Below are 55,468 nucleotides of genomic sequence, written 5' to 3'. Positions count from 1 at the left end.
TGAACAGGAACGGATTAATGATGTGACGAGGTCTTCACGCCGCCTTCCGGCACCGGCACATACGGGGTCTCTTTATCGGTACGTACTGTATTGTTACGGACTTTGAGCCACGTTTTGATGCCGTAGAAGATGATGCTGTAGACCACCACCAGGAACAGAATACTCAGTCCGGCGTTGGTGTAGTTGTTCACCACAATATGGTTCATGTTGGCAATCTGCTGCGCGCTCAGCTCGCCACCGGCGGCAATCTTCTCTTTGTACTGCTGAGCCATAAAGAAGAAGCCTTCCATCTGTGGGTTGGTGCTGAACAGTTTCAGACCCAGCGCCCAGGTGGTGCACAGCAGCAGCCATGCGGCCGGGATCACCGTGACCCAGATGTATTTGGTGCGCTGCATTTTGACCAGCACCACGGTGCCCAGCACCAGCGCCACGGCAGCCAGCATCTGGTTAGAGATACCGAACAGCGGCCACAGGCTCTTCACGCCGCCCAGCGGGTCGACCACCCCTTGATACAGCAGGTAACCCCACAGGCCGACGCAGCCCGCGGTACCAATCACCCCGGCCACCAGCGAGTCGGTTTTCTTCAGGAACGGCACGAAGTTACCCAGCAGATCCTGGAGCATAAAGCGACCGGCGCGGGTACCGGCATCCAGCGCGGTGAGGATAAACAGCGCTTCAAACAGAATACCGAAGTGGTACCAGAAGCCCATATCCGCCATCGGGATGATTTTGTGGAACACGTGAGCGATACCGACGGCCAGCGTCGGCGCGCCGCCCGCGCGGTTCAGTACCGAGGGTTCACCGATGTCTTTCGCGGTTTGCAGGATCTGTTCAGGCGAAATCACGAAGCCCCAGGAACTGACGGTCGCCGCCGCATGGACAGTCACGTCCTTCAACTGGGCGGCAATCATCGCGGCGTTTTCTCCGCCCATTTCGTGCAGGTTCGGCATCACAATGCCCAGACCGGCCGGCGGGGTGTTCATCGCGAAGTAGAGGCCCGGTTCAATGATAGAAGCTGCGACCAGCGCCATCACCGCCACGAAGGACTCCATCAGCATCGCACCGTAGCCGATAAAGCGGGCGTCGGTTTCGTTCGCCAGCAGCTTCGGCGTGGTACCGGAGGCGATCAGCGCGTGGAAGCCTGATACCGCGCCACAGGCGATGGTGATAAACAGGAACGGGAACAGCGCGCCTTTCCACAGCGGGCCGGTACCGTCGATGTACTGGGTGACCGCCGGCATTTTCAGATCCGGGTTGAGGATCACGATGCCCAGCGCCAGGCCGACGATAACGCCGATTTTCAGGAAGGTCGCCAGATAGTCGCGCGGCGCCAGAATCAGCCACACCGGCAGCAGCGCGGAGATAAACGCATAGCCGATCAGGGTAAAGGTGATGGTGGTGTCTTTAAAGGTCAGCGCCGGGCCCCAGTACGGGTCGTGGGCAATGACGCCGCCGAAGTAAATAGAAGCCACCAGCAGCACGATGCCGATAACCGACACTTCACCCACGCGGCCGGGGCGCAGGAAGCGCATGTAGATCCCCATAAACAGCGCAATCGGCACGGTCGAACAGACGGTGAAGACGCCCCACGGGCTTTCCGCCAGCGCTTTCACCACGATCAGCGCCAGTACCGCGAGGATGATGATCATAATCAGGAAGCAGCCGAACAGGGCGATAGAACCCGGTATCGGCCCCATCTCTTCTTTGATCATTTCACCCAGCGAAGAACCGTTACGGCGCGAGGAGATAAACAGCACCATAAAGTCCTGCACCGCGCCGGCCAGCACCACCCCCGCCAGCAGCCACAGGGTGCCGGGAAGATAGCCCATCTGCGCCGCCAGCACCGGGCCGACCAGCGGACCTGCGCCGGCAATGGCGGCAAAGTGGTGGCCGAACAGCACGTAGCGGTTGGTCGGGACGTAGTTCAGGCCGTCGTTGTTAATGACCGCCGGCGTCGCACGGGTGGGGTCGAGCTTCATCACCTTCTGGGCGATGTACAGGCTGTAGTAGCGATAGGCCACCAGATAAACGGAAACCGACGCGACCACGATCCACAGGGCACTGACGTGCTCACCGCGGCGTAGGGCGACGACCGAGAGGCAAAATGCCCCGATGATTCCAAGAATCACCCAGGGTATGTGCTTGAATAGCTTTTTAGTATCCATAGTAAACCTGGTTTTTAGATGAATAATTGGCCGAAACCGTCTGGTGTTGAATAAGGTTTGAGGAGGTATTGATTGCTCTGTCAGGAGGAATTTTGCCAGAACCTCGGCTGCGTAAAGTTGGGTAAATCGGCGAGTGGTTGTATGTGGGGTTAAGCGGTCACCTGGCGGGATAAGCGGTTGGACAGGAAATGAACAGTGGTGAAACATGTGATTGAGATCACAAGAATTTTTTCTTAGCTCTTTTCCTCCCCCGTCGGGAGAGGAAAGAGAGAAGAGCGGGTCAGAGAGAATTACATCGCCGCTTCCATTTCCACCATTACCGGATGGAAACGGCGTTTAAAGTAAATCAGTCCGTGGCCTTCCTGACTCAGGGTGATGTTCTTGATCTCAACCAGATAGACCAGGTGGCTGCCGATGGTCTGGACCTGGCTAATTGCGCCTTCAAGGCTTGCCAGCGCCCCTTTCAGCAGCGGCTGCCCCAGCGCACCGTCCTGCCAGCAGGAGAGGCTGAAACGGTCTTCCATGGCCATTCCGGTCATGCCGGCGAAGTGGCGCGCCATCACTTCCTGTTCGTGGTTCAGCACGTTGATGCACAGCTGGCCGTTGCCCTGAAATACCGGGTTCATCGCGCTGTTGGCGTTGATACACACCATCACCGACGGCGGTGTATCGGTAACCGAGCATACCGCCGTCGCGGTGATGCCGCAGCGCCCGGCGTCGCCCGCGGTGGTGACAACGTTAACCGCAGCCGACAGGCTGGACATGGCATCGCGAAAACGCAGACGTTGTTCATCTAATTGCATTGTGACCTCCCGCTGCGAGCTACTTCAGCAGCTTATCCAACATATTGATATCAGCGTTGCTGTGCAGATGTGGCACAGTCCAGCCGTTCTGGTCGTACTCGGACAGGCAGCGGTCGACCATCGCCATCATTTTGTCCATGTTGCCGGAGCTTTGCGCCTGGCGCAGGCACTGCAGGCGGATCTCATCCTGGCTGCCGGAGTAGTTGATTTCGTACAGTTCATGGCGGCCGCCGAATTCGCTACCGATGGCATCCCACATCAGTTTGAGGATCTTGATGCGCTCGACGTGATCCATGCCGTTCGATCCGCGCACGTACTTCGCCAGGTACTGGTCGATCTGCGGGTTGTTCAGATCGCGAGCGCTGGAAGGCAGGTAGATCAGGCCGCTGGTGACGTTGCGTTCGATGATGTTTTTGATTTTGGCGTAGGCCATCGGCGCCATCACGCGGTAGGTTTGCAGCGCGGCGTGATCCGGCAGCCAGGCGCCATTGACCCACGGGGTGGCTTCAGAACACATCGAGTCGCTCAGCGCCCAGAACATATTGCGCCACGCCACCACTTCGCCGAGGTCGGCCTGCACGCCGCGGAATTCCAGCGTACCGGTGCACTCCAGCGAGCGCTTGAGCAGGGCGGTGATAAAATCGAGCTTTACCGCCAGGCGAACGCAGGCCTGCAGCGGATACATGCGGGCAAAGCCGCCTTCCATCGTCCAGCGGCGGCAGCGATCGAAATCGCGATAGATCAGCACGTTTTCCCACGGGATCAGCACGTTATCCATCACCAGGATCGCGTCGTTTTCGTCAAAGCGGCTGGAGAGCGGATAGTCGTAGGGCGATCCGGTGGCGCCGGCGACCATTTCATAAGAGGCGCGGGAGATAAGCTTGACGCCTTCGGCATCCATCGGCGCGACGAACATCAGGGCGAAGTCGGGGTTTTCCCCCATCACCTGGGCGGATCCAAACCCGATCATGTTGTAGTGGGTCAGCGCCGAGTTGGTGGCGACCACTTTCGCGCCGCTGACCACGATCCCGGCATCGGTCTCTTTCTCCAGCTTGATGTAAACGTCTTTCACTTCGTCGGCCGGTTTATGGCGGTCGAGCGGCGGGTTGACGATGGCGTGGTTGAAGTACAGGCCGGTTTCCTGAATCCGGGTGTACCAGTTGCGGGCGTTCTGTTCGAACTGGCCGTAAAAGGCCGGGTTCGCGCCCAGCGCGCAGCCGAAGGCGGCTTTGTAATCCGGGGTGCGGCCCATCCAGCCGTAGCTCAGGCGCGACCATGCGGCGATGGCATCGCGCTGCTGGCGCAGGTCGTCGGCGCTTTTCGCCACGCGGAAGAATTTATGCGTATAGCCGCCGCTGCCGGTATCGGTGTTCCAGCACAGGGCGTCCTGCATTTCCGGTTTGTGCAGCGCATCGTACAGTTGGCCCACCGAGGCGGCGGCGTTGCGGAAGGCCGGGTGGATGGTGACGTCTTTGACACGCTCACCGTAGATATAAATTTCACGGCCGTCCTGCAGGCTCTTCAGGTACTCTTCACCGGTTAACGGGCGTTTTGCGTCTGCGCGGAAATCTTCAGGTTTCATAGGGGCCTCTTCAGTATTTATCGGAATATCCCGTCCTGCTTCGGGCCGCCGGGAGGGCGGCGTGGGCGAAGTTGCCAGGGCATCAATGTTAAATTTATGTTTTGTTTTTGTTGTTCAATTGAAGCGGTTAACGCGGCTTCCGTGAAGAGACTTTTAGGTCAACGGCAGGTACTTTTCAGGCGCTGGACGATTCTGTGATCCGGACGGCTTTTTGCCCACCGGGACGCGACAACTCCCCGGCGGCGCGGCGCTTACCGGGGCCGCAGACGGGTACGTGACGCTAGCCCGGATAGGGCGGTACGCCGCTATCCGGGAGATTTCCCGCTCGCCGGACCTTCAGGAGACCGGCACCTTTTGCGTGCGAAACGCGCTCGGCGAACAGCCCACTAAGCGGTTAAAAAAGCGCGCGAAATAGGCCGGGTCTTTAAACCCTAACTGCCAGGCGATTTCATTGACCGCGCTGTCGGAAAACAGCAGCAGCCGTTTGGCCTCGCGCAGCTGACGGTCGAAGATCAGCCGCTTCGGCGGCCGGTTAGCGAAACGACGGCAAATATCGGTCAGCCGCGATTCGGTGACATGCAGCTCGCCGGCGTAGTCCGGTACCGCCCAGTGCTGGTGGTAGTGAGCGTCGATCATCTGGTTGAAGCGCTGAAACAGTTTCAATTCACCGCGCATCCCGCTGGCGGCGTGGTCATCAAGCTTCGCGTTACGCAAAAGCAGGGTGAACACCGCCTGCGCCAGCAGGGCCAGGGTGTGCTCGCGCCCCGGTAGCTGCGCGGTCGACTCGCGTTTAATTAACTGCCAGTAGTGCGTCAGCGCCCTCAGCTCATCGGGCTTGTCCGCCAGCGACAGGCACATTCCCGGCAGGCCGAAGGCTTCCCGCGTGCCGGGGTAGAGCACCTCCAGCAGCGGCCAGATCAGATCCTCGCGTACGGTCAGCACGTGCCCGTCGCTGTCGGAGCCGGTGATAAAGGCGTGCGGCACCGACGGCGGCGTCAGGACAAACAGCGGCGCTTGCACCGAGTAGCGGTGATCGTCGAGCTGCAGCTCGATCTGTCCGGTATCGAGAAAGTGCATCTGAAAGTACTGGTCGTGGCGATGCGCCTGCATATCGCGGCCAAAAAAGGCCGCCATGCGGGCAAACGACTGATAGTGCACCTCCTCGGTCCCCAGACTCTCATCGTAATCTTTGTTGATATCGATATTGGCGATTGAGGCCTGGCACATGGGCGCTCCTTAATGACTTTTCTGCGCGGCAAGTCCTGCCGCCGCCGAGGCGTCTTCCCGCGAGCTCATCGGGATCCGGGTCAGCACCAGCGCGCCGACGATCAGCAACCCGGCGACGAACCACAGTCCGGAGCTAAAGCTGCCGGTGGTATCGCGCAGAATACCGATCAGCAGCGGACTGACGGCGGATCCGATATTGCCGATCGCGTTGATCACCGCCAGCGCCACCGCCCGCGACTGCAGGCTGATCACCCGATCCGGGGTGGTCCAGAAAATCGCCATCGCGGTAAAGGATCCGACGGAAGCCATGATAATGCCGATCAGCTGGATCAGGCTGTGGTGAGTGGCGGAGGCCAGCAGCCAGCCCGCGGCAGCGAACAAATACGGCAGGATGGTGTGCATCTTGCGCTCCTTGCGCCGGTCGGAGCGCCGGCTCCACCAGATCATCCCGAAGATGGTACAGAACTGCGGGATCGCCGCCAGCAGGCCGATCATGATATTGCTGCTGCCGGTGTTGAAGCTTTGCAGGATCTGCGGCGTCCAGATGTTAATGGCGCTCAGGGTATTGGTCAGGCAGAAATAGGCGAGGGTGTACATCAGTACCGCCGGGGTCAGCACCTCCCGCAGGGTGGAACGCGCCGAGGTTGGAAGGATGGCGGCGTTTTCCCGCTCGCGTTCGATCATCGATTTCAACGCCTGCTTCTCCTCTTGATCCAGCCAGCTGGCCTGATCCGGGGTATCGTTGAGGAAGAACCAGGTCACCACCCCGAGCACCACTGACGGCAGCCCTTCCAGCAGGAACAGCCACTGCCAGCCTTTCAGGTTCCACAGACCGTCGAGCGCCAGAATGTAGCCGGAAAGGAGTGAGCCAATCATCATGGTCACCGGCATCGCTATCATAAACAGGGCGTTAGCGCGGGCGCGATAGTAGGCCGGGAACCACCAGGTCAGATAGACCAGTATCCCCGGCAGAAAGCCGGCTTCGGCGATGCCGACCAGCATCCGCAGGATGTAGAGGGTATGCGGATTGCTGGCGAACATGGTGCAGGTCGAAGCGATCCCCCAGACCACCATGATCCCGGCGATCCAGCGGCGGGCGCCGACCTTTGCCAGCATGATGTTGCTGGGGATGCCACACATGACGTAGGTGACGTAAAACAGCGTCGCCGCCAGGCCAAACATGGTGGAGGTCAGGCCGAGATCTTTGCCCATCGTCAGACCGGCGAAGCCGATATTAATGCGGTCCAAAAATGAGAAAACAAAGAGAACAAACAGGAACGTGATGAGTCGACGGAACAGCTTTTTGATCACCCGCTGTTCGGTTGCAGCGGTTTTATTATCATTATTTTGCAGGGTTGAGGTCGTCATGATGCACTCCACGAATACGCGTCATACTTCAGAGTGGCATGGGCGCGGGCGGCGGATTACCCGCTCCTGGAATCCTGCCCCGGCCATGCGTGATAGCGATGGCGGGGAGGTCAGAAAGGCGTCCTGCCTCTCTCTGCCATGTCGCTACAATCCGAACTACTTCGGGTATGGAACGTTTAATAAACGGATTTATCGCTGCTGATTAACGACGTGATACTGTCGGTAAAGCGCGCCGCCAGCGCTTCCGCGCTGCGGGCCAGCAGGGTGGTATCCACGCCAACGGCGACGAACAGCGCACCGAGCTCGAGATAGCGTTTTGCCAGCGGTTCATTGGCCATCAGAATGCCCGGCGCTTTCCCCGCCTGGCGAATCTGCACGATGGCGCTTTCAATCGCCGCCTGCACTTCCGGGTGCTGCGGGTTACCGCCGAAGCCCATATCGGCGCTGAGATCCGCCGGGCCGATAAACACACCGTCAACGCCTTCGACGTCGAGAATGTGCGGCAGATTTTTCAACGCCTCGCGGGTTTCAATCTGCACCAGCACGCACATGGCATCGTTCGCCTGATGGATATAGTCCGGGAGGCGATTCCAGCGTGAAGCGCGGGCCAGGGCGCTGCCGACGCCGCGAATACCGGCCGGCGGATAGCGGGTGGCTTTCACCGCCAGCCGCGCCTCCTCGGCGTTTTGCACCATCGGCACCAGCAGGGTTTGCGCGCCGATGTCCAGCAGCTGCTTGATCTGCACCGGGTCGTTCCATGAGGGGCGCACCACCGGCTGGCTGGGATAGGGTGCGATGGCCTGGAGCTGGGTCAGCACGGTCTGCACGTTGTTCGGCGCGTGTTCGCCGTCGATCAGCAGCCAGTCAAACCCGGCTCCGGCCAGCAGTTCAGCGCTGTAGCTGCTGCACAGCCCCAGCCATAGCCCGATTTGCGGGCGTCCGGCCTGCAGCGCCGCTTTAAAGGTATTGTCCATCATCCTCTCCTTACACAAAGCGGCAGCTGATTGCGCCCATATTGCCGTAATCGACGTGGAAGGTGTCGCCTTTGCGCGCCGCGACCGGACGGGTAAACGAACCGCCGAGAATAATCTGCCCGGCTTCCAGCTGCACGTCGTACGGCGCCAGCTTATTCGCCAGCCAGGCGACGCCGTTTGCCGGGTGATTCAGCACGCCGGCGGCGACGCCGGTCTCTTCGATCACGCCGTTGCGATACAGCAGCGCCGAGATCCAGCGTAGATCCAGCTCGTCGGGCTTGATCGGCCGGCCGCCGAGGATCACCCCGGCGTTAGCGGCGTTATCAGAGATGGTGTCGAACACTTTGCGTGGACGTTGCGTTTGTGGATCGATGTTATGGCAGCGGGCGTCGATCAGCTCCAGCGCCGGGATCACATAGTCGGTGGCGTTGTAGACGTCGAACAGGGTGCAGTTCGGGCCGCGCAGCGGTTTCGCCAGTACGAAAGCCAGCTCCACTTCAATGCGCGGCACGATAAAGCGGTCGGTGGGAATATCGCTGCCGTCGTGAAAAAACATATCGTCGAGCAGTGCGCCGTAGTCCGGCTCGCTAATTTGCGAGCTGGCCTGCATCGCTTTGGAGGTCAGGCCGATCTTATGGCCTTTGAGTACCCGGCCTTCGGCGATCTTCAGATCGACCCACTCGCGCTGAACGGCGTAGGCATCCTCAATGGTGATCGCGGGATAATCCAGCGAGATGGCGCGGATCTGCTCCCGCTGCTTTTCGGCTTGGTTCAGCCGTTGGGCGATCAGGGTTCGGGTCTGTTTATCGAGCATAGTGGCTTCCTGTAACCTCGTTCGGTGTCGCGGCACCGGGTGGCGCTATTTGAATAACGCATGGACGTTGTTCTGTTTGTAGTTCAGCGTCGGGTGCAGTTCTTCAATCGCAAATGACAGCGCCAGATAGCGGCTCTCCATCAGGGCGGCGAAGTGGGCTTTGATCAGCCCGAACAGCATTTCGCCTACCTCCTGGCGGCTTTCCAGGCTGCGCCCGCTGCCGATTTTCAGTGTCATATGCACGAAAGCGTAATCCTGCTGGCCGTCGGCCATCTGCCAGCTGTCAAGCCAGATGGCGCGGCTGCGGATGCCAGCCATCGGGAAGATGCCGGTGGCGGCCAGCGCCTGGTTAATCCGGGCGAACAGGCCCGGTAAATCAGCCTGCTCGCGGATGTTGTCGGTACACTCAGCGATAAAATGCGGCATAGCGACCCCTTACGCCTGAGCCGGCAGCGGGAAGACGGCGTTGACCTGGCCGGTACCGGAGCTGGCGAACAGGTCGGTGATAAACTCGACCTTGCCGTCGTATTTATCCCAGCCGAGCACGCCGAGCAGCATCACCGTATCGTGCATATTGCCTTCGCCGTAGCAGTAGTCGGCGTACTCCGGCAGCATGGTGCAAAACTCTTTGAACTTGCCCTCGCGCCACAGCTTCACCACGCGTTCATCCATCTGATGGTCGAACTCGCGGGTATAGCTGTTCATCCCTTCTTCGGCGCGCTGGTCGTCGATGAAGCGGTGCGACAGCGAGCCGCTGGCGAACACCGCAACGGTACCGTCATATTTTGCAATCGCTTTGACGATGGCTTCGCCCAGCCTGCGGCTGTCGGCAAAATCGTGAACGGTGCAGAAAGCGGAGATCGACACCACTTTGAAATGCTTGTCGCTGTTCATGTAGCGCATCGGCACGAGGGTGCCGTATTCCAGCTTCAGGCTGGGGATGTTGTGCGCCTTCGCGCGCACGCCCAGTTTGACCGCTTCGTCGGCAATCAGCTGGCCCAGCTCCGGGTTGCCGTCATAGTCGTAGGTCATATCGCGAATAAAGTGCGGCAGCTCGTTGCTGGTATAGACGCCTTTAAAATGGTCGGCGCAGTTAATGTGGTAGGCGCTGTTGACCAGCCAGTGGGTATCGAAAACGATAATGGTGTCGACGCCCATTTCACGGCACCGTTTGCCAATTTCTTTATGCCCGTCGATGGCTGCCTGACGACAGCCGTGGTTTTTCCCCGGCAGTTCAGAGAGGTACATTGACGGCACGTGAGTGATTTTGGCGGCTAACGCTAATTTGCCCATCTTGTTCTCCTTATACGCCCCATTTCGGGATCGGATGGTCACCCATGGAAATACAGACGTTTTTCATTTCGGCGAACACTTCAAAGCTGTACTCGCCGCCTTCACGGCCGGTACCGGAGGCTTTCACACCGCCGAACGGCTGGCGCAGGTCGCGCACGTTCTGGGTATTGACGAACACCATGCCGGCTTCGATGCCGCGCGCCAGGCGCAGGACTTTGCTGACATCCTGGGTCCAGATATAGGAGGCGAGGCCATATTCGATATCGTTGGCCAGGCGCAGACCTTCCGCTTCGTCTTTAAACGGCAGCAGGCAGGCCACCGGGCCAAAGATCTCTTCCTGCGCGATGCGCATACGGTTGTCGACGTCCGCCAGCACCGTCGGGCGCAGGAAGTTGCCGCTTTTCAGGTGCGCTGGCAGATCGGACGGCTTGTCCGGGCCGCCGGCCAGCAGGGTGGCGCCTTCTTCGATTCCCAGACGAATATAGCCGGAGACTTTTTCCCAGTGCTGCTGGCTGATCAGCGCCCCGACCTGGGTATTGGGATCGGTAGGATCGCCGACGCGCAGACGGTTGGCGCGCTCCGCGAAGCGTTTGACGAACTGCGGGTAGATGCTTTGCTGAATGAAGATGCGCGACCCGGCGGTGCAGCGTTCGCCGTTGATCGAGAAGATGGTGAACAGGGCGGCATCCAGCGCGCGCTCGATATCGGCATCTTCAAAAATCAGCACCGGCGATTTGCCGCCCAGCTCCATCGAATACTTCTTCAGTCCGGCATTTTTCATGATATTGCGACCGGTGGCGGTGCCGCCGGTAAACGAGACCGCGCGGACGTCGTGATGACGCACCAGGGCATCGCCGGCGCTGGCGCCGTAGCCCTGCACCACGTTGAGTACCCCGGCGGGGATACCCGCTTCCAGCGCCAGCTCTCCCAGACGATCGGCGGTCAGCGGCGACAGCTCAGACATCTTCAGCACCGCGGTATTGCCCAGCGCCAGGCACGGCGCGACCTTCCAGGTGGCGGTCATAAACGGCACGTTCCACGGCGAGACCAGCGCGCACACGCCTACCGGTTGCACGAGGGTGTAGTTGAGCATCTTGTCGTCAACCGGATAGGTCTTGCCGTTCATCTGCTGGCACACTTCGGCAAAGAATTCGAAGTTGTGGGAAGCGCGCGGGATCAGCACGTTTTTGGTCTGATGGATCGGCAGGCCGGTATCGGCAGTTTCCATCGCCGCGATCTCCGGGACGTCGCGATCGATCAGATCGCCCAGGCGACGCATCAGGCGCGCGCGCTCTTTCATCGGCAGATTGGCCCATTTCGGGAAGGCCTCTTTCGCTGCGGCAACGGCCTGATTGACCTCGGCCTCAGCGCCGGAAGCCACTTCCGCCAGCACTTCACCGGTGGCCGGGTTGGTGGTATGGAAATATTCTGCGCTCGCGACGTTTTTGCCGTTGATCCAGTGGTTAATTTTTTTCATGACAGCTTCTCCTCATACGCTTGCTGGCTGATGATGCGGTTGACCAGGCGGCCGACGCCCTCGACTTCGACGATCGTTTCGTCACCCGGCACCACGTCGGACAGCCCTTTCGGCGTGCCGGTGGCGATCATGTCGCCCGCTTGCAGGGTCATAAATTCGCTTAAGTAAGCGATCAGGAACGGGACGCTGAAGATCAGATCGGCGGTGGTGCCCTGCTGGCGCAGCTCGCCGTTGACCCAGGTACGCAGGGTCAGGTTATGCGGATCCGGGATCGCCTCTTTGCTCACGATCCACGGCCCGATGGGGGTCAGGGTGTCGCGGCTTTTTACCCGTAGATTCGGCCGGTAGTAATTTTCCAGATAGTCGCGAATGGCGTAGTCGTTGCAGACGGTATATCCGGCCACGTACTCCATGGCATCGGCCTCGCTGACTTTTCGTGCGGTTTTGCCTATCACCACCACCAGCTCGGCTTCGTAATGCATGTATTCGACGTTATCCGGGCGTACCGACTCCTGCTGGTGGCCGATAAAGGTGTTCGGCGCTTTGATAAACACCAGCGGCTCCTCCGGCGGCTTAAACTCCAGCTCGCTGGCGTGATCGGCATAGTTCAGACCGAGCGCGAACAGCGTTCCGTCGGCGGGCGGCAGCCAGCGGAATTCGCCCTCCTGCAGCGTAGTGCCATCGGCGAGGCGCGGCTGGTTATGGTCATTGAGCCGGACGTCGTACACGTTGCCTTGCCATTCAATGCGTGCCTGTTTCATGCCAGTTCTCCTTCTGCCACAACCGGGTTTTCCAGCGCCGGGAAACCTTCGGCGAGGATCCGTACGCGATCGCCAGGGTGCAAGGTGACGCGATGGTGCGGAGTGCCAAGCAGAATGGCGTCGCCAGGGGTCAGGGTGGCAAACTCACTCAGCGCGCTTAACAGCTCGGCGGCATTGCGCTGTAGATCGCCGGTGCTCCAGCTATCCGCTTCGCGACCGTTGATCTCGGTAATGATGGTCAGATTGTCCACGTTACGTACCGGAGAGAGGGCGCCGATGGGGCAGAAACCGTCCCGGCATTTGGCTTTGATCGCCGGACGGTAGAAGCTCTCTTCCGGCAGGCTGACGTCATTGGCCAGCGCGTAGCCGGCGATAAACGCGGCGGCGTCATCGGGAGAGACCTTGCGCGCGGTTTGACCGACGATCAGCGCGACGGTAGCCCCGCTCTGTACGGTTTCGCCCTGCGGATACGGAATCGCCTCGCCGTCGCCGATGACGGTATTACGCGGTTTGATAAACCAGACCGCGGTTTTCGGCGGCGTTTTATAGGGGGCCTGTTGGAACGCGTCGCGCCAGGCGTCGAGCTGGCTGCGATGGTTGAGCGCAACGGCGAAGATGGTACCTTTCATTCACCACTCCTCTGGGACGGATATCGGATTCGAAGGGATTTCATTAATATGTTAATGATCATCTTTTATTCTTTGCGGAGAGGTTTGGCAAACAGAAGTGAATGTTTTGTGATCGGATTAACAATAAATTTACACATTTAATTTTTTATTTTTGTTAATCAATGTGTTATTTATTTTTATACCATCGGCTGGTACTTTTCAGGTGCAGAAACCGGTTGCGTCGTGGCAGGATAGACGCTAGTTATTAACTTGTTAATAGATTTCAGAGTGTGACGTAGAGGATATGTAATGCATGATTCGTTAACCATTGCGCTGTTGCAGGCGCGGGAAGCGGCGATGAGCCATTTCCGGCCGATCGTCAAACGGCATAATCTCACCGAGCAGCAGTGGCGTATTGTGCGCATCCTCGCGGAAAACCCGTCGATGGACTTTCACGATCTGGCGTTTCGCGCCTGTATTCTGCGCCCGAGCCTGACCGGTATCCTGACCCGTATGGAGCGCGATGGCCTGGTACTGCGCCTTAAGCCGGTTAACGATCAGCGCAAGCTGTACGTTTCGCTGACCGCCGCGGGCAATACGCTGTATGAAAGCGCGCAGGCGCAGGTGGAAGAGGCCTATCGTCTGATTGAAGAACAGTTCACCAGCGAAAAGATGCGGCAGCTGACGGCGCTGCTGGGGGAGTTTATCGCGCTCGGAAACCGCCAAAATGCCGGACGCGGTGAGGGTGATGAGGAAGAGTAGGTTAGCGACAGAGCTGCCTTTACCAGGCTAACTTTAGCTGAGATGAAAAAAAGTAGAGGAGAAGGTTATGGAATCGGTCACTCTTGCGTTACCCGAAGCTTACGCGCTGGCGATACGGGCGCTAAGCGCTAATGGATTCAGCGCGGATCATGCGGCGGCCGTGGCGCGTAACGTCACCGGCGGGGAGCGCGATGGCTGCGCTTCCCACGGCCTGTGGCGACTGCTGGGGATTATCGACACCTTACGCAAAGGCAAGGTCTCTCCGGACGCTGAACCACGGATTGACGACCGGGCGCCGGCGATTGTCCGCGCCGATGCCGGCGGCGCGTTTTCGCTGCTGGCGTTTGAACGGGCGCTGCCGCTGCTGGTGGCGAAAGCGCGACACAGCGGCATCGCTGCGCTGGCGATTAACCGCTGCGTGCATTTTTCGGCGCTGTTTGCCGATATTGAACCACTGACCGAGGCTGGCCTGGTCGGGCTGGCCTGTACGCCGGGTCATGCGTGGGTGGCGCCCGCCGGCGGCACGCTGCCGCTGTTTGGCACCAACCCCATCGCTTTTGGCTGGCCGCGGGACGACAGGCCGCCGTTTATTTTCGATATGGCGACCAGCGTGGCGGCGCGCGGCGAAATCCAGCTGCATCAGCGTGCCGGGAAGGCGTTGCCGGAAGGGTGGGGGATCGATAGCGCAGGTCAGCCGACCACGGATGCCGGAGAGGTGCTGTCCGGGGCGATGCTGACCTTTGGCGGCTATAAAGGCTCCGCGCTGGCGGCGATGGTTGAGCTGCTTGCCGGGCCGCTGATTGGCGATATGACCAGCGCCGAATCGCTGGCATGGGATGACGGCGCCGGCGGGCTGCCCTACGGCGGCGAGCTGATTCTGGCGCTGGATCCGCAGCGTTTTCTCGGCGCGCAGGCGCAGGAGCACCTCGCGCGGGCGGAGACGCTTTTTAGCAACATGCAGGCGCAGGGAGCAAGGCTTCCCGGTGAGCGGCGCTATCGCTGTCGCGAAGAAAGCGAACGCCAGGGCGTCACCCTCAGCCGTTCGTTATTTGACGAGATTTCCGCGCTGTGCGAATAGCTGAGCGGCCCGGTGGTTTTTTTGGGGGGGGGGGGGGGACGGAGGAGCGGCGGGCCGGGCAGTAGCCCGGATAAGGCGTCAGCCGCTATCCGGGATCTTCATCAGAACAGCGTATCCAGCTCCTCCAGCACGTTGTACTCGTCATCCACCAGCAGCAGCGTTTTCCACTTGTCGAAGGTCAGGCACGGATGTGAGGTGCCAAAGACCACAATATCACCGACCTGCAGATCGCAACCCGGCGCCAGGCGCAACATACAGTGCTGATCCATAATCCCGACGCTGACCATCATCTCCGCCTGCAGCGGTAATGACCGGCCGTCGCGATAGTGGGCGATCGGCTGCGGAAGCCCGGCATCGAAGGCGCAGTCGCGCTTGCCGAAATTGACCACCGCACGATCCGCCTCCGGTACCGACTGTACCATCGCCATTAGCTCCAGCGCGGAGGTCAGATCGCCGCCCAGGCCACAGGCTATCGGATCGCGTGCAACCAGTTCCTGCTGGGCGACAGCATAGATCCCTCTGTCATGGGTGATATAGCAGCCCGGACGGATCACGAGCCGGCACTGCGCAGGTTTCTGCGCCGCCAGCCACACGTCGCACACCACGTCATACCAGACGGTGCCCGCGCCGGTCAGGATAAACTCGCCGTCGACCAGCGGCGCCATCTGGCAGGCAAGGGCGGCGGCCTGTTGCAGCAGCGCTTCGACCTGCGGCTGCGGGTCGTCGCCGTGCAGCACCCCTTCGTACAGTTCCAGGCCGCGGAGTTTCAGGCCCGGCAGGTCGCCCACCGCCTGTGCCAGCGCCCGCGCGTCGTCCACGCTGCGGCAGCCGCAGCGCCCGCCGGGGACGCCCAGTTCAATCAGGACGTCCAGCGTTTGCTGGCGCGCGTTAAAGAAAGCCGACAGCGTGCGGGCGTTCGCCAGACTATCCACGCAGCAGATAAAATCCACCGCGCGATAATGCGCCTTCAGCTGCGCCACCAGCTGCATGTTGGCCTTGCCGACCAGCTGATTAACCACCAATACCCGTTCAATTCCGCTGGCCATCGCCGCGCTGGCTTGCCAGGCGCTCCCCACCCCGATCCCCCACGCCCCCGCGCGTTGCTGCGCCTGGAAAATCCACGGCGTCATCGTCGTTTTGCCGTGCGGCGCCAGCGAAACACCGCGGGCATCGGCGTAGCGCTGCATCCAGCGGATGTTATTTTCCAGCGCCGTTTTTTTTACCAGCGCGGCGGGGAGACATACGTCTTCCGCCAGCAGGTTAGCAGGCGATGACATTACGGCGGATTTATGCGGGACAAGCGTATCGGAATGGTATTTCATAACACTATCCTTTAAGGGTTTACGTGCGGATATTAAGTGGGTATCAGTTATAACTGATTGATAAATATTATTTTAATACTTAAAAATTATTTGTTTTGAATAAAAGTATCACAAAATGATCTGGATTCTGCGTAGTTTTCCACTGTTTTTTCGCCTTGTAAATGGTTAACTTGTCGGCATAGTCGAAAGGGAGTAATTGCTATGAAGGTTGACTGGCTTTTCAAGAACGTCACGGTGATTGATGGGAGCGGCGGCCCGCAGTATCGCGGCGACGTGGCGGTGAAGGGCGACCGTATTGTCGATATCGCGCCGGCGTTACAGGTGACGGCTGAACGCGAGATTGACGGCCTGGGCCGCGTGCTGGCGCCGGGCTTTATTGATGTCCATACCCATGACGATATCAACGTCATTCGTATGCCGGAGTATCTGCCAAAACTAAGCCAGGGCGTGACGACGGTTATCGTCGGCAACTGCGGGATTAGCGCGGCGATGGCGACCATGCGCGGCGACGTCCCCGACCCGATGAATCTGTTGGGCGAGCAGGAGCAGTTTATCTATCCCACCGTCGAGGCCTACGCTCACGCGGTGGAGACCGCAAGGCCGTCGCTCAACGTGGGTACGCTGATCGGCCATACCGCGCTGCGTAATAACCATATGGACGATCTGTTCCGTCCGGCGACGGAAACCGAGATTGCCGGCATGCGCATCCAGTTGCGCGATGCGTTACGTCAAGGGGCGCTGGGTCTCAGCACCGGGTTGGCCTATGCCAGCGCATTTCACTCCACCACCGAAGAGGTGATGGCGCTGGCGGAAGAGCTGGCGGCGGAGAAGGGGGTTTACACCACCCATCTGCGTTCTGAATTCGAACCGATCCTCGAGGCCCTCGATGAAGCGTTTCGTATCGGCCGCCACGGTAACGTGCCGGTGGTGGTCTCGCACCATAAATGCGCCGGGGCAAAGAACTGGGGACGCACGCGCGAGACGCTGGCCTTCTTTGATGAGATGCGCCAGCGCCAGGAAATAGCCTGCGATTGCTACCCTTATTCCGCCAGCTCTTCAACCCTGGATATGAAACAGGTCACCGATGAATTTGACATTGTGATCACCTGGTCAGAATCCCGGCCGGAACAGGCGGGCAAAACGCTTAAACAGATTGCCAGCGACTGGCAGGTGAGCCTGCATGAGGCGGCGGGACAGCTGATACCTGCCGGGGCTATTTACTACAACATGGATGAGCAGGACGTACGTCGGGTGATGCGCTACCCCGTCACGATGATCGGCTCCGATGGTTTACCCAACGATCCGATGCCGCATCCACGGTTATGGGGCGCTTTCCCTCGGGTGCTCGGCCACTACAGTCGTGATGAGCAGCTGTTCCCGCTGACCACGGCGATTCACAAAATGACCGGGCTGTCGGCGGCGCGTTTCCGCTTGCCGCAACGTGGTCTGGTTAAAGTTGGCTATTTTGCCGATCTGGTTCTGTTTGATCCGCAGACGGTGCGCGATGTCGCCAGCTTCTCCGATCCGAAACAGCCCGCTGAGGGCATCGAAGCGGTGATGGTTAACGGCATCATGAGCTACGGCAGCGATAAAAAAATTACCGGGCGCGCAGGGCGTTTCCTGCGTCGTCAGATGGACTAAGGAGTGGAATATGAGCATTAAACGTTATGGCGTTGAAGGCGGTACCGGCACCGGCGGGCAGCATCTGCCTTTCGCCCGCGCGGTCGAAGCCGGGGGCTGGCTGTACGTGTCTGGCCAGACGCCGATGAAAAACGGGGAAGTCGTGGAAGGGGGGATTGTCGAGCAGTCGCGGCTGGCGATTCAGAACTGCGTCGATATTATGAGCGAAGCGGGCTATACCCTTGCCGATGTGGTGCATGTGAAAGTGATTCTGACCGACGCGCGCTACTTCCAGTCCTTCAATAAAGTGTTTCGTGAATTCTTCGGCGATCATCCGCCGGCGCGTATTTGCTGCGTTGCCGATCTGGTGGTGGAGTGCAAAGTCGAAGTGGATGTGACCTGCTATAACGCCGCGCGCGGATAAATAATCTTTCCCCACCGGCGGGTGGGGAATGACGCCTAAAAATGTGATAGCCGTGCCAGATTGCATCAAGCCATCGGCGCGAACGAGGTTGCTTTGCCTTTTTTCTGGCATCGTTACGATTAACTCATAATATTCAGCGGTTCGAATATTATTTATTATGCCTGGATGTGAGCAATGAATAATATGTCATTCCTGATTTGGTTTTCCGTTTATGCCTGCGCGATGATAGCTTTAGGCTGGTATGTTTCACGTAAGCAAAAGAACGGCGATGATTTCTTACTGGGGGGCCGCTCTCTGCCGATGTTCCTGACGCTGGGGTCGACGGTGGGGACTATGGTTGGCACCGGCTCTAGCGTGGGCGCCGTGGGCTTTGGCTACAGCAACGGCTGGGCGGGGATGCTGTATGGTCTCGGCGGCGCGGTGGGGATTTTGCTGGTGGCATGGTTATTTGCGCCGGTACGGAAATTTCGCTTTATGACCATGAGCGAAGAAATGTCGTATTACACCGGCGGCAGTAAAATAATTAAAAACCTGGTGGCGATACTCATTTTTATCGCCTCTATTGGCTGGCTGGGGGCTCATATATTAGGTGGCGGCTTATATCTGGCGTGGGCCAGCGGAATTGATATTAATGTCGCGAAAATTATTATTGCCCTGGCTTTTGTGGTTTACGTCGGGATTGGCGGTTATTCCGCAGTGGTCTGGATCGATACGATTCAATCCATTGTACTGTTCGTCGGATTTATTCTGATGGCGATTTTTGCCGTCCAGCACGTGGGCGGCTGGAGCCACATTCAGCAGGCGGTCGATCCGGCGGCGCAGAGTCTGTTTGCCGTCGATAAGCTTGGCGTCCTCCCCGCCCTCTCCCTGGCGGTGGTCATTGGCGTGGGCGTTCTGGCAACACCGTCCTATCGCCAGCGTATCTACTCGGCGAAAACCGTTTCCTCCGTACGCCAGTCCTTTACCATTACCGGCCTGCTGTACCTGGGGTTCTCCTTCCTGCCAGCGATTATCGGTATGGCGGTATGGACCATGAATGCGCACCTCGAAAATAGCGGTTTTGCCTTCCTGTTTGCTACCCAGGTACTGCCTCCGGTGCTGGCGATGGCGATCCTGATTGCCGGAATGTCGGCCAATATGTCCTCCGGCAGTTCTGACGCCATTGCCGCGGTGTCGATTATGCTACGCGACCTCTACACCCTGGTCACTGGCCATATGCCGGCGCCTGAGAAAGCGATTTGCCTGTCGCGCATGTTTCTCGTGTTGGTCATCGCCCTGGCGTTGGTTTTCGCCCTGACCTCGAACGACATCATTAGCTACATCACCAAAATGATCTCGATGATTATGTCCGGGATGTTTATCTGTACCATGCTCGGCCGCTTCTGGACGCGCTTTAACTGGCAGGGGGCGGTCGCCGCGCTGGTCGGGGGCGCAGGGGCGTCGGTGGCGGTTCTGATGGACAGCGACTGGCTGGCCTTCTGGGGCAACCCGTGTATTCCGTCGGTGCTGACCAGCCTGGTTGCTTCCATAGTGGTCACCCTGGTGACGCCGGCCAGTAGCATGAGCCGCGAAGAGGCGCTGGAGATGATTACCCGCGAACGTGAAAGCCGTCCGGCGGCACCGCCGTTGCCGATTGGTAAACGTCAACCGTCGCAGAGCTAAGGGAGGCGCAATGAAAAGCTATATTGCCGTCGACTGGGGCTCTACGCAGCTTCGCGGCTGGCTGATTCGTGACGGAAAGTGCGTGGAGACAAAACGGCTACCCCTCGGGATCACCCGGCTCAACGGGCAGGCGCCGGCGGAGATTTTCCGCCAGCATCTGGCGCCGTGGCGCGGTGACGCGGCCCTGCCGGTGGTGATGGCCGGGATGATCGGCAGCGACGCGGGCTGGCAGCCGGTACCCTATCTGGCCTGCCCGGCGGCGCTTGATGCGCCTGGACAGCATTTGTTTGCCGTCGCGGAGGCGGTGTGGATTGTTCCTGGCCTGAAGGTTGAGCAGGCCGGAGATTACAACGTGATGCGCGGTGAAGAGACGCAGCTTCTGGGCGCAGCGCAGATGGCCCCGGCCGATTGCTACGTGATGCCGGGCACGCACTGTAAATGGGTGCAGGTAGAGGACGGGATGGTACGTCATTTTTCCACCGCGATGACCGGCGAACTGCATCATCTGCTGCTTAATCAGTCGCTGATTGGCAAGCAGCTGCCTGCCCAGCAGACGGACGCGGCAGCATTTGAGCGAGGGCTGGAAAAGGGTATGGCGACGCCGTCGCTGGTGAAGGAACTGTTCAGCGCCCGTGCGGCCCGGGTGTTGGGCGGACTGCCGTCGGTATCGGTCAGCGACTATCTCTCAGGGTTGCTGGTTGGCGCGGAGGTGGCGGCATTTAGCGCACGCTACCGCGGAGATCGCATCACGCTGGTGGGCTCTCCGGCGCTAACCGACCGCTATCGCCTGGCGATGGCGGCCCGAGGTATGAAGGTGAACTGCTGTGGCGGGGATGAGGCGTTTTTACGCGGTATGGCGAGGATAATGAATGGACAGGCTTAAACTGGTGGCGATCTTACGCGGCATTCGTCCCACAGAAGCGGCACAACATGTTGATATGCTGATTCGCGCGGGCTTTCGCTATATTGAAATCCCGCTCAACTCGCCGGACTGGCAGGACAGCATTCCACAGATGGTGCGGCAGTTTGCTACCCGGGCGACGATTGGCGCGGGGACGGTGCTTAACGTCGGGCAGGTCGATGTTCTGGCGCAGGCCGGCGCGAAGCTGATTGTGACGCCCAATACGCAACCGACGGTCATTCGGCGGGCGGTTGAACAGGGGATGTTGGTTTGCGCCGGCTGTGCGACCGCAACGGAGGCCTTTAGCGCGCTGGATGCCGGAGCGCAGTGGCTCAAGATCTTTCCGTCATCCTGCTTTGGCCCGGACTATATTCGCGCCCTGAAGGCGGTACTGCCGCCGGATGTGCCGGTGCTGGCGGTTGGCGGCGTGACCCCGGATAACCTTGCCGACTGGGTGCAGGCGGGCTGTGCCGGGGCGGGATTAGGTAGCGACCTGTATCGTGCCGGGCAGACGCCGGAACGTACCCGTGAACAGGCCCGGCGCTTTATTGCCGCCAGCCAGGCTTAATCGCCCAGCGGCTGACGGTCGACGCCGCCGCGGTGGCTGTCGAGCGCCAGCTTGATGCGGCGCAGCCGGTCTTTCGCCTGCGGTTTGTTGGCCATCGCCAGTTCGGTGGCCAGCACATCGACCATCGCCAGCATGGCATAGCGGGAGGTGCTGGGTTTGAAAATATAGTCGTTTTCACGCACCAGCAGCGGTAAGACCAGATCCGCTTGTTCCGCCAGCGGCGTACCTGCCGGCGTAATCGCGATCACCTTCGCGCCATACTGCATGGCGATCGCCGCGCTCTCAACGATCTCTTTGGTATACCCCCCGAGCGACAGAACGATAACCACATCTTTTGGCGTGACGGCGGAGCTCATCATCCGCGCCAGCAGGCCGTCGTTCTGACTGACCACCGGCAGGCCCAGACGGAACAGGCGATACTGAATCTCCTGCGCGCAGATGGTTGAACCGCCCCCCATGCCGATAGCCAGAATTTGTCGCGCAGCGCTGAGCCACGAAACGGCGCGCTTCAGCGCGTCGATATCCAGCGCCCGGCGGTTGGTTTCCAGTACCCCGATGATGGATTCGTAAATCCCCTGTACCCCTTCCAGATCCGGCACATCGAGAATAAAACGCTGACCCACGGCCAGCGATTGCGCCAGCTTCATCTTCAGCTCACGAACATCCTTGCATCCCAGCGCCCGGGCAAAGCGGGTGACGGAGGCCTGGCTGGTACTGGTCAAACGGGCGATTTCGGCGATAGGTAACTCTGCCGCCGCGGCGACATCATCGAGAATGAACTGGGCGATCCGCTTTTCGGTGACGGTCAGCTCGAGAAAGCGGTCGGTGATGCAGGAAATGATATCAATCGAGTAGGCCATACAGAGTACCAGACGGTAAATTTAGCATGATACTTTGTACCATATTCAGCCGCTAAAAAGCAGCCCTGGCCGGGGCCGGTTACAACGCCAGGCGCATGGCGCAGCGCGTCTCTGGCGGCAGACCGTGGGCTATCTCCTGGCGCCGCTTTGCCGCCAGCCCGGACGGCAGGCGCTGTTCATTGAGCATGCGGAACCCCAGCCGCGTATAAAACGGCGCGTTCCAGGGGACATCGCGAAAGGTGGTGAGGGTGACCGCCGGGTAGCCATCCCGGCGGGCGCTGTCGATCGTGTGCCGTATCATCGCCTGGCCAATCCCTTTTCCTTGCCACGCCTGATGTACGGAAACTTCGACGATAAACAGCGCGTCGTCCAGCGGTTCACTTAGCAGGAATCCTATTGCTTGCCCGTCGGCCGCCGCCACCAGGCTGTGGCCGGCTTCCAGATACAGGCGATGCTGATGCCGGTCGAGTACCGGGCCATCCGCCAGCCAGGCGAAGGCGGGTATCTGGCGAAACGCCTGGGCCGCCGAGCGCTCAATGGCGGGCAGGAGAGCAATATCGCTCTCCTGGGTCAGGCGAAATGTCACGTCGGCGGTTATAGTGTTATTTTTCATTCGCTTCAGCATAGCAATATTCGGGAGAAATGCATGGCATTGCGAGCCGTCCCTGCGACCGATTTCAGCAGTGAACAGTTAAGCGCGATACTTCGCGACTGCTTTGAGGATTATCTGGTGCCGGTTTCGCTGCCGGTGGCGGTCTTCGTTCAACGTTTTGGCTCCGAAGGCCTGAGCCTGCTTGACTCCTGCGTCTGGCTGGACGGTGAGACGCCGGCGGCCATGGCCGTTGTGGCCCGGCGTGGGGATGAAGCCCGGCTGGCGGCATTCGCCGTGCGTCCGGTTTATCGTGGAAAAGGGATCGGCCGCCGGTTGATGCTGCCGCTGATGGCGGCGTTACAGGCCCAGGGCGTGCGTCGGATGTGGCTGGAGGTGATCCGCGAAAACTCTGCGGCGGTGGCGTTGTACCAGTCTCTCGGTTTTGTCGTGCGCCACGGACTATGCGGCTACCTGAGTTCGCCGCCAGAGGGCGAGATAACTCCGGTGCTGGAAGAGTGCAATGTCTTAACGCTGGTGCGCAGAGCAGGGGCGGAGATCAATGGCCGGCTGCCGTGGCTGATGGACCCGCTGACCTTCAGTACGCTGCCGTGTCGGGCAGTAACGCTGAATCAGCAGGCCTTCGCAGTGCTGGCTACGGTAACCCACACGCCGCAGCTGCAGTTTATGTGGGTCGATCCCGCCGCGCGTGGCCGCGGGCTGGCCCATGATATGCTGCTGGCGCTGGCCCGCGAATTCCCCGGCCTGGGGACCTCGGTGACCATCCCGGAATCTTTTACGCCGCTGTTCAGCGCGGCGGGATATACCACCCTGGCGCTGAAGCAATATGAAATGTGCGTGGAGTTGAGCACGTTGCCCTCAGCATCGCGCTCATGACGTTTGCCCGGCTCGCGTCACGAGCCGGGCGGGCGGGGTTAACCGTCGCTTTTTACTACTTTAAGATCCACCATCCCAATACCCAGCTGGCGCGGTGCATGCCCGAGAATATTGCCTTCGTTGGTGGACTGCGGATCCGGCGGGACGATGATCAACGTATCGCTGCGTGACGGATTGTCGAAATGCAGCGTAGTGGTGGAGACATCGTTGGCCAGGGTGAGCGTCTGCTCACTGTTGCCGACGCGCACCGGGATCGGCTTATTGGCGTTCGGTCCGTAAGCTTTGGCGGTAATCACCAGATCGAATTTTTCCGGCAGCGGCTGTTTAAATTCAATTTTCACTTCGCTGCCGAGCTGGGCATTGGACCAGCGACCCCAGGATTCCGGGCGCGAAATCCCGCTGAACTGCTTGACCTCTTCCGGCGCGCCGGCAACGTTGAAGATAAAGCTGTCGGCCTTGTAGCGAATATCGTTGTCGACAATCTTCAGGGTATCAACGTTGCCTTTGTAGCGTTCCATATCGATAACGGTATCTTTAAACGCCGTTTTTCCCTGCCACTGGGGCTTATCAACATGCTGTACCTTTTGTTCGCCGCCAAGCTGGCCTTGCGAGACGCACCAGTCGGTGGAGAGCGCCAGCTCAGGTGACCAGAGTTGACCCATCTTGTAGCAGCGGTCGATCCAGACGAAATTATCGCGCGGGGCAAAGTCGGCCAGCTGGAAGCGCAGCGGGGCGGAATATTCGCTCTCCGGCAGCGGCTCGACGCGTTTATCCGAGACGCGCAGCAGCAGCGGCAGACGGAAGTGGCTACCGGAGAAGGCGATCATGTTCTTCTGGGCGTCGATGGTGAAGTTTTTCATCTCTTTCGGGAAGTTCCACAGTCGGATGATATCCGGCTTCCACGCCAGCACTTTCTCTTTCATATTCATGAAAATGCCGGACAGCGATTGCCCGGAGAGGCTGCTGCGGCCAAGGCCGATAAAGTTATCGCCGCCGAGAATGTCCAGCACCGTGGCGCCGTTGTCCATGGTGTTACGCTTCACCGCCAGCGTATCCTGCTGCGGCTGGTCGCCACGCAGGACGAAGAACAGATCGCGGCGATCCTGCTTATTGAGATAATCCCAGGCGGTGTTTTTCATGGCCAGATGATCGGAGGAGACCACGATGACCGTATTTTTGAAATACGGCGAGGCTTTGATCTTCTCAATCAGCGCGGCGATATGTTCCTGGCTGCAGGTGACGGCGCTAAAAGAAAGATTCTTTTTACCGCCCATTTCGTAGCTTTTACGCTGGCAGGTCCGGGAGATGAACCCGTCCGGATGGTGGGTGTCGACGGTCAGCGCAAAGAGCGAGAAGCGTTTGCCAGATTGCGACAGCGCTTCGAATTTTTTCCAGGTCTCATCAAGCACGGTGTCATCGTAGAAGCCCCAGTCATTACGGTAAGCCGGGTCATCCACCGTGCTTTTCAGCTCCTCGGCGCCATACAGATGGTCAAAACCGTGCGATTTCAGGAACACATCTTTTCCGGCGAAGCGCAGATTGGCGCCCTGCACAAAATAGTTTTCGTAGCCGGAGTTTTTCAGAATATCGCCGAGGCAGATATTTTGCGGGAAGAAGCTGGAAACCGATGCCGAGGCGTTACCTTCAAACGGCGCGAACAGCGGGATCCCGCACTGTGAAGCGACCATGCCGGCGATGGTGTAATCGGTACCCGGCAGCTGCTCGGTGTTACTGAAATCGAGGCTTTCGTTTTTCAGCTTGCCGAGTTCAGGCGTCAGGTTGGGAAAGGCGTCGTTGTCGAAATAGGTGCGTTCGAGGCTTTCACCGTAGATATAGACCAGGTTCAGGCGGGGATTGGCGATGCTCTTTGCCGGCTCTTCGTAATAGGCGATAAAATCCGGATCGCCATCGCGAGATTGCGATTTAACCAGCTCGCTGATTTGGCGGAACGCCGGGCTGGCATCCACGGAGGCCAGCGCCAGGACCAGCGCCAGCAGGCTGTAGCCAAAGTGATGCGGATGATGGCGACGACGGCGCAGCACCCACCCCAGCGTGCCGAATACGGCCACCAGCGCCACCACCAGCCCGACGCCAGGAAGAATGTATTTACTGACGCCCGCGCCGGTCAGGCTGTTAGTCAGCGTGTAGAGAACCGCGTCATTAATCCCGTCGCCGGTGAAATAGTCACTGGCGTAGAGGGTAATATTGAGGACCACAAACAGCCCCAGCACCGTTAACGTGGCGGCAAACCACCAGGTGTTGCGACCGGCTTTTAAGGCATAAATCACCACCGAGGTGAGAAACAAGGCGATGGATAACAACTCTGACACAGTTCACCCTCATTAGCGCCAGTTGACCGCTGGCCGGATAGATCGCTTTCCACGCTACACTGTAATTGCAGTGCCATATTGCTGCAATTGTAGAGTCATGAAACTGTGCTGTGGTTCAGAATTGGTTTAGAAATCGCCGTTTTTGATCGGCGTCGCATCCGGTATGCAAGGGGGAATCGGGGCGTAAAAGGGGGAAAATAGTGATTGCGGCCGCGTTGACAACGCTAAGGCGTTAAACGCGGCCCCGGAGGGAACGATCAGGAGAGGAAGTTAACGCCCTGTTTTAATACCAGATCGCAGGCTTTGGTTTTTACTTTCTCCGCCAGCGGGCTGCTGCCGAGGGTGTTCAGGTTCAGCTGCTGGCCGTTGTTGCTGCTCAGCAGACCCTGTAAACCTTCAAGATAGCTGGTGTCCTCTTTCTGCTTTTCCGGGGTGCTGAGGCCGAGCTTATCCAGAACCTGGTTCTTGACATTTTCCGTGCTGGTGACCGAGGCCAGCTTTTGTTGTGCGCAATAGGACATAATCCCGGCGGCGTTGTTCATGCTGCTGGAGGTCAGGGACTGATTGCCGCCGTTCAGCAGGCTGGTCAGGGAGGACATCGACAGACCGCCCTGCTGGGATCCGCCCTGGCTGCTGAGCTGGTTAGCGGCACTGGAAAGGGAGTCCTGCCAGGAGGCGGCATGCGCGCCGGCGGCCATAAAGGCGCCGGCAATGATCAGGGTGCGGAACAAGGATTGTGCAGATTTCATAGATGTACTCATCGTGGTTACTTAAGCATGCTTGCAGTATAACCCCGGCTGGCTTCAGATATATCTCAATACTCTTTGCCGGTGACCCGATGACGGTAGCTGTCCCAGTTGAAAATCACCCACAGACTGTTGCCGAGGCGCATGCGATCCATCACCCGCTCGCCGAGCAGCTTGTTCATTTCGTCCATATTGCTGTTGGTGAGCATCCCGGTCGGGCGCTTTGAGGAGGAGCGGCGATCGACGATCTGGTTAATGATCACTTTCTCATAGCGCGACTCCGTCTGCATTCCGATCTCATCGATCACCAGCAGATCGACCCTGCTCAGGTCATTCAGCAGCTGTTCTTCGCTGGTTTCCCGGTTGCCGAAGGTATCTTTCATCGCTGACATAATATCGGCGACGGTAATGATTAAGACCGATTTCCCGCGCAGCAGCAGCTCGTTGCAAATGGCGGCGGCAAGGTGGTTTTTGCCGGTGCCCGGCTTGCCGGAAAAGATAAAGCTGGCGATATTGCCATCGAACTCTTCAACGTACTGGCGCGCTCTGGACAAGGCGTTCATCTGGCCTTCGCACTCGACCCGATAGTTATCAAACGAGCAGTTCTGGTGCAGCGGGCGGATGCCGGAGCGGTTAAACGTCCGCTGCATTTTCATGGCGCGGTTTTCCCGCTCCAGCGCTTCCGAGCGCAGTTTGCCTTGCTCTTTCTGCCAGGCCAGCAGCTCTTCGCCGGTTTTGAACGCCGGTTCGACATTAGCAGGCATCATTTTTTGCAGCCGCTTCATCAGCTCGCCAACGTTTTTCATGCTCATCCTCTGAAACCTCGTGGAATATGGCTATCCGGTTCGCTGACCGTATTCACATCGCGCCGCGGCTGCCCGCCGTTGCCGGCCCGGCCGATTTGTACGCTGCGCGCCAGCTTCTGTTGCCACTGCACATGATGAAAGACCTTGCCTTCCGCCTGCCAGTAGGCGACAAACGCCGCCAGCTCTTCCGGTGTCACCGGCTGGCTGAGGGCGATACCCCACAGCGCGGCCAGGCGTTGAAAATCAGCATCCGGCTGCCAGTCGGCGTACATGGCGAATTTCCCCAGTGGAATCGCGACTGGCGCGGCAGCGGGTTCGTCAAAAAACTGCGTATCGAGCGCAATATCGCTGTTGGGGCGGGCCAGTTTTGCCTCCAGCTCCAGCAGCTGCGCCAGACGCTGCGGCGTGAGCGCATAGAACGCAGGAGCATTGTTGGCAAAAACGGCCACGGTGCCGCTGGCCGATTTTGCCAGAACGGCTGCATGATCCTGGATGAAATCTTCCAGGCCGCTGAAATCGGTGGTTAATATTCGCGAAGACATAACACTATCTCAACTCTGAACAACAATAGAGAGGGGGAATAGCACACATAGTAGCACAGCGCCCGGCCAGGAAGGAGCGACCGGGCGCGGTTGACTATACCCGCGGGCGCTTACGATACAGCCAGAGTCCCGGAATGGACAGACCAATAGACAGCGCGCCGACGATGGAGGAGGCCTTCAGGAAATTACTCAGCAGCATGATCATCATCTCTTCCGAATAGCCGAAATGGCTGATCTTTACCGCCGAGATCATCGCCGTATAGGCGGAGATACCGGGGAACATCGGAATCACCGCCGCCACGGTAAAAATCTTCGGGTGCGCCAGATACCAGCGGGACCACTGAATACCGATACTGCCGACCAGCAGCGCGGCGAGGAAGGTGGCCCACTCAATATTAAACCCCGCCGTCATCATCACCATCCGCGAACCATGGCCGATAGCCCCCAGCAGAGCGCACCAGCGCAGCGCGCGCTGCGGGACGTTAAATACCATGGCGAACCCGGCTGCCGGAATCGCCGCCAGCGCCATATCCTGGAGCAGAGCAAAAAAATAGGAAATTATGCCCATCCGCGTAGCCCCCATACGGTCATCGCCATGACCACTCCTATACAGGTGGCCAGCGTTAGCAGGCTGGCCAGCGCCCAGCGCGCCAGACCGGTATTAATATGCCCCTTAAACATATCCGCGACGGCGTTAATGAGCGGGAATCCGGGAACCAGCAGCAGGACGCTGGCGGCCATCGCCACCGTTGGCGTGCTGGTAAACGCGGGCAGACGAAGCATCAACCCGGAGATGGTGGTGGCGACAAAGGCGGTAATACAGAAGTTGATCTGCGGATGCATCGAACGATGGGTCAAAAGCTGGCGAATATACATCGCGATGGTGCTGGCGCAGAAGGTCACCAGCGCGCCGTCCCAGCCGCCGTTGTTTAGCTTGCAAAAGCAGGCGCAGGAGAGCCCAACCATCAGCACCACCAGCCAGCGCGGATAGCGCAGGGGCTTAATCTGCGTAAAGCGCTTTTCGACATCTTTATAATCCAGCAGCTTATGCTCGGCCATAATCACAATATGCTGCACTTCGGTGACCACATGCATATTGATGCCGCGATCGACATTTTTGCGCGTGGAGGTCAGGCATTCGCCGTCTTTGATGGTCGTGAGCACAATCGCATTCGAAGAAATGGCGCTCTCGACGCTGTCCATGCCCAGCGCTCGCCCGAGACGCGTCGATAGCTCCTCCACCAGCGCGCTCTCCGCACCGTGCTGTAATAAGAAAAGACCACACTGGATACACAATCGCGTAATTGTGCGCTGCACTGCCCGATCTGCTTGCATAGATACCTGCTGTCCGTCACGTCCGATGCCGTAGTGTCTGCCGCTACTTTAACCTGAACGCCCGCCGCCACTGCGGAGGGGGATCAAACAATGGGTAAAAAGTCGCCACCGGCGAACGGAATGGAATTTGACCCCGGCCACACTTTGGCAAAACTGTTGGAAAGTGCAATTTTTGCACCCATTATGGCCTTCTTTTTCACATCCGACTTATCAAAAATGCAGTAATGAACTTTTAATAAACAAAAAATAAACAAATAATTAACCATGCGGGAGTGAGACAACCCTATGAAAACACAGGTCGCTATTATCGGTGCCGGCCCTTCCGGGCTGCTGTTGGGCCAACTGCTGCATCGTGCCGGCATTCGTAGCGTAATCCTCGAGCGGCAAACGCCAGAGTATGTGCTTGGCCGTATCCGCGCGGGCATTCTGGAAAGCGGCACCGTTGAGCTATTGCGCGAAGCGGGGGTCGCGCAACGCATGGATGCGGAGGGCCTGGTGCACCATGGGGTCGAGTTTTTGTTTGAGGGACAGCGGGTGCCGGTTGCTCTGACGGAGCTCACCGGAGGCAAAAGCGTGACGGTGTACGGCCAGACCGAGGTGACCCGGGATTTAATGGCGGCGCGCGCGGAATGCGGAGCGCCGATTGTGTATAGCGTCAGCGATGTGGTGATTCAGGATGCGAAGAGCGACCGGCCGTCAGTCACCTTCGTCAGCGGCGGGGAAATCTGTCGCCTGGAGTGCGATTTCATCGCCGGCTGCGATGGGTTTCACGGCGTCTCGCGACAAAGCATCCCGCGCGACGTGATTAAAGAGTATGCAAGCGTCTGGCCGTTTGGCTGGCTGGGGCTGCTGGCGGATACCCCGCCGGTGAATCCTGAGCTTATCTATGCGCACCATGAACGCGGATTCGTCCTTTGTAGTCAGCGCTCACTCACCCGCAGCCGGTACTATTTACAGGTACCGCTAAGCGACGACGTTGCCGCGTGGTCCGATGAACGCTTCTGGCAAGAGTTGAAGCGCCGCCTGCCGGATGAGCTGTCGACAAAGTTAGTGACTGGTCACTCACTTGAGAAAAGCATCGCGCCGCTGCGCAGCTACGTGGTGGAACCGATGCAGTACGGGCGGCTGTTCCTGGTGGGGGATGCGGCGCATATCGTGCCGCCGACCGGGGCAAAAGGGTTGAACCTGGCGGCCTCCGATGTGAACTATTTGTGGCGGATCCTGCGCGAGTATTATCACCGCGGCCGCGCCGATCTGCTGGCGAGCTACTCGCGTTTCGCGCTGGACCGGGTGTGGAAAGGCGAGCGCTTCAGCTGGTTCATGACCCGCCTGCTGCATGATTTCCCGCAGCAAAGCGAATTCGATAAAAAAATGCAGGCGGCCGATCGCCGCTATTATCTTGGTTCACGCGCCGGACTGACTACCATTGCGGAAAACTATGTCGGTCTACCGATGGCGCGTGTGGTATAGCGTTGAATATAGCAGGAGTCGTCATGCAGGCGGTAAATCGCGTTCCGGTGTTTAAATTGTATGGTGAAGAGCGCGACTGGCCGACGCCCGACCTGCTGCACTGCGAGTCAATCCTGCAGCGCAGCAGCCTGTATGAATGGCATATCCGTCGGCATCAGCATGCGGAGCTGGTCCAGTTACTCTATTTGCATAAAGGCAGGGCGGAAATCGAAATTGAAGGGACCACGCGCGTGATGACGGAATCATGCATTCAGGTGGTACCGGCGTTGTGTATCCATGGCTTTCGCTTTTCCCCGGGTACCGAGGGTTATGTTTTGTCGCTGGCGTTGCCGCTGCTCAGCCGCTTTGAAAACCAGTTTGGCCGCCAGCTTGATGTCCTCAGCCAGGCGCAGTGCGTGGCGGTTAAACGCTCCCGCGGGCATATTCGCGCCCTCTTTACGGCATTGTGTGAAGAGTATTGTGAAGATCGGGACGCGCGCGAAATGATGCTGCATTCGCTGTCAGGCACGCTACTGGTGTGGCTGAATCGCCAGTGTCTGCCGTCGACGCCAGCCGCGGAGGGGAAAGCCGAACGTAAGCGCAGCGTCATGCGTCATTTCTCCCGTCTTATTGAAAGTCATTATCGCGAACATCTGCCGCTGGCGGAGTATGCCCGCCAGGTAGGGCTTTCGGCGACGCATCTTAATTATTTATGCCGTGAATTTTATGGCTGCAGCGCTTTGGGGGTTTTACATCAAAGGTTGATGCTTGAGGCACGGCGTAATCTGCAATATACCACGATGACCGTGACGCAACTTTCTGATTATTTGGGTTTTTCCGATGTAACCTATTTTTCTCGCTTTTTCCGCCGCTATAGCGGTATGTCGCCCAAAGCATTCAGAGATGATATTAAATAAAGGTCGCCAGCCCAAGTTTTAATTTATTATTTCTAATGTTTGTTTTAATTTTTTCTAATTTAGTGCCGTTTATTATCTGTGTTAACGTTATTTATTGCTAACATCAGCAATTAATAGGTTACTCACCATATAAAGTTGGTTCAGAACGTCGGGCCGACACGTTCGCCAGGGACGAGAAAGATTCATCTGGCAAAATAACAGGGTGGTTGCCAGATCCCCCATCTGTTTATGCCAGCCGTGAATCTTCTACGGGAAGCGGAGGATTTATGTTACCAGCACAGGATAAGCACGGCATTATTATCAGCAAAATACCGGTCATGCAGTCCGGCTTAAAAGCCATTACCGGAGAATATCTTCCTGATTATGACTTCAGTTATTGCCGCTCTCAGGAAGATCTTACGCTACTTCAGCTGCGGCGGACCAGGGTGGTTGTGGCCGATTTATCCGGTGAAATCATGCAGCTGCGGGAAGTTTGTGAGCACTATTGCTCCTTAATGGCCCGCTACCGGGATATTCATTGGGTTTATCTGATTGGACGTTCATGTGACACCCAGGCCAGGGAATTTTTAGCCTGCCCTGAAAGTACCCTCATTTCCGAGAGTGAACCGGTGGCGTGCGTCGGCGCCGCGATCCGCGCAGGTGAAGCCCCTGGCGCAAGCGTTAGCCAGGCCGTATTCGTCCCGCAGGCAGAGAGCGGTGGCCGCGTTCAGGAGACGGCGAGCGTTTTGACCCTCTCGGAACGTAAAGTTTTACGACTTCTGGCGAAAGGTTGGGGAATTAATCAGATCGCCTCGTTACTGAAAAAAAGTAATAAGACGGTCAGCGCGCAGAAGAATAGCGCGTTACGCCGTTTATCTCTGCGCAGTAATGCAGAAATGTACGCGTGGATGAATAGTGCGCAGGGAATGAAAGAGTTGAGTATATACTCAGCCTACGGAGAACAGCGGGAATGGGAAAAGAGAGCGCCACACGATATATTGCTGTTGTAGAACAATGTGTGATGACGGAAGTCGCGCTTCGCTATCTGTTAAACGCTGAAGTCGGCGCCAGTTATCGTATTCAGTTTTTTAAAGATGCTCAGTCATTAAAGCAAGTATTCAACGTTAAGAATATTTCTGCGGTTATTTTTTCCCTTTCCGGTCACCGTCAGCCGCGGCTGGAAAGCTTGCTTTTTCTTCATGAGATAGCCTGTTCTCATCCTGACGTGCGGCGAATTATTTTAGCTAACGATCGAGGGGAAGTTCGCTTAATTCACCAGCTGACTCCCTCTTGCCTGCACGGCGTTTTAAATAAATCGGTCCGCCGGGAACTGTTGCAGGAACAGTTATTATCGCTTCTTGCGCCGCCTGACGAGCCGTATATTTGTCAGCACCCGCAGCCGTGCGGCTACATACTGAGTCCCACTGAACATAGCATTCTTCGCTATATGACCTACGGTTATTCATTGTCCGAGATAGCGATTCAGCTCGATCGGAATATCAAAACCATCCGAGCCCATAAATGTAACGCCATGATCAAGCTGGGCGTCCGTTCTGATATCGGCCTGCTGAGCGCGGCCGATCTTCTGATGCATCTGTCGTTGAACGGAGAAAAAACGGCAGAGGTGGACTTCGCCTGATCTTGCCTGCGGTAGGCTACTGGCAAACGTCAATCCAGGTCGCATCGGTCAGCTGCACCATTCGGTCAGGAGAAATGCGTACCGCGCTATGGATCGCTCCCGCCGCAGGTAAAACTTCCGGGTACTGCTTCAGCGAAATATCACAATAGACGACCAGCGGGTTCTCCAGGCCGAAAGGGCAGACGCCGCCAACCGGGTGCCCGGTTAACATCACCACCTCATCGCTGCTGAGCATGCGCGCTTTCGCGCCAAACGCTTCCTTTAGTTTTTTATTATCCAGCCGCGCATCACCGCTGGCGACCACCAGGATGACCTGATCCTTCACTTTTAAAGACAGGGTCTTGGCGATTTGCCCAGGCTCAACCCGATGTGCCGCGGCAGCGAGCGCAACGGTTGCCGTACTTTGATTGAGTTCGATGATTTCGATATCGGGGGCATGCTCGGCAAAAAACTGCCGCACGGACTGCAGACTCATTGGGATCTCCTGATTAGTGTCCATTTAAATCTGTCATAAGCCTGGCGGAGTGTAAATATTGGCGGCGGATAATCCGGAATTTTTCTAATTTGTGGATCTTCTTCACAATCACCGCAACCGGTTACTGTAACCGGTTGCTGTTATGCGCGCTCAGAGGAATACTGAATGGGTAACTTCCCTGTACCACTCATAACAAAAGAGCCGTGTATGAATCGTACTGACTTGAGCAGTATAGCGAACAGGATAGCCAGCGTGTTTATCCGCTCACAGAACTTATTTCATCACAACGGCAGGATAATCGTTGTTGGGCCTGTGTCTAAAGCCTGTCAGGAGGGCTGCTATGTCTGCTAACCATGCTGCGTTTAATCTGATATTTCGCTTTGTAGAAAATTATATTAGCCCTGTTGCCGGGCGTATCTCGTCGCAGCGCCACGTGATGGCTATTCGTGACGGCTTTATTTCGGCAATGCCGTTTATGATCGTCGGTTCATTCCTGCTGGTCTTTGCTTACCCGCCGTTTTCGCCGGATACCACCTGGGGATTTGCTCGCGCCTGGCTGGATTTGGCTAAAGAGTTTGAAGGGCGAATTTTGACGCCGTTCGATATGACAATGGGCATCATGTCGATTTATATCTGCGCCGCGATCGCTTATAACCTCGGCAAACATTACGAGAAGCCCAACCAGCTCGATCCATTTATGTGCAGCATGCTGTCAATCATGGCCTTTCTGCTGGTGGCGGCACCGAAAACGAACGGCAATTTGCCGGTCGATAGCCTGGGGGGGACGGGGATCTTTACCGCGATCCTCGTGGCGGTGTATTGCGTTGAAATGATGCGTTTCCTGAAGGCACATAATATCGGCATTCGCCTGCCGGATCAGGTGCCGCCGATGATCAAAAACTCCTTCGACCTGCTGATTCCGGTACTGGTGGTCGTCCTGACCCTGTATCCGCTGAGCCTGTTTATTCAGCACCATTTTGACATGCTTATTCCGCAGGCCATCATGGCGATCTTTAAACCGCTGGTCTCTGCTGCTGACTCCTTACCGGCGATTTTGCTGGCGGTATTGATCGGCCACCTGCTGTGGTTTGCCGGGATTCACGGCGCGGCCATTGTTTCCGGCATGCTGCAGATGTTCTGGCTGACTAACCTCGGGATGAACCAGCAGGCGCTGGCGCAGAGTGCCCCCCTCCCGCATATCTTTATGGAGGCGTTCTGGACATTCTTTATTGTGATCGGGGGATCCGGCGCCACCATGGGGCTGGTCATCTGCTACCTGCGTAGCCGTTCGGCGCACCTGCGTTCTATCGGTCGCCTGAGCGTGGTGCCGAGTATGTTTAACATTAACGAACCGGTGATCTTCGGGACGCCGATCGTCATGAACCCGGTATTCTTTATTCCGTTCCTGCTGGCGCCGATGGTTAACGCTGTCCTGGCCTGGGCGGCGATGAAGCTGGATCTGATTGGGCGGGTTATTTCCGTCGTGCCGTGGACGGCGCCGGCGCCGATTGGCGCCGCCTGGGCTCTGGGGTGGGATTTCCGCGCGGCGATACTGGTGATTATCCTCGCCTGCGTCTCAGCGATTATCTACTTCCCGTTCTTTAAGGTGTATGAGAAACAGCTGCTGGCGCAGGAGGCTGAAGAGGCCCAGCGCGTGGAAGAAGAAAACCAGCAGACGGCATAAGAAAACCGACGGGCGGCCCGATCGCCGCCCGTAGCCGGAGATTATTTCAGCGTGCAGTCCCCGCACTGCTGAACGTCGGGCAGGCGGTTACGCTGGCAGCAGGTACGCCGCACCAGCAGCCCTTCACGTAAAATGACCGTCCGCCACAGCGGATTGTCCTCACCATCAGCGAACTGCTTCGCAAAGAAACAGTGCTGACGCAGGGCGGCAACCTGTTCATTGCCCAGCAGCGCTTTCATCTCACCCAGATACCAGTTAATCAGATAGCCGGTATTGCTCCAGATAAGCTTGCCATTGATATTGCCGGTCGCTTCCAGCGCCGCAACAACCGGCTGCAGCGCGCGGGTCACCAGGGTTTCCATACGCGCTTGCGGCGAGTGCCGGCGGGCGGCGGGATCCGCATGGACATCAATCCAGAAACAGGCCGCGCGGCCCGTCTCGTGAAATTCTACGTGGAAATGTTCCGGCGCCAGGCTAATGGCATTCTCTTCACTAAGCAGCGCCAGCATCAGCGGCGGCACCAGCAGACCGATGTACCATTGCGCCCACAGTGAAATCAGCGGCTTCTGTTCACGCAGGGCCGTAGGCTGGTTGCGATAGATATGATCGGAATAGGTCGCCAGCAGCGAGCTGAGCGCCGTGGGCTCAGACCACTCCGCCAGCGTGAGTGCGCAATGGGGGGCTTCTTCATCCAGACGGAGAAAATCCAGCAGATGCGGGCGTAGCGCGGAGATCTTTTCCCGGATGGCATTCGCCAACGCATATTCAGCCGGCGGCAGCGGAGTCTGCCAGATAATGTCGTTGCTGAATGGAATGGAACGGTAAGCCATCAGATCGCCAGATACAAATCTTAATGAGAATGATTAGTGATACTAGTAAGTTGTCAGGGCAATGGCAAGGGATTTGTTAGCGTCTTGCTGCCAGTGCAGCGGTGGGGGTTCAGCTGGCAAGAATAATGTTACGTCCGAGATTTTTCGCTTCGTAGAGCGCGGTATCGGCTCTTTTCAGCGCGCTGTCGATGTCGGAATCCGTCAGCGGCGTCATGCCAATGCTGATGGTGACGTTGGTGGCGACGCTCTCATTAAACATATGGGGGATTTTCAAATCGTAAACCTGCTGGCGGATGCGCTCTGCGGCCAGAGAGGCGGTTTCCGCCGTGCTGTTGGTCAGCAGCACCATAAACTCTTCACCGCCAAAGCGAGCGACGATATCGCGTGAGCGCACGGCATTGCGAATCGCTGCCGAGACCTGAATCAGCGCCTGATCGCCCATCATATGCCCGTAGTGGTCGTTGTAGGCTTTAAAATGGTCGATATCCAGCAGCAGGACATGATGGTCATTACCGCTCACCGCCAGAATGGTATCCAGTCGGTTTTGTAACCCGCGACGGTTATACAGGCCGGTAAGGGGGTCGAGCATGCTGAGATCGTTGAGGGTGTTACGTTCCTGCAATAGCTTATCCATTAGCCCCTGGGTGAATGCGTCGCTACGTTTTTGAACGATGCTCTGCAGCGTTATGCCAGCAAGGGGCAGAGCCAGGCAGTAGGACATCCGTAGCCACTGTTCGCCTTCCGCCAGGATCAGGCAGGCGATAAAGGTGGGCAGCGAGTGCAGCGTAAAAGCAATGATATTATTGGGAAAGGCGATAGCGCCAATAAACAATATGCTTAATAAGGCAATAACCAGAAAGTTAAAATGCGGCGGCGCCAGCATGAAAGCCTTTTCGGTAATATGCCAGGCCCACAGTACGCCGAAGATTAGAGAAATAAGCGCAATATTGATTTTGTGGCGGGAGAACTTCCAGTGCCATAACGCTAAGGCCGTGCTGAGAAGCACGAGCAGGGTACAGGGCAGGGTAAAACTGGCGGTGTTAAACAGCGGGCTGACCAGCGATAAAAACGCCGAAATGAAATTCAGCAGTAGAAAAAGCCGTAAGGAATACTGATATTTTTTTTGGTAATGCTTTTGCCAGGATTGTGCAGTCATATTGAGGATGTCGTTATTAGTCATTAAATTTCAAAATGATGGCTGCCAAAAATGGACGATGAAAAGCAATAACCTTATTACGGTTTTAACGAAATGATCAAATAATTTAATGCATTAGTGCCGTCCGCTTAATTTATCACCTTCATGAATATATGTCATTAGCGCGAACGTAAAGAACCGCACATCCTGCCGTACAGAACATGACAAATGATAAACATTATCATATGATATTGGTTATCATTATCGTTTTGAGAGGTGAAAACATGTTGCAGCGAACTTTAGGCAGTGGATGGGGTGTGCTACTTCCTGGCGTATTGATTGCTGTTCTGGGGTTTGCCGATCTGTCGGTGGAGGCCTGGCGTGGGCTGGTGACGGTCGGAATGCTGATGTCGGCATTAATGATCTGGCACCGACAATTGCGCCATTTCGTGTTGCTGCCGTCTTGCGTCGCGTTGATCAGTGGGATAATGCTGATGACGTTGAATTTAAAGCTGATGGGATAATGCAAAAGAAGGGTAAGAATATTGGTGCGAGGGGGGGGACTTGAACCCCCACGTCCGTAAGGACACTAACACCTGAAGCTAGCGCGTCTACCAATTCCGCCACCTTCGCACAGTATTCTTAATTTTGATATCGCTTCGTTGGTGCGAGGGGGGGGACTTGAACCCCCACGTCCGTAAGAACACTAACACCTGAAGCTAGCGCGTCTACCAATTCCGCCACCTTCGCACAGTGCGAGCGATATCTGCGTGGTTTATGGTGCGAGGGGGGGGACTTGAACCCCCACGTCCGTAAGGACACTAACACCTGAAGCTAGCGCGTCTACCAATTCCGCCACCTTCGCATACCATCGATACTGATAAAAGTATCGTTACCACGGAGGCGCATTCTAGTGGTTTTCAGCTATTCGTCAATAGTTAATTGTATCGCTTGAATTGATTGTTGCAAAAATGGCCGAATACGGGGGTAAAACCGGCGACGTGGCTGGCCCGTCGCCGGAGAGGGGAAGCGTTATTTTTTCGCCTGACGGGTCATCACGGTCCGGTAGACCTTAAAGCGGCCGGTCTGGGCGATCACTTCATGGAAGCCGAAGATTTCATCCAGCACATCCGGATATGGCAGGAAGGCGTTGGCGACAATGCGCAGCTCTCCGCCGCTGTTCAGGTGACGTACCGCACCGCGAATCAGGGTTTGCGCGGCTTCCTGGCTGGTCTGCAGGCCATCGTGGAACGGCGGGTTGGAGATAATCATGTCGAAACGACCGTTCACTTCGGAGAACACGTTGCTGGCGAAGACTTCGCCTTCAATGCCGTTTGCGGCGAGCGTCGCGCGGCTGGCTTCGACCGCTGGCGCGCTGACGTCACACAGCGTTAAGCGCACCTTCGGCGAATGGCTGGCCAGCACGGTCGCCAGCACCCCTGCGCCGCAGCCGACATCAAGCACTTTCCCTTTGGTGTGCGGGGTCAGGGTGGAGAGTAACAGCTGGCTGCCGATATCCAGCCCATCGCGGCTGAATACGCCAGGCAGGGTCTTAATCGTCAGATTTTCCAGCGGGTATTCGCCCCAGAACTGCTGCGGATCGAAGCCCGGCTGTTTTTCCAGACGCCCGTGATACAGCCCGCAGCGGCGCGCGCTGTCCACTTTGCTCAGGGGGACATATTCGGCGAGTATCTGCTCGGCGCTGCGCACGCCGCTGCGGTTTTCGCCGACGACGAAAACATCGCTGCCCACCGGCAGCAGCGAAAGCAGGTTCATCAACTGAAACTGTGCTTCCGGCTTGTTCTTCGGCCAGTAGTAAATCAGCGTATCGCAATCGGCGACGTCGCTGGCTTCAGCCACCAGGCTGAAACGGACGTTATCGCCCATCTGGCGGTTCAGGACCTGCCAGTGGTGAAACTGCTGGGTATGGGCGCGGCTGGCTGCAGTGTCCAGGCGTGCTGGCAGGTCATCCTGCAGGTCACCGGCAAACAGAACGCGTGCGGGTTCGAAATCATCACTGTGGCGCAGCAAGACTTCACTTGCCGGGGTAAAAGCAGACATGAAACACTCCTTCATTAAGACTGGCGCCGATTATACACGTTATCCTTGAGGCTGCCTCTTTGTTGGCGCTATTGGCGCTGTCGGACGCCATATTGCCTGATGGCCGCGACGACGTGCGGCGTTGCTGCGCAATGTATGGAGTTTGTTGGCGCAGATACCACGGATTTGCTATATTGCGCGCTTGATTAACAGGAGTGTTTCGCTATGACTTCCCGACGAGACTGGCAATTACAGCAGCTGGGTATTACCCAGTGGTCGCTGCGTCGCCCCGGGGCGTTGCAGGGCGAAATCGCTATCTCGCTTCCCGGGCATATTCGTTTGCTGATGGTGGCGGAAAACCCGCCGTCGCTAACTGAACCGCTAATCAGCGATATTTTACGCGCGCTGGCGCTGACGCCGGATCAGGTGCTGCAGTTGACGCCGGATCGCGTGGCGATGTTGCCGCAGGATAGCCGCTGCAACAGCTGGCTGCTGGGCACTGACACACCGTTACTGCTGGCGGGCGCCCAGGTCTCAACGCCCGCTTTTGATGAACTCCAGACCAGCGCGTCTGCCCGAATGGCGCTCTGGCAACAAATCTGCGCACATGAACACGATTTCTACCCTCAACACGGCTGATTTGCCCCGTGCCTGGCAAATAGAACAACGCGCCCACGCTTTTCCGTGGAGTGAACACACCTTTGCCAGCAATCAGGGCGAACGCTACCTGAATCTTCAGCTGGCGGTCGATGGGGAGATGGCGGCATTCGCGATTACGCAAATTGTGCTGGACGAGGCGACCCTGTTCAACATCGCCGTCGATCCGGCTTTTCAGCGACGCGGCCTTGGGCGCGCGCTGCTGGAACGGGTGATTGATGAAGTCGAAAAGCGCGGCGTCGTGACGCTGTGGCTGGAGGTGCGCGCGTCTAACGCCGCCGCTATCGCCCTCTATGAAAGTTTAGGCTTTAACGAGGCAACCCTTCGCCGCAACTATTACCCCACGGCCGACGGGCGTGAGGATGCGATCGTCATGGCGCTGCCGATAAGTATGTAACAGCCTGGCGCGGTAGGGTTTTTTATGGGTAAGTCGGAGCCGGTGGTGTTCAGACTTGCTGCAACAACTATGCCTACGGGGTGGGCAACGACAAGGTGATACGATGAAGTGGGACTGGATTTTCTTTGATGCCGACGAAACGCTGTTTACGTTTGACTCTTTTACCGGTTTACAGCGCATGTTTCTCGACTATAGCGTGACCTTTACCGCCGAAGATTTTCAGGACTATCAGGCCGTGAATAAGCCGCTGTGGGTGGATTACCAGAACGGCGCTATCACCGCTTTGCAGCTACAGCATCAGCGTTTTGATAGCTGGGCCGAACGCCTCAGCGTGCCGCCGGGCGAGCTCAACGACGCGTTCATGAACGCCATGGCTGAGATTTGCGCCCCGCTGCCGGGGGCGGTATCGCTGCTGAACGCGCTGCAGGGCAAGGTCAAGATGGGCATCATCACCAACGGATTTACGTCGTTACAGCAGATCCGGCTGGAGCGCACCGGGCTGCGCGATCACTTTGATTTACTGATTATTTCTGAAGAAGTGGGCGTGGCGAAGCCGGATGCGCGCATTTTTGATTACGCGCTGGCGCAGGCGGGCCACCCCGAACGTTCCCGCGTGCTGATGGTGGGAGATACGGCGGAGTCCGATATTCGCGGCGGTGTGAACGCGGGCCTCGCGACCTGCTGGCTGAATGCCCATCAGCGCGAACTGCCTGCGGACCTCCAGCCGGACTGGACGGTGGCCTCTTTAAGCGAACTGGAGCAGCTCCTGTGTAAACACTGATTGCCTCCCCCCTATTGATGGGTAAAATAGCCGCAATTTTTCGTATTCAACATGCGTGGCCGGTTGCCGCGTTTACTAAGAAGATTGAATTATGACGTTGTCTCCTTATCTGCAAGAGGTGGCTAAGCGCCGCACTTTTGCCATTATTTCTCACCCGGATGCCGGTAAAACCACCATCACCGAAAAGGTGCTGCTGTTCGGACAGGCGATTCAGACCGCCGGCAGCGTAAAAGGCCGCGGCTCCAGCCAGCATGCAAAATCTGACTGGATGGAGATGGAAAAGCAGCGTGGTATCTCCATTACCACCTCGGTGATGCAGTTCCCGTATCACGGTAGCCTGGTTAACCTGCTGGACACCCCGGGCCACGAAGACTTCTCCGAAGATACTTACCGTACGCTGACGGCGGTGGACTGCTGCCTGATGGTGATCGATGCGGCAAAAGGCGTTGAAGATCGTACCCGTAAGCTGATGGAAGTGACCCGTCTGCGCGATACGCCGATCCTGACCTTTATGAACAAGCTCGACCGTGATATCCGCGATCCGATGGAGCTGCTGGATGAAGTGGAAAACGAGCTGAAAATCGGCTGCGCGCCGATCACCTGGCCGATTGGCTGCGGTAAACTGTTTAAGGGCGTATACCATCTGTATAAAGATGAAACCTACCTGTATCAGACCGGCAAGGGCCACACCATCCAGGAAGTGCGGATCGTTAAAGGACTGAACAACCCGGATCTCGATCGGGCGGTGGGCGAAGATCTGGCCCAGCAGCTGCGCGATGAGCTGGAGCTGGTGCAGGGCGCCTCGAACGAATTTGATAAAGAGCTGTTCCTCGCAGGCGAAATTACCCCGGTCTTCTTCGGTACCGCATTGGGTAACTTCGGCGTCGATCATATGCTGGACGGCCTGGTTGAGTGGGCGCCCGCGCCGATGCCGCGTAAAACGGATACCCGTGAAGTGACGGCGGCAGAAGACAAGTTCACCGGCTTCGTCTTTAAAATTCAGGCCAACATGGACCCGAAACACCGCGACCGCGTGGCCTTTATGCGCGTGGTGTCCGGTAAATATGAGAAGGGCATGAAGCTGCGCCAGGTGCGTATCGGTAAAGATGTGGTTATTTCCGACGCGCTGACCTTTATGGCCGGCGACCGCTCGCACGTTGAAGAGGCTTATCCGGGCGATATCATCGGGTTGCACAACCACGGAACCATTCAGATTGGCGATACTTTCACCCAGGGCGAAATGATGAAGTTCACCGGTATCCCGAACTTCGCACCGGAGCTGTTCCGTCGTATTCGTCTTAAGGATCCGCTGAAACAGAAACAGCTGCTGAAAGGGCTGGTTCAGCTCTCCGAAGAGGGGGCGGTGCAGGTCTTCCGTCCGATCGCCAATAACGATCTGATTGTCGGCGCCGTCGGTGTGCTGCAGTTTGACGTGGTTGTTGCCCGCCTGAAGAGCGAATACAACGTTGAAGCGATTTACGAATCGGTGAACGTGGCGACCGCGCGTTGGGTGGAATCAACCGACGTGAAAAAGTTTGAGGAGTTTAAGCGTAAAAACGAAATTCAGCTGGCCCTCGATGGCGGTGATAATTTGACCTATATCGCCCCTACGATGGTTAACCTGAATCTGACGCAGGAACGTTATCCTGAAGTGTTGTTCCGCAAAACTCGCGAGCACTAATCCCTTCCGGAGCGCGGCTCGCGCTGCGCTCCACGCTTTTTTTACCTGTTCCTGGCATTGTAGAAAGTTCTTAAATATCCCCGCCATACTGATTTTTTGTGCATATTTCCCGTCTGCTTCATCGCCTTCTACTATATTTAATAAGTAATTTTTAAAATTCTGGCTTAATAAGCTACTTATTTTGTTTTACCGAAACAGAAATAACGAGGGCATAACGATGACAAGACTAAAGAATGCCGGGACGTTGCTGGCTCTCTTCTTAGGCTCGGCCATGATAAGCGCCTCGGCATATGCAGATAACTCGACGACGGATAGCGCAAAGTCTGTTGCCAATAGCGCGGGTCAGGCTGTCGATAGCTCACTGAACAAGGTCGGCGATTTTATGGACGACAGCACCATCACCGCCAGGGTGAAAGCGGCGCTGATCGACGATAAAAGTATCAGCAGCACCGATATCTCAGTGAAAACGGAGAATAAAGCGGTCACGCTGAGCGGCTCTGTGGACAGCAAGGCGCAGCAGGAGCAGGCGGTTAAGGTGGCGAAAGAGGTTAAAGGCGTCGCTTCCGTTGATGACAAGCTTAGCGTGCTGGAAAAAGAGCCGTCGGCAAGTCTGAAGGGCTATGCGGGAGACACCGCTGTGACCAGTGAAATCAAAGCCAAACTGTTGGCGGATGATATCGTCCCGTCGCGAAAAGTCACCGTTGAAACCAGCGCCGGAACCGTGCGTCTCTCCGGTACCGTTGACTCTCGCCAGCAGGCGGAGCGAGCGGGCGATATTGCGAAAGCCGTTTCGGGCGTGAAACGCGTCGAAAATAATCTCAGCGTTAAATAATTCCATTCATTCTTATTTATTGCCGTTAATAAGAGCACGACAGGGTTGGTGTATGCGCAGCCTGAGCGCGCAGAAAAGCGACCGTTATCCACTATGGTAAGGAGAGCATTATGTTTCGATGGGGCATTATTTTTCTGGTCATCGCCTTAATTGCCGCAGCTTTAGGATTTGGTAGCCTGGCGGGTACCGCGGCCTGGGCGGCGAAAATTGTCTTTGTGGTCGGTATCATTCTGTTCCTGGTCAGTCTGTTCACCGGGCGCCGGCGCCCATAGCGGCCGTTTTAACCCCGGCCTAAGTCGCCAAAAACGCATTCAAGACATACAGTTTTACATAAAGCCAGTCCTTGTGACTGGCTTTCGCCGTTTCAGGGGTATAAAAATGACGTTACATTGTTGTAATAGAATAAACAGAACAGGAAAGCAGGGTGGGGCAGCGAATTCCCGTAACGTTAGGCAATATTGCGCCGTTATCAGTGAAGCCGTTTGAACCGGGCAGGTTAGGCCTGGTGTGCGAAGGCGGCGGTCAGCGAGGGATTTTTACCGCCGGGGTGCTGGATGAGTTTATGCGCGCCGGATTCAACCCTTTCGACATTATGCTCGGAACATCTGCCGGGGCGCAGAACCTGTCGGCGTATATGTGTAACCAGCAGGGCTATGCGCGTAAGGTCATCACCCGCTACACCACCGCCCGCGAATTTTTCGATCCCATGCGCTTTGTCCGCGGCGGCAACCTGATCGACCTCGACTGGCTGGTGGCGACGACATCGCAAAAAATGCCGCTGGCGATGAGCTATGCGGAGGAGCGTTTCGCCCAAGGGAAAGAGCTGTGGATGTGCGCCTGCCGCGGCGATGACTATACGCCAAACTACTTTTCCCCCACGCAAAATACCTGGCTTGATCTGATCCGCGCCTCGAGCGCGATTCCCGGTTTTTATCGCAGCGGCGTCATGCTGGACGGTATCAGCTATCTGGACGGCGGCGTCAGCGATGCGATTCCCGTTCAGGAGGCGGCCAAACGCGGGGCACAGACTATCGTGGTGATCCGCACGGTGCCCTCGCAGATGTACTATACCCCGCAGTGGTTTAAGCGAATGGAGCGCTGGCTGGGCGAAAGCAGTCTGCAGCCGTTTGTGAATCTGGTACAACACCATGAAGCCACCTACCGCGCCACTCAGCAGTTTATTGAGAAGCCGCCGGGTAAGCTGCGGATCCTCGAAATTTTTCCCCAGAAACCGCTGAAAAGCATGGCCCTGGGGAGTCGTCTACCGGCGCTGCTGGAAGACTATAAAACCGGCCGTCAGTGCGGGCGCTACTTTCTGGCGACGGTCGGGAAGCTGCTTGCCGATCGTCCGCCATTGCTGCGCCATATGCCGCGGGTTGTGCAACCGACTGCGGTGGTGGTCCCGCCGGCGTCTGTCGCCAATGACGCGCATCAGGCAACCTTCGTCGCCGCCCCACAGGCCAATGATGCCAGCTTTGATAACGAGGATCTGGCATGACGCTGCAGTTTATTGATACTCATTGCCATTTTGATTTTCCGCCGTTCGCCGGTCACGAAACAGAGAGTCTTGCCCGGGCCACGGCAGCGGGCGTGATGCAAATTATTGTTCCGGCAATTGCGGCGGAACATTTCCCCCGGGTGCTGGCGCTGGCGGAACAGCACGATGCCTTGTACGCCGCCGTAGGCTTGCACCCTATTGCGATTGAACGCCACGATGAACGCAGTCTTGAACAGCTTGAAGCCTGCCTGCAGCAGCGCGGGCGAAAGCTGGTGGCGGTGGGGGAGATCGGTCTCGATCTCTATCGTGAAGATCCGCAGTTTGAGCGCCAGCAGGCGGTGCTGGAGGCGCAGCTGCGGCTGGCAAAACGCTACGACCTGCCGGTGATTCTTCATTCCCGACGCACGCACGATAAGCTGGCGATGCTGCTGAAACGACATGCGCTGCCCAGAACCGGCGTGGTACACGGCTTTGCCGGCAGTCTGCAGCAGGCGGAGCGTTTTGTGCAGTCGGGCTATAAAATCGGCGTGGGTGGCACCATCACCTATCCGCGGGCCAGTAAGAGCCGTGAGGTGATGGCGCGTCTGCCGCTGTCGGCGCTGCTGCTGGAAACGGATGCCCCGGATATGCCGCTCAATGGCTTTCAGGGGCAGCCTAATCGGCCGGAACAGGCGGCGCGCGTCTTTGCCACCCTGTGTGAACTGCGCGAGGAACCGGCTGACGTTATTGCTAACGCCCTGATGAATAATACAAAAGAATTGTTCTACGCAATGTGAGGGGCCAGGGAGTCTTCCCGCCTTCGCAGCCCATTGTTTTGTTTTCGCGCGACGCGTCACGGGCGAAAAGAGCGATTGCCGTATTCCTTTCGATTCCGCACCGCATCAGATCTATCGCTGCTTTTCTTCCTGATGTGATAATTCCATCATTCCTTGCTTTTAAATAAACCCCTTTATTTTCATGAAATAGCCGGGTATTAAGCCGTTATCAGCACAAATGTCATCCGTTTTTGTCGAGAGTGAACGTTAGTTTATGTTATAATAATAACATCCTCTCGCGGTAAGCCATTTTGATTATGCTTAAAGATAGTCGGGCCGGGAGAAGGTCGGTACTGAACCGTTTTTAGTGACAATCATCACATTATTCTAATGCAAGTTAGCAATTAGTTTTCATTAACTGTGATGGGTGTCGAAGTGTGGCTGCGAGGTGATGTTACAATAATCACAGACTCGCAAGGTGAAACAAACTATTGAACCGGCAATAAGCCGTCGGAGTATGAAATGACTGATTTATCTGCAAGCAGCCTGCGCGCGTTGAAACTGATGGACCTGACCACGCTGAATGACGATGACACCAATGAGAAGGTGATCGCGCTGTGCCATCAGGCGCAAACGCCGGTAGGCAATACCGCGGCTATCTGCATCTATCCGCGCTTTATCCCGATCGCTCGCAAAACGCTGAACGCGCAGGGCACCCCGGACATCCGTATCGCCACGGTAACCAACTTCCCGCACGGTAACGATGATATCGATATCGCGCTGGCGGAAACCCGCGCGGCGATTGCCTACGGCGCGGATGAAGTTGACGTGGTATTCCCGTACCGCGCGCTGATCGCCGGCAACGAACAGGTCGGCTTCGATCTGGTAAAAGCCTGCAAGGAAGCCTGTGCGGCGGCCAACGTACTGCTTAAAGTGATCATCGAAACCGGTGAGCTGAAAGAAGAAGCATTAATCCGTAAAGCGTCTGAAATCTCTATCAAAGCAGGCGCGGATTTCATCAAAACCTCTACCGGTAAAGTACCGGTGAACGCGACGCCGGAAAGCGCGCGTATCATGCTGGAAGTGATCCGCGATATGGGCGTGCAGAAAACCGTCGGCTTTAAGCCCGCGGGCGGCGTACGTAGCGCCGAAGACGCCCGGCAGTTTCTGGCGATTGCCGATGAACTGTTTGGCGCTGACTGGGCGGACTCTCGCCACTATCGTTTTGGCGCATCCAGCCTGCTGGCCAGCCTGCTGAAAGCGTTGGGTCACGGCGACGGTAAGAGCGCCAGCAGCTACTAAGGCGTAAATGTCGCCCGGACGAGGCGCGGCAGCGCCGACTCCTGGGTCTCCCCGGCGTCGCTGCGCTCGGCCGGACGACAGGATCTTAGCGCGGGCGCAGAGAACGCCGCCCGCCAAAACTGACCTTATTCCTCAGGGGGTTACCTTGTTTCTCGCACAAGAAATTATTCGAAAAAAACGTGATGGTCACGCGCTGAGCGATGATGAAATTCGCTTTTTCATCAACGGGATTCGCGATAACACCGTTTCCGAAGGGCAGATCGCCGCGCTGGCGATGACCATCTTTTTCCACGATATGTCGATGCCGGAACGCGTTTCGCTGACCATGGCGATGCGGGATTCAGGAACCGTTCTGGACTGGAAAAGCCTTAACCTTAACGGCCCAATTGTCGATAAGCACTCTACCGGCGGGGTTGGCGATGTGACGTCGCTGATGCTTGGCCCGATGGTTGCCGCCTGCGGCGGCTATGTGCCGATGATCTCCGGGCGCGGCCTCGGCCATACCGGCGGTACCCTCGACAAACTGGAAGCCATTCCGGGCTTTGATATCTTCCCGGACGACAGCCGTTTCCGCGAAATTATTCAGGATGTTGGCGTGGCCATCATCGGGCAGACCAGCTCGCTGGCTCCTGCCGACAAACGTTTCTATGCCACCCGCGATATTACCGCGACGGTGGACTCCATCCCGCTGATCACCGCGTCGATTCTGGCGAAAAAACTGGCGGAAGGTCTCGATGCGCTGGTGATGGATGTGAAAGTAGGTAGCGGCGCCTTTATGCCGACCTATGAACTCTCTGCTGCGCTGGCCGAAGCGATCGTTGGCGTCTCCAACGGCGCAGGGGTACGCACGACCGCGCTGCTGACCGATATGAACCAGGTTCTGGCCTCCAGCGCCGGCAATGCCGTCGAGGTCCGTGAAGCGGTACAGTTCCTGACCGGTGAATATCGTAATCCGCGTCTGTTTGATGTGACCATGGCGCTGTGCGTCGAGATGCTGATTTCCGGCAGGCTGGCTCAGGACGACGCTGAGGCGCGGGCGAAGCTGCAGGCGGTGCTGGATAACGGCAAAGCGGCGGAAGTCTTTGGCCGGATGGTGGCCGCGCAGAAGGGCCCGCGTGATTTCATTGAAAACTACGATAACTATCTGCCTGCCGCCATGCTGAGCAAAGCGGTCTACGCGGATGGTGAAGGCTTTGTCAGCGAAATGGACACCCGTGCGCTGGGTATGGCGGTGGTGTCGATGGGCGGCGGCCGTCGCCAGGCGTCCGACCCGATTGATTATAGCGTTGGCTTTACCGATATGGTTCGCCAGGGCGATAGCGTTGACGGGCAGCGACCGCTGGCGGTGATTCACGCCAAAGACGAAACCAGCTGGCAGGACGCCGCCAAAGCCGTCAAAGCGGCAATTAAACTGGACGATAAGGCACCGAAAGAAAACCCGACGGTCTATCGCCGAATAACCGAATAACGGTATACTGATCTGATCGCTTTTTTGCAGCGCAAAAGGTACGGAGAATAATATGAAACGTGCATTTATTATGGTGCTGGACTCCTTCGGCATCGGTGCGACTGAAGATGCCGCTCGTTTTGGCGACGTCGGCTCAGACACTCTGGGACACATTGCTGAAGCCTGTGCCAAAGGGGAAGCTGACAATGGCCGTCAAGGCCCGCTGAATTTGCCAAACCTGACTCGTCTGGGTCTGGCGAAAGCGCATGAAGGTTCTACTGGCTTCATTCCGGCAGGAATGGATGGAAACGCGGAAATCGTCGGCGCCTATGCATGGGCGCACGAACTCTCTTCCGGTAAAGATACGCCGTCTGGGCACTGGGAAATCGCCGGCGTGCCGGTGCTGTTTGACTGGGGCTATTTCTCTGACCATGAAAACAGCTTCCCGCAGGAGCTACTGGACAAACTGGTTAAGCGCGCAAACCTGCCGGGCTACCTCGGCAACTGCCACTCTTCTGGTACCGTGATTCTGGATCAGCTGGGCGAAGAGCATATGAAAACCGGCAAGCCGATTTTCTACACCTCTGCTGACTCGGTGTTCCAGATTGCCTGCCATGAAGAGACCTACGGTCTGGATAAGCTGTATGAGCTGTGCGAAATCGCGCGCGAAGAGCTGACCGAAGGCGGGTACAACATCGGCCGCGTGATTGCGCGTCCGTTTATCGGTGACAAGGCGGGTAACTTCCAGCGTACCGGTAACCGTCATGACCTGGCCGTCGAGCCGCCTGCCGCCACCGTGCTGCAGAAGCTGGTGGACGAGAAGGGCGGTCAGGTGGTTTCCGTGGGCAAAATCGCCGACATCTACGCCAACTGTGGAATCACTAAAAAAGTGAAAGCCACCGGTCTGGATGCGCTGTTTGACGCCACCATTAAAGAGATGAAAGAGGCCGGTGACGAGACTATCGTCTTTACCAACTTCGTCGACTTTGACTCCTCATGGGGCCACCGTCGCGACGTGGCGGGCTACGCCGCGGGCCTGGAGCTGTTCGACCGCCGTCTGCCTGAGCTGATGGCGCTGGTCGGTGAAGACGATATTCTGATCCTCACCGCCGACCACGGCTGCGACCCGACCTGGACCGGTACCGACCATACCCGTGAGCATATCCCGGTTCTGGTTTACGGTCCGAAGGTTAAACCGGGTTCACTTGGCCACCGCGAAACCTTCGCCGACATCGGTCAGACCCTGGCGAAGTACTTCGGTACCTCTGATATGGAATATGGCAAAGCCATGTTCTGATGGATTTGGGCGGGGACTTCCCGCCCATTATGCAGACAAAAAATAAAAGGATAAAACGATGGCAACTCCACACATTAACGCCGAGATGGGTGATTTCGCTGACGTCGTGCTGATGCCGGGCGACCCGCTGCGTGCGAAGCATATTGCCGAAACTTTCCTCGAAGATGTGCGCGAAGTGAACAACGTGCGTGGCATGCTGGGCTTCACCGGTACCTATAAAGGCCGCAAAATCTCCGTGATGGGCCACGGTATGGGTATCCCCTCCTGCTCCATCTATACCAAAGAGCTGATCACCGATTTTGGTGTGAAGAAGATCATTCGCGTGGGTTCCTGCGGCGCGGTACGCGCTGATGTGAAACTGCGTGACGTGGTGATCGGTATGGGCGCGTGCACCGACTCTAAAGTAAACCGTCTGCGTTTTAAGGACCATGACTTTGCGGCGATTGCTGACTTCGGCATGGTGCGTAACGCCGTTGACGCCGCGAAAGCGCTGGGCGTAGACGCCCGCGTGGGTAACATTTTCTCCGCCGACCTGTTCTACACGCCGGACCCGTCAATGTTCGACGTCATGGAAAAATACGGCATCCTGGGCGTGGAAATGGAAGCGGCCGGTATCTACGGCGTGGCGGCGGAGTTCGGGGCGAAAGCGCTGACTATCTGCACCGTCTCTGACCATATCCGTACGCACGAGCAGACTACCGCTGCCGAGCGTCAGACCACCTTCAACGATATGATCAAAATCGCCCTCGAATCTGTTCTGCTCGGCGATCAAGAGTAAGACGAACGGCTCTCCCCGATTTGGGGAGGGCCGCGGTTTCCCGCTAAGGCGCTCACGCCGCAGCAGATACCTTTCTCCCCCCGTTACCGCACCGCACCCGCTATCCATGCGGACAGCTCACGTAGCTCCTGTTCCTGCTCGGGGAAATCCGCCCGTAGCGCTTCACATGCCTGCCGCAGCGCCTCGGCGCGATACGGACTGCCCTGCAAGCGTGCCGCCAGCGCTTCCAGCGGCGCCGGGTTCAGGCTATCGGTGAACACCTGTGCGCGGGTGATATGACCCTTCTCGACGTCGAAATGCAGTTCGACGCCTCCCCAGCGAAAGCGCTCATCCAGCAGATGAGAGAAGGCGGGCGCCTGACCAAAATTCCATGCCCAGCTGCTCTGGCGGGCGAAGGTTTCGGCAAAGTTCGGCAGATCCGGCGTGTTATCCGGCGAAATCACTTCCGCAGCCACGCGCTCGCCATAATAGTTGAAAAAGGCCTCCTCAATCGCGGCGCAGACCTGCTGATGGGTAATACCCGGCAGCAGGTCGACCAGATTGGCGACGCGGCCGCGTACCGAGGTAATGCCCTTTGCCTGCAGCTTCTTTTGATCCGGGTTGAGATAGTTCGCCAGGCGGCTTAAATCGGCATTCAGCAGCAGCGTGCCGTGGTGAAAGCCGCGGTCGAGGGTTTCCCGGTAGGCCGAGCCGGAGACTTTGCGATCGCCTTCGGCGGTTTTGACCACCAGGTCATTGCGCCCGGAAGCCTCCGCCGTCACGCCGAGCGCGTTGAGCGCGGCCAGCACAATTTGCGTCGAGACGGTTTTATCGTACTCCGGCTTCCCCGCCATAAAGGTAAAGCAGGTATTGCCCAGGTCGTGGAATACCGCGCCGCCGCCGCTGCTGCGGCGCGCCAGACGCACGTTGTCCTCTTCCATCCGGCGGGTGTTGCACTCTTTCCACGGGTTTTGCGCCCGGCCAATGACCACCGTGTCAGCGTTGCGCCACAGAAATAGCACCCGCTGCGTGGCGGGCATCTGGCGGAAAATAGACTCTTCTACCGCGAGGTTGAACCAGGGGTCGTAGGAGTCTGAGAGCAGCAGGCGTAGCGTCGACATCGGGGATTTCCTTATTCATCTTTATCTTCGTCCTGTACCGGCTTATTGGCGGTGAGCAGGAAGGGCGATTGCTGCCAGCGGGTGCGCTTCCCCTGCAGCAAGGTGCGGGTCAGGACGACGCCGATGGCCAGCGACAGCAGCAGCATCAGGCGTAGAATATTGGTGGTATTATCCACCTGTTTCGCCTCGGTGGCTAAGGTATGGGTATCCAGCGTCAGGCGCAGATAGCCCAGCGGGCCGTTTTTACCCGCGATGGGTTCGACGATTTGCTGATTGAAATAGCCGCCGGCTTTTTTGCCGTCCAGCGCCAGCCGGTCGCGCACGTCGACGCCTTCGCCGGAGCGGGCGACCAAATCGCCCTGGTCGTCATAGACGCCGGCATCAAGGATGCGGCTCCGTTGCGTAAGCTGTTCCAGCAGCTGGCCAATGCGCTTCTCGTCGGGCGTTTCGCTACGCATCATCGGCGCCAGATTCAGCGTAACCTGCTGCGCAAGGGTGCGGGCCAGTTCTTCTAACTGCGGATTACGTTGCTTTTGGCTGTTCTGGCTGAACCACGACGCGCCTTGCATCAGGGCGACAAGCAGTGCGAGACAGATAAGAACAATGACGGCGCGATGCAGTCGGAATTTCAGTTTTGCGCGTACCATATTCCACCTTTAATATTTACAGCTTAATGTTGCCAGAAGCGTTGGTTACAAGGTAGCCTCATGCGTTATTTTCCTGGTCTGAATAAAGAAATGTGGAGCCGTAATGCCAAACAGTTTGACCTGGTGCGACCTGCCTGAAGATGTTTCCCTGTGGCCTGGATTACCGCTTTCGCTAAGCGGTGATGAGGTCATGCCGCTGGATTATCACGCTGGACGCAGCGGCTGGTTACTCTACGGGCGCGGTCTTGATAAGCGTCGTTTGACGGCCTGGCAGCACGAACTGGGGGCGGCGCTGGTTATCGTCGCATCCTGGGTTGTCGAAGACTACCAGGTGATTCGCCTGGCGGGCTCGCTGACCCAGCGGGCGACCCGCCTGGCGCACGAAGCGGGGCTGGATGTGGCGCCGTTGGGTAAAATCCCGCACCTGCGCACGCCGGGGCTGCTGGTGATGGATATGGACTCCACGGCGATTCGGATCGAGTGCATTGATGAGATCGCCAAACTGGCCGGGACCGGCGAGCTGGTGTCGGAAGTGACCGAACGCGCGATGCGCGGCGAACTGGATTTTACCGCCAGCCTGCGTCAGCGGGTGGCGACGCTAAAAGATGCCGATGCCAATATTCTGCTGCAGGTGCGTGAATCGCTGCCGCTGATGCCGGGGCTGACGCAGCTGGTGCTGAAGCTGGAAACGCTGGGCTGGAAGGTGGCGATTGCCTCCGGCGGCTTTACCTTCTTCGCCGAATATCTGCGCGATAAGCTGCATCTTGACGCCGTGGTCGCCAATGAGCTGGAGATTATGGATGGTAAACTGACCGGTAACGTGATTGGCGATATCGTTGATGCGAAATATAAGGCCGCGACGTTGCGCAAACTGGCGGAGAAATATGAAATTCCGCCGACGCAAACCGTGGCAATCGGCGATGGCGCCAACGATTTACCGATGATTAAGGCGGCGGGTCTGGGGATCGCCTATCATGCTAAACCCAAAGTGAATGAGCTGGCGGAGGTCACCATCCGCCACGCTGACCTGATGGGGGTATTCTGTATCCTCTCGGGCAGCATGAATCAAAAGTAAGAGGTTAACGTGGCGAAAGCTCCAAAACGCGCATTTGTCTGTAATGAATGTGGTGCGGATTACCCGCGCTGGCAGGGGCAGTGCAGCGCCTGTCATGCCTGGAATACCATCACTGAGGTGCGTATTGCCGCTTCGCCGCAGGTGGCGAGAAACGAACGCCTGACGGGCTATGCCGGTAATGCCGGCGTGTCGAAGGTGCAAAAGCTGTCGGAGATCAGCCTTGAGGCGCTACCGCGTTTTTCCACCGGATTTAAAGAGTTTGACCGCGTCCTCGGCGGCGGCGTGGTGCCGGGCAGCGCGATTCTGATTGGCGGTAGCCCGGGGGCCGGTAAATCGACGCTGCTGCTGCAAACGCTGTGCCGGCTGGCGGAAAGCATGAAAACGCTGTACGTCACCGGGGAAGAGTCGTTGCAGCAGGTGGCGATGCGCGCGCACCGCCTCGGGCTGCCGACCGCCAATCTCAATATGCTCTCCGAGACCAGCATTGAGCAAATCTGCCAGATAGCCGATGAAGAAAAGCCGCAGCTGATGGTCATCGACTCGATCCAGGTGATGCATATGGCCGACGTGCAGTCGTCGCCGGGCAGCGTTGCCCAGGTGCGCGAAACCGCGGCCTATCTGACGCGCTTTGCGAAAACGCGCGGCGTGGCGATTGTGATGGTGGGTCATGTGACCAAAGATGGCTCGCTGGCCGGGCCGAAGGTTCTGGAGCACTGTATTGACTGCTCGGTGCTGCTGGATGGCGACGCCGACTCGCGCTTTCGCACCTTACGCAGCCATAAAAACCGCTTCGGCGCGGTGAATGAGCTGGGCGTTTTCGCGATGACCGAACAGGGGCTGCGTGAAATCAGCAACCCTTCCGCGATTTTCCTCAGCCGCGGCGACGAAGTCACCTCCGGCAGTTCGGTGATGGTGGTCTGGGAAGGCACCCGTCCGCTGCTGGTGGAGATTCAGGCGCTGGTCGATCACTCGATGATGTCTAATCCGCGCCGCGTGGCGGTAGGGCTGGAACAAAACCGTCTGGCCATTTTGCTGGCGGTACTGCACCGCCACGGCGGGCTGCAAATGGCCGATCAGGACGTGTTTGTGAACGTTGTTGGCGGGGTGAAGGTGGCGGAAACCAGCGCCGATCTGGCGCTGCTGCTGGCGATGGTCTCCAGCCTGCGCGATCGTCCGCTGCCGCACGATCTGGTGGTCTTTGGTGAAGTGGGGCTGTCCGGCGAGATCCGTCCGGTGCCCAGCGGCCTGGAGCGTATCTCCGAGGCGGCGAAGCACGGCTTCCGCCGCGCTATTGTCCCGGCGGCCAACGTGCCGAAAAAAGCGCCGGAAGGGATGCAAATCTTTGGTGTGAAAAAGCTTTCAGACGCACTAAGTGTCTTTGACGACTTATAATTAAATACCCGTCGCCTTTGCGGCGGCAGAGGCGTAGGCGGCGTTCGTTCACCCGGGTCATGGCGTTCACTCGTTTGCCGCCTGCCCGCCAGCAGAAAGCCATCGGGTATTTTCTTTATTTTTAGTAAAGCAGGAGGCTCTTGTGTCATCGTTCGACTATCTCAAAA

The 55,468-nt window shown here is 57.6% G+C and carries 56 protein-coding genes, 3 tRNA genes and 1 pseudogene (1 of these 60 only partly in view); 29 read left to right on the top strand and 31 right to left on the bottom strand.

What is annotated here, in order from left to right:
- Nucleotides 1-14 precede the first annotated feature (14 nt).
- The 12 genes from EDF73_RS15810 to EDF73_RS15755 form a co-directional block, all read right to left on the bottom strand.
- A complete protein-coding gene (locus tag EDF73_RS15810; protein WP_132730038.1) occupies nt 15-2,165 on the bottom strand; it encodes a carbon starvation CstA family protein in 2,151 nt (716 codons plus the stop codon).
- 290 nt (nt 2,166-2,455) lie between these two features.
- Nucleotides 2,456-2,968, bottom strand: a complete 513-nt coding sequence (locus EDF73_RS15805; RefSeq protein WP_132730037.1) for a 4-hydroxyphenylacetate 3-monooxygenase reductase subunit — start codon at nt 2,966-2,968, stop codon at nt 2,456-2,458.
- 19 nt (nt 2,969-2,987) lie between these two features.
- A complete protein-coding gene (gene hpaB, locus EDF73_RS15800; protein WP_132730036.1) occupies nt 2,988-4,550 on the bottom strand; it encodes a 4-hydroxyphenylacetate 3-monooxygenase, oxygenase component in 1,563 nt (520 codons plus the stop codon).
- Nucleotides 4,551-4,886: 336 nt separating this feature from the next.
- Nucleotides 4,887-5,777 (bottom strand): 4-hydroxyphenylacetate catabolism regulatory protein HpaA, encoded by an 891-nt coding sequence (gene hpaA / locus EDF73_RS15795; protein WP_132730035.1) that lies wholly within the window; start codon nt 5,775-5,777, stop codon nt 4,887-4,889.
- A gap of 9 nt (nt 5,778-5,786) precedes the next feature.
- Entirely contained in the window at nt 5,787-7,145 is a 1,359-nt protein-coding gene (hpaX, locus tag EDF73_RS15790) for a 4-hydroxyphenylacetate permease (protein WP_132730034.1), read from the bottom strand.
- A 176-nt stretch (nt 7,146-7,321) separates the two neighbouring features.
- Nucleotides 7,322-8,119, bottom strand: coding sequence for a 4-hydroxy-2-oxoheptanedioate aldolase (gene hpaI, locus EDF73_RS15785; RefSeq protein ID WP_132730094.1), 798 nt, complete (start codon nt 8,117-8,119; stop codon nt 7,322-7,324).
- Between the two features lie 10 nt (nt 8,120-8,129).
- On the bottom strand, nt 8,130-8,933 hold the full coding sequence (gene hpaH / locus EDF73_RS15780; protein ID WP_132730033.1) for a 2-oxo-hept-4-ene-1,7-dioate hydratase: 804 nt from the start codon (nt 8,931-8,933) through the stop codon (nt 8,130-8,132).
- Between the two features lie 45 nt (nt 8,934-8,978).
- Complete coding sequence (locus EDF73_RS15775) at nt 8,979-9,359, bottom strand: 5-carboxymethyl-2-hydroxymuconate Delta-isomerase (RefSeq protein WP_132730032.1); 381 nt, start codon at nt 9,357-9,359, stop codon at nt 8,979-8,981.
- Nucleotides 9,360-9,368: 9 nt separating this feature from the next.
- Nucleotides 9,369-10,226, bottom strand: coding sequence for a 3,4-dihydroxyphenylacetate 2,3-dioxygenase (gene hpaD, locus EDF73_RS15770; protein WP_132730031.1), 858 nt, complete (start codon nt 10,224-10,226; stop codon nt 9,369-9,371).
- A gap of 10 nt (nt 10,227-10,236) precedes the next feature.
- The gene (gene hpaE / locus EDF73_RS15765) at nt 10,237-11,703 is read right to left on the bottom strand and encodes a 5-carboxymethyl-2-hydroxymuconate semialdehyde dehydrogenase (protein WP_132730030.1); all 1,467 of its coding nucleotides are present in this window, start codon (nt 11,701-11,703) and stop codon (nt 10,237-10,239) included.
- Nucleotides 11,700-12,464: a fumarylacetoacetate hydrolase family protein gene (locus EDF73_RS15760; RefSeq protein ID WP_132730029.1), complete on the bottom strand. Its 765-nt coding sequence runs from the start codon at nt 12,462-12,464 to the stop codon at nt 11,700-11,702. Before EDF73_RS15760 ends, hpaE begins: the two co-directional genes overlap by 4 nt.
- Nucleotides 12,461-13,093 (bottom strand): fumarylacetoacetate hydrolase family protein, encoded by a 633-nt coding sequence (locus EDF73_RS15755; protein WP_132730028.1) that lies wholly within the window; start codon nt 13,091-13,093, stop codon nt 12,461-12,463. The genes EDF73_RS15760 and EDF73_RS15755 overlap by 4 nt, the downstream gene beginning before the upstream one ends.
- 288 nt (nt 13,094-13,381) lie before the next feature.
- On the opposite strand from EDF73_RS15755, the gene hpaR reads away from it, so the two are divergent.
- Together hpaR and EDF73_RS15745 are read left to right on the top strand one after the other, a co-directional pair.
- Nucleotides 13,382-13,834: a homoprotocatechuate degradation operon regulator HpaR gene (gene hpaR / locus EDF73_RS15750; RefSeq protein WP_132730027.1), complete on the top strand. Its 453-nt coding sequence runs from the start codon at nt 13,382-13,384 to the stop codon at nt 13,832-13,834.
- Nucleotides 13,835-13,901: 67 nt separating this feature from the next.
- Complete coding sequence (locus EDF73_RS15745) at nt 13,902-14,912, top strand: Ldh family oxidoreductase (protein ID WP_132730026.1); 1,011 nt, start codon at nt 13,902-13,904, stop codon at nt 14,910-14,912.
- 101 nt (nt 14,913-15,013) lie between these two features.
- On the opposite strand, the gene EDF73_RS15740 is transcribed toward EDF73_RS15745, so the two are convergent.
- A complete protein-coding gene (locus EDF73_RS15740) occupies nt 15,014-16,234 on the bottom strand; it encodes an amino acid deaminase (protein WP_132730025.1) in 1,221 nt (406 codons plus the stop codon).
- Nucleotides 16,235-16,313: 79 nt separating this feature from the next.
- Nucleotides 16,314-16,458 (bottom strand): annotated as a pseudogene (locus EDF73_RS27445) (hypothetical protein).
- On the opposite strand from EDF73_RS27445, the gene EDF73_RS15735 reads away from it, so the two are divergent.
- The 5 genes from EDF73_RS15735 (at nt 16,436) to EDF73_RS15715 (ending at nt 21,409) form a co-directional block, all read left to right on the top strand.
- A complete protein-coding gene (locus EDF73_RS15735) occupies nt 16,436-17,875 on the top strand; it encodes a D-aminoacylase (RefSeq protein WP_132730024.1) in 1,440 nt (479 codons plus the stop codon). The pseudogene EDF73_RS27445 and the gene EDF73_RS15735 sit on opposite strands and share 23 nt — an antisense overlap.
- Before the next feature lie 10 nt (nt 17,876-17,885).
- Nucleotides 17,886-18,278 carry a RidA family protein gene (locus EDF73_RS15730; RefSeq protein ID WP_132730023.1) on the top strand — a complete coding sequence of 131 codons (393 nt, stop codon included), beginning with the start codon at nt 17,886-17,888 and terminating at the stop codon, nt 18,276-18,278.
- 174 nt (nt 18,279-18,452) lie between these two features.
- A complete protein-coding gene (locus EDF73_RS15725) occupies nt 18,453-19,940 on the top strand; it encodes a sodium:solute symporter family protein (protein ID WP_132730022.1) in 1,488 nt (495 codons plus the stop codon).
- 10 nt (nt 19,941-19,950) lie between these two features.
- Nucleotides 19,951-20,823 (top strand): 2-dehydro-3-deoxygalactonokinase, encoded by an 873-nt coding sequence (locus EDF73_RS15720; protein WP_132730021.1) that lies wholly within the window; start codon nt 19,951-19,953, stop codon nt 20,821-20,823.
- Nucleotides 20,810-21,409 carry a 2-dehydro-3-deoxy-6-phosphogalactonate aldolase gene (locus EDF73_RS15715; RefSeq protein ID WP_132730020.1) on the top strand — a complete coding sequence of 200 codons (600 nt, stop codon included), beginning with the start codon at nt 20,810-20,812 and terminating at the stop codon, nt 21,407-21,409. Before EDF73_RS15720 ends, EDF73_RS15715 begins: the two co-directional genes overlap by 14 nt.
- Here EDF73_RS15715 and EDF73_RS15710 read toward each other — a convergent pair.
- Nucleotides 21,406-22,269 (bottom strand): MurR/RpiR family transcriptional regulator, encoded by an 864-nt coding sequence (locus tag EDF73_RS15710; RefSeq protein WP_132730019.1) that lies wholly within the window; start codon nt 22,267-22,269, stop codon nt 21,406-21,408. The genes EDF73_RS15715 and EDF73_RS15710 overlap by 4 nt on opposite strands.
- A 79-nt stretch (nt 22,270-22,348) precedes the next feature.
- Entirely contained in the window at nt 22,349-22,882 is a 534-nt protein-coding gene (locus tag EDF73_RS15705; RefSeq protein ID WP_132730018.1) for a GNAT family N-acetyltransferase, read from the bottom strand.
- Between the two features lie 33 nt (nt 22,883-22,915).
- Here EDF73_RS15705 and EDF73_RS15700 point away from each other — a divergent pair, with 33 nt between their 5' ends.
- Nucleotides 22,916-23,755 (top strand): GNAT family N-acetyltransferase, encoded by an 840-nt coding sequence (locus EDF73_RS15700; protein ID WP_132730017.1) that lies wholly within the window; start codon nt 22,916-22,918, stop codon nt 23,753-23,755.
- A gap of 38 nt (nt 23,756-23,793) precedes the next feature.
- On the opposite strand, the gene opgB is transcribed toward EDF73_RS15700, so the two are convergent.
- The 6 genes from opgB to EDF73_RS15670 form a co-directional block, all read right to left on the bottom strand.
- The gene (opgB, locus tag EDF73_RS15695; protein ID WP_132730016.1) at nt 23,794-26,085 is read right to left on the bottom strand and encodes a phosphatidylglycerol--membrane-oligosaccharide glycerophosphotransferase; all 2,292 of its coding nucleotides are present in this window, start codon (nt 26,083-26,085) and stop codon (nt 23,794-23,796) included.
- A gap of 257 nt (nt 26,086-26,342) precedes the next feature.
- Entirely contained in the window at nt 26,343-26,834 is a 492-nt protein-coding gene (locus EDF73_RS15690) for a DUF2501 domain-containing protein (protein WP_132730015.1), read from the bottom strand.
- A gap of 65 nt (nt 26,835-26,899) precedes the next feature.
- On the bottom strand, nt 26,900-27,637 hold the full coding sequence (gene dnaC / locus EDF73_RS15685) for a DNA replication protein DnaC (RefSeq protein WP_132730093.1): 738 nt from the start codon (nt 27,635-27,637) through the stop codon (nt 26,900-26,902).
- Between the two features lie 2 nt (nt 27,638-27,639).
- Entirely contained in the window at nt 27,640-28,179 is a 540-nt protein-coding gene (gene dnaT / locus EDF73_RS15680) for a primosomal protein DnaT (protein ID WP_132730014.1), read from the bottom strand.
- A gap of 94 nt (nt 28,180-28,273) precedes the next feature.
- Nucleotides 28,274-28,747: a threonine/serine exporter gene (locus EDF73_RS15675; protein WP_132730013.1), complete on the bottom strand. Its 474-nt coding sequence runs from the start codon at nt 28,745-28,747 to the stop codon at nt 28,274-28,276.
- Nucleotides 28,738-29,514 carry a threonine/serine exporter ThrE family protein gene (locus EDF73_RS15670; RefSeq protein ID WP_132730012.1) on the bottom strand — a complete coding sequence of 259 codons (777 nt, stop codon included), beginning with the start codon at nt 29,512-29,514 and terminating at the stop codon, nt 28,738-28,740. The genes EDF73_RS15675 and EDF73_RS15670 overlap by 10 nt, the downstream gene beginning before the upstream one ends.
- Nucleotides 29,515-29,799: 285 nt before the next feature.
- On the opposite strand from EDF73_RS15670, the gene pobA reads away from it, so the two are divergent.
- The 4 genes from pobA (at nt 29,800) to bglJ (ending at nt 33,498) form a co-directional block, all read left to right on the top strand.
- Nucleotides 29,800-30,984, top strand: coding sequence for a 4-hydroxybenzoate 3-monooxygenase (gene pobA, locus EDF73_RS15665; protein WP_132730011.1), 1,185 nt, complete (start codon nt 29,800-29,802; stop codon nt 30,982-30,984).
- 23 nt (nt 30,985-31,007) lie between these two features.
- A complete protein-coding gene (locus EDF73_RS15660) occupies nt 31,008-31,880 on the top strand; it encodes a helix-turn-helix domain-containing protein (RefSeq protein ID WP_132730010.1) in 873 nt (290 codons plus the stop codon).
- Nucleotides 31,881-32,146: 266 nt separating this feature from the next.
- Complete coding sequence (locus EDF73_RS15655; RefSeq protein ID WP_132730009.1) at nt 32,147-32,869, top strand: response regulator transcription factor; 723 nt, start codon at nt 32,147-32,149, stop codon at nt 32,867-32,869.
- On the top strand, nt 32,830-33,498 hold the full coding sequence (gene bglJ / locus EDF73_RS15650; protein WP_165905728.1) for a DNA-binding transcriptional activator BglJ: 669 nt from the start codon (nt 32,830-32,832) through the stop codon (nt 33,496-33,498). The genes EDF73_RS15655 and bglJ overlap by 40 nt, the downstream gene beginning before the upstream one ends.
- Before the next feature lie 16 nt (nt 33,499-33,514).
- Here the strand turns inward: bglJ and EDF73_RS15645 are convergent, their stop codons facing one another.
- On the bottom strand, nt 33,515-33,973 hold the full coding sequence (locus tag EDF73_RS15645; RefSeq protein WP_132730008.1) for a YbaK/EbsC family protein: 459 nt from the start codon (nt 33,971-33,973) through the stop codon (nt 33,515-33,517).
- A gap of 340 nt (nt 33,974-34,313) precedes the next feature.
- Here EDF73_RS15645 and EDF73_RS15640 point away from each other — a divergent pair, with 340 nt between their 5' ends.
- Complete coding sequence (locus EDF73_RS15640) at nt 34,314-35,657, top strand: PTS sugar transporter subunit IIC (RefSeq protein ID WP_132730007.1); 1,344 nt, start codon at nt 34,314-34,316, stop codon at nt 35,655-35,657.
- A gap of 41 nt (nt 35,658-35,698) precedes the next feature.
- Here EDF73_RS15640 and fhuF read toward each other — a convergent pair whose 3' ends face one another.
- Both fhuF and EDF73_RS15630 read right to left on the bottom strand, forming a co-directional pair.
- Nucleotides 35,699-36,487, bottom strand: coding sequence for a siderophore-iron reductase FhuF (gene fhuF / locus EDF73_RS15635; protein WP_132730006.1), 789 nt, complete (start codon nt 36,485-36,487; stop codon nt 35,699-35,701).
- Between the two features lie 109 nt (nt 36,488-36,596).
- Entirely contained in the window at nt 36,597-37,643 is a 1,047-nt protein-coding gene (locus EDF73_RS15630; RefSeq protein ID WP_132730091.1) for a diguanylate cyclase, read from the bottom strand.
- Between the two features lie 263 nt (nt 37,644-37,906).
- Here EDF73_RS15630 and EDF73_RS15625 point away from each other — a divergent pair, with 263 nt between their 5' ends.
- Complete coding sequence (locus tag EDF73_RS15625; RefSeq protein WP_132730005.1) at nt 37,907-38,146, top strand: DUF1435 domain-containing protein; 240 nt, start codon at nt 37,907-37,909, stop codon at nt 38,144-38,146.
- Nucleotides 38,147-38,168: 22 nt separating this feature from the next.
- Here the strand turns inward: EDF73_RS15625 and EDF73_RS15620 are convergent.
- The 4 genes from EDF73_RS15620 to rsmC form a co-directional block, all read right to left on the bottom strand.
- Nucleotides 38,169-38,255 (bottom strand) — tRNA-Leu (locus tag EDF73_RS15620).
- A 30-nt stretch (nt 38,256-38,285) separates the two neighbouring features.
- A tRNA-Leu gene (locus EDF73_RS15615) sits at nt 38,286-38,372 on the bottom strand.
- A gap of 28 nt (nt 38,373-38,400) precedes the next feature.
- A tRNA-Leu gene (locus tag EDF73_RS15610) sits at nt 38,401-38,487 on the bottom strand.
- 167 nt (nt 38,488-38,654) lie between these two features.
- Nucleotides 38,655-39,683: a 16S rRNA (guanine(1207)-N(2))-methyltransferase RsmC gene (rsmC, locus tag EDF73_RS15605; RefSeq protein WP_132730004.1), complete on the bottom strand. Its 1,029-nt coding sequence runs from the start codon at nt 39,681-39,683 to the stop codon at nt 38,655-38,657.
- A 204-nt stretch (nt 39,684-39,887) separates the two neighbouring features.
- Here rsmC and EDF73_RS15600 point away from each other — a divergent pair, with 204 nt between their 5' ends.
- The 12 genes from EDF73_RS15600 (at nt 39,888) to deoD (ending at nt 51,087) form a co-directional block, all read left to right on the top strand.
- Nucleotides 39,888-40,301: a DNA polymerase III subunit psi gene (locus EDF73_RS15600; protein ID WP_132730003.1), complete on the top strand. Its 414-nt coding sequence runs from the start codon at nt 39,888-39,890 to the stop codon at nt 40,299-40,301.
- On the top strand, nt 40,270-40,716 hold the full coding sequence (gene rimI, locus EDF73_RS15595; protein WP_132730002.1) for a ribosomal protein S18-alanine N-acetyltransferase: 447 nt from the start codon (nt 40,270-40,272) through the stop codon (nt 40,714-40,716). Before EDF73_RS15600 ends, rimI begins: the two co-directional genes overlap by 32 nt.
- Nucleotides 40,717-40,819: 103 nt before the next feature.
- Entirely contained in the window at nt 40,820-41,497 is a 678-nt protein-coding gene (gene yjjG, locus EDF73_RS15590; RefSeq protein ID WP_132730001.1) for a pyrimidine 5'-nucleotidase, read from the top strand.
- A gap of 91 nt (nt 41,498-41,588) precedes the next feature.
- On the top strand, nt 41,589-43,178 hold the full coding sequence (prfC, locus tag EDF73_RS15585; RefSeq protein WP_132730000.1) for a peptide chain release factor 3: 1,590 nt from the start codon (nt 41,589-41,591) through the stop codon (nt 43,176-43,178).
- Between the two features lie 217 nt (nt 43,179-43,395).
- Nucleotides 43,396-44,010, top strand: coding sequence for a molecular chaperone OsmY (gene osmY, locus EDF73_RS15580; protein WP_132729999.1), 615 nt, complete (start codon nt 43,396-43,398; stop codon nt 44,008-44,010).
- 110 nt (nt 44,011-44,120) lie between these two features.
- Complete coding sequence (locus tag EDF73_RS15575) at nt 44,121-44,282, top strand: DUF1328 domain-containing protein (protein WP_004857650.1); 162 nt, start codon at nt 44,121-44,123, stop codon at nt 44,280-44,282.
- Nucleotides 44,283-44,434: 152 nt separating this feature from the next.
- Nucleotides 44,435-45,508 (top strand): patatin family protein, encoded by a 1,074-nt coding sequence (locus EDF73_RS15570; RefSeq protein WP_132729998.1) that lies wholly within the window; start codon nt 44,435-44,437, stop codon nt 45,506-45,508.
- Complete coding sequence (locus EDF73_RS15565) at nt 45,505-46,284, top strand: TatD family hydrolase (protein WP_132729997.1); 780 nt, start codon at nt 45,505-45,507, stop codon at nt 46,282-46,284. The genes EDF73_RS15570 and EDF73_RS15565 overlap by 4 nt, the downstream gene beginning before the upstream one ends.
- Nucleotides 46,285-46,785: 501 nt before the next feature.
- A complete protein-coding gene (gene deoC, locus EDF73_RS15560; RefSeq protein ID WP_132729996.1) occupies nt 46,786-47,565 on the top strand; it encodes a deoxyribose-phosphate aldolase in 780 nt (259 codons plus the stop codon).
- A gap of 145 nt (nt 47,566-47,710) precedes the next feature.
- Nucleotides 47,711-49,033 (top strand): thymidine phosphorylase, encoded by a 1,323-nt coding sequence (gene deoA / locus EDF73_RS15555; RefSeq protein WP_132729995.1) that lies wholly within the window; start codon nt 47,711-47,713, stop codon nt 49,031-49,033.
- Nucleotides 49,034-49,085: 52 nt separating this feature from the next.
- Nucleotides 49,086-50,309, top strand: a complete 1,224-nt coding sequence (deoB, locus tag EDF73_RS15550) for a phosphopentomutase (RefSeq protein WP_132729994.1) — start codon at nt 49,086-49,088, stop codon at nt 50,307-50,309.
- Between the two features lie 58 nt (nt 50,310-50,367).
- Complete coding sequence (gene deoD, locus EDF73_RS15545) at nt 50,368-51,087, top strand: purine-nucleoside phosphorylase (protein ID WP_041143950.1); 720 nt, start codon at nt 50,368-50,370, stop codon at nt 51,085-51,087.
- A gap of 83 nt (nt 51,088-51,170) precedes the next feature.
- On the opposite strand, the gene lplA is transcribed toward deoD, so the two are convergent.
- Together lplA and EDF73_RS15535 are read right to left on the bottom strand one after the other, a co-directional pair.
- Nucleotides 51,171-52,187, bottom strand: a complete 1,017-nt coding sequence (gene lplA, locus EDF73_RS15540; RefSeq protein WP_132729993.1) for a lipoate--protein ligase LplA — start codon at nt 52,185-52,187, stop codon at nt 51,171-51,173.
- Nucleotides 52,188-52,198: 11 nt separating this feature from the next.
- Nucleotides 52,199-52,834, bottom strand: coding sequence for a YtjB family periplasmic protein (locus EDF73_RS15535; protein ID WP_132729992.1), 636 nt, complete (start codon nt 52,832-52,834; stop codon nt 52,199-52,201).
- A 103-nt stretch (nt 52,835-52,937) separates the two neighbouring features.
- On the opposite strand from EDF73_RS15535, the gene serB reads away from it, so the two are divergent.
- The 3 genes from serB to nadR form a co-directional block, all read left to right on the top strand.
- Nucleotides 52,938-53,909 (top strand): phosphoserine phosphatase, encoded by a 972-nt coding sequence (serB, locus tag EDF73_RS15525; protein ID WP_132729991.1) that lies wholly within the window; start codon nt 52,938-52,940, stop codon nt 53,907-53,909.
- 9 nt (nt 53,910-53,918) lie between these two features.
- Nucleotides 53,919-55,301, top strand: a complete 1,383-nt coding sequence (gene radA, locus EDF73_RS15520; protein ID WP_132729990.1) for a DNA repair protein RadA — start codon at nt 53,919-53,921, stop codon at nt 55,299-55,301.
- Between the two features lie 142 nt (nt 55,302-55,443).
- Nucleotides 55,444-55,468, top strand: the start of a protein-coding gene (gene nadR, locus EDF73_RS15515; protein ID WP_132729989.1) for a multifunctional transcriptional regulator/nicotinamide-nucleotide adenylyltransferase/ribosylnicotinamide kinase NadR. Its footprint extends 1,208 nt past the window's final position; only the first 25 of its 1,233 coding nucleotides appear in the window; it begins with the start codon at nt 55,444-55,446; its stop codon lies beyond the right edge, outside the window.

Origin of the sequence: Klebsiella sp. BIGb0138, assembly GCF_004342285.1 — a bacterium.
Lineage (GTDB): Bacteria > Pseudomonadota > Gammaproteobacteria > Enterobacterales > Enterobacteriaceae > Klebsiella.
Note: the sequence above shows the minus strand (reverse complement) of the source record. Positions and strands in the feature narration are given on the sequence as shown.

Bases quoted from the DNA above. Each gene is read 5' to 3' on its own strand.
- EDF73_RS15810 (WP_132730038.1), bottom strand. From the start codon at position 2,165: ATGGATACTAAAAAGCTATTCAAGCACATACCCTGGGTGATTCTTGGA.
- EDF73_RS15805 (WP_132730037.1), bottom strand. From the start codon at position 2,968: ATGCAATTAGATGAACAACGTCTGCGTTTTCGCGATGCCATGTCCAGC.
- hpaB (WP_132730036.1), bottom strand. From the start codon at position 4,550: ATGAAACCTGAAGATTTCCGCGCAGACGCAAAACGCCCGTTAACCGGT.
- hpaA (WP_132730035.1), bottom strand. From the start codon at position 5,777: ATGTGCCAGGCCTCAATCGCCAATATCGATATCAACAAAGATTACGAT.
- hpaX (WP_132730034.1), bottom strand. From the start codon at position 7,145: ATGACGACCTCAACCCTGCAAAATAATGATAATAAAACCGCTGCAACC.
- hpaI (WP_132730094.1), bottom strand. From the start codon at position 8,119: ATGGACAATACCTTTAAAGCGGCGCTGCAGGCCGGACGCCCGCAAATC.
- hpaH (WP_132730033.1), bottom strand. From the start codon at position 8,933: ATGCTCGATAAACAGACCCGAACCCTGATCGCCCAACGGCTGAACCAA.
- EDF73_RS15775 (WP_132730032.1), bottom strand. From the start codon at position 9,359: ATGCCGCATTTTATCGCTGAGTGTACCGACAACATCCGCGAGCAGGCT.
- hpaD (WP_132730031.1), bottom strand. From the start codon at position 10,226: ATGGGCAAATTAGCGTTAGCCGCCAAAATCACTCACGTGCCGTCAATG.
- hpaE (WP_132730030.1), bottom strand. From the start codon at position 11,703: ATGAAAAAAATTAACCACTGGATCAACGGCAAAAACGTCGCGAGCGCA.
- EDF73_RS15760 (WP_132730029.1), bottom strand. From the start codon at position 12,464: ATGAAACAGGCACGCATTGAATGGCAAGGCAACGTGTACGACGTCCGG.
- EDF73_RS15755 (WP_132730028.1), bottom strand. From the start codon at position 13,093: ATGAAAGGTACCATCTTCGCCGTTGCGCTCAACCATCGCAGCCAGCTC.
- hpaR (WP_132730027.1), top strand. From the start codon at position 13,382: ATGCATGATTCGTTAACCATTGCGCTGTTGCAGGCGCGGGAAGCGGCG.
- EDF73_RS15745 (WP_132730026.1), top strand. From the start codon at position 13,902: ATGGAATCGGTCACTCTTGCGTTACCCGAAGCTTACGCGCTGGCGATA.
- EDF73_RS15740 (WP_132730025.1), bottom strand. From the start codon at position 16,234: ATGAAATACCATTCCGATACGCTTGTCCCGCATAAATCCGCCGTAATG.
- EDF73_RS15735 (WP_132730024.1), top strand. From the start codon at position 16,436: ATGAAGGTTGACTGGCTTTTCAAGAACGTCACGGTGATTGATGGGAGC.
- EDF73_RS15730 (WP_132730023.1), top strand. From the start codon at position 17,886: ATGAGCATTAAACGTTATGGCGTTGAAGGCGGTACCGGCACCGGCGGG.
- EDF73_RS15725 (WP_132730022.1), top strand. From the start codon at position 18,453: ATGAATAATATGTCATTCCTGATTTGGTTTTCCGTTTATGCCTGCGCG.
- EDF73_RS15720 (WP_132730021.1), top strand. From the start codon at position 19,951: ATGAAAAGCTATATTGCCGTCGACTGGGGCTCTACGCAGCTTCGCGGC.
- EDF73_RS15715 (WP_132730020.1), top strand. From the start codon at position 20,810: ATGGACAGGCTTAAACTGGTGGCGATCTTACGCGGCATTCGTCCCACA.
- EDF73_RS15710 (WP_132730019.1), bottom strand. From the start codon at position 22,269: ATGGCCTACTCGATTGATATCATTTCCTGCATCACCGACCGCTTTCTC.
- EDF73_RS15705 (WP_132730018.1), bottom strand. From the start codon at position 22,882: ATGAAAAATAACACTATAACCGCCGACGTGACATTTCGCCTGACCCAG.
- EDF73_RS15700 (WP_132730017.1), top strand. From the start codon at position 22,916: ATGGCATTGCGAGCCGTCCCTGCGACCGATTTCAGCAGTGAACAGTTA.
- EDF73_RS15690 (WP_132730015.1), bottom strand. From the start codon at position 26,834: ATGAAATCTGCACAATCCTTGTTCCGCACCCTGATCATTGCCGGCGCC.
- dnaC (WP_132730093.1), bottom strand. From the start codon at position 27,637: ATGAAAAACGTTGGCGAGCTGATGAAGCGGCTGCAAAAAATGATGCCT.
- dnaT (WP_132730014.1), bottom strand. From the start codon at position 28,179: ATGTCTTCGCGAATATTAACCACCGATTTCAGCGGCCTGGAAGATTTC.
- EDF73_RS15675 (WP_132730013.1), bottom strand. From the start codon at position 28,747: ATGGGCATAATTTCCTATTTTTTTGCTCTGCTCCAGGATATGGCGCTG.
- EDF73_RS15670 (WP_132730012.1), bottom strand. From the start codon at position 29,514: ATGCAAGCAGATCGGGCAGTGCAGCGCACAATTACGCGATTGTGTATC.
- pobA (WP_132730011.1), top strand. From the start codon at position 29,800: ATGAAAACACAGGTCGCTATTATCGGTGCCGGCCCTTCCGGGCTGCTG.
- EDF73_RS15660 (WP_132730010.1), top strand. From the start codon at position 31,008: ATGCAGGCGGTAAATCGCGTTCCGGTGTTTAAATTGTATGGTGAAGAG.
- EDF73_RS15655 (WP_132730009.1), top strand. From the start codon at position 32,147: ATGTTACCAGCACAGGATAAGCACGGCATTATTATCAGCAAAATACCG.
- bglJ (WP_165905728.1), top strand. From the start codon at position 32,830: ATGGGAAAAGAGAGCGCCACACGATATATTGCTGTTGTAGAACAATGT.
- EDF73_RS15645 (WP_132730008.1), bottom strand. From the start codon at position 33,973: ATGAGTCTGCAGTCCGTGCGGCAGTTTTTTGCCGAGCATGCCCCCGAT.
- EDF73_RS15640 (WP_132730007.1), top strand. From the start codon at position 34,314: ATGTCTGCTAACCATGCTGCGTTTAATCTGATATTTCGCTTTGTAGAA.
- fhuF (WP_132730006.1), bottom strand. From the start codon at position 36,487: ATGGCTTACCGTTCCATTCCATTCAGCAACGACATTATCTGGCAGACT.
- EDF73_RS15630 (WP_132730091.1), bottom strand. From the start codon at position 37,643: ATGACTGCACAATCCTGGCAAAAGCATTACCAAAAAAAATATCAGTAT.
- EDF73_RS15625 (WP_132730005.1), top strand. From the start codon at position 37,907: ATGTTGCAGCGAACTTTAGGCAGTGGATGGGGTGTGCTACTTCCTGGC.
- rsmC (WP_132730004.1), bottom strand. From the start codon at position 39,683: ATGTCTGCTTTTACCCCGGCAAGTGAAGTCTTGCTGCGCCACAGTGAT.
- EDF73_RS15600 (WP_132730003.1), top strand. From the start codon at position 39,888: ATGACTTCCCGACGAGACTGGCAATTACAGCAGCTGGGTATTACCCAG.
- rimI (WP_132730002.1), top strand. From the start codon at position 40,270: ATGAACACGATTTCTACCCTCAACACGGCTGATTTGCCCCGTGCCTGG.
- yjjG (WP_132730001.1), top strand. From the start codon at position 40,820: ATGAAGTGGGACTGGATTTTCTTTGATGCCGACGAAACGCTGTTTACG.
- prfC (WP_132730000.1), top strand. From the start codon at position 41,589: ATGACGTTGTCTCCTTATCTGCAAGAGGTGGCTAAGCGCCGCACTTTT.
- osmY (WP_132729999.1), top strand. From the start codon at position 43,396: ATGACAAGACTAAAGAATGCCGGGACGTTGCTGGCTCTCTTCTTAGGC.
- EDF73_RS15575 (WP_004857650.1), top strand. From the start codon at position 44,121: ATGTTTCGATGGGGCATTATTTTTCTGGTCATCGCCTTAATTGCCGCA.
- EDF73_RS15565 (WP_132729997.1), top strand. From the start codon at position 45,505: ATGACGCTGCAGTTTATTGATACTCATTGCCATTTTGATTTTCCGCCG.
- deoC (WP_132729996.1), top strand. From the start codon at position 46,786: ATGACTGATTTATCTGCAAGCAGCCTGCGCGCGTTGAAACTGATGGAC.
- deoB (WP_132729994.1), top strand. From the start codon at position 49,086: ATGAAACGTGCATTTATTATGGTGCTGGACTCCTTCGGCATCGGTGCG.
- deoD (WP_041143950.1), top strand. From the start codon at position 50,368: ATGGCAACTCCACACATTAACGCCGAGATGGGTGATTTCGCTGACGTC.
- lplA (WP_132729993.1), bottom strand. From the start codon at position 52,187: ATGTCGACGCTACGCCTGCTGCTCTCAGACTCCTACGACCCCTGGTTC.
- EDF73_RS15535 (WP_132729992.1), bottom strand. From the start codon at position 52,834: ATGGTACGCGCAAAACTGAAATTCCGACTGCATCGCGCCGTCATTGTT.
- serB (WP_132729991.1), top strand. From the start codon at position 52,938: ATGCCAAACAGTTTGACCTGGTGCGACCTGCCTGAAGATGTTTCCCTG.